53 protein-coding genes and 1 pseudogene (1 of these 54 running past the window's edge) are annotated in these 57,671 nt (G+C 47.1%); 23 read left to right on the top strand and 31 right to left on the bottom strand.

What is annotated here, in order from left to right:
* Together OXH00_09335 and OXH00_09330 are read left to right on the top strand one after the other, a co-directional pair.
* Window positions 1-108, top strand: the end of a protein-coding gene (locus tag OXH00_09335) for an ABC transporter ATP-binding protein (GenBank protein ID MCY3741208.1). The gene continues 567 nt to the left of window position 1, outside the view; 108 of the gene's 675 nt are visible here — the last part of the coding sequence; its start codon lies beyond the left edge, outside the window; it ends in the stop codon at window positions 106-108.
* Window positions 105-1,637, top strand: coding sequence for a hypothetical protein (locus OXH00_09330; protein ID MCY3741207.1), 1,533 nt, complete (start codon window positions 105-107; stop codon window positions 1,635-1,637). Before OXH00_09335 ends, OXH00_09330 begins: the two co-directional genes overlap by 4 nt.
* Before the next feature lie 26 nt (window positions 1,638-1,663).
* On the opposite strand, the gene OXH00_09325 is transcribed toward OXH00_09330, so the two are convergent.
* From OXH00_09325 to OXH00_09290, 8 genes are all read right to left on the bottom strand, one after another.
* Complete coding sequence (locus OXH00_09325) at window positions 1,664-3,025, bottom strand: redoxin domain-containing protein (GenBank protein MCY3741206.1); 1,362 nt, start codon at window positions 3,023-3,025, stop codon at window positions 1,664-1,666.
* A 101-nt stretch (window positions 3,026-3,126) separates the two neighbouring features.
* Window positions 3,127-3,438, bottom strand: a complete 312-nt coding sequence (locus tag OXH00_09320; protein MCY3741205.1) for a Rieske (2Fe-2S) protein — start codon at window positions 3,436-3,438, stop codon at window positions 3,127-3,129.
* A gap of 3 nt (window positions 3,439-3,441) precedes the next feature.
* On the bottom strand, window positions 3,442-5,169 hold the full coding sequence (locus OXH00_09315) for an ABC transporter permease subunit (GenBank protein ID MCY3741204.1): 1,728 nt from the start codon (window positions 5,167-5,169) through the stop codon (window positions 3,442-3,444).
* Window positions 5,156-6,043 (bottom strand): MoxR family ATPase, encoded by an 888-nt coding sequence (locus OXH00_09310; protein ID MCY3741203.1) that lies wholly within the window; start codon window positions 6,041-6,043, stop codon window positions 5,156-5,158. The genes OXH00_09315 and OXH00_09310 overlap by 14 nt, the downstream gene beginning before the upstream one ends.
* A gap of 65 nt (window positions 6,044-6,108) precedes the next feature.
* Entirely contained in the window at window positions 6,109-6,780 is a 672-nt protein-coding gene (locus OXH00_09305) for a Uma2 family endonuclease (GenBank protein ID MCY3741202.1), read from the bottom strand.
* A gap of 36 nt (window positions 6,781-6,816) precedes the next feature.
* The gene (locus OXH00_09300) at window positions 6,817-7,422 is read right to left on the bottom strand and encodes a nucleotidyltransferase family protein (protein ID MCY3741201.1); all 606 of its coding nucleotides are present in this window, start codon (window positions 7,420-7,422) and stop codon (window positions 6,817-6,819) included.
* Window positions 7,423-7,425: 3 nt separating this feature from the next.
* Window positions 7,426-8,394 (bottom strand): acylphosphatase, encoded by a 969-nt coding sequence (gene yccX, locus OXH00_09295; GenBank protein ID MCY3741200.1) that lies wholly within the window; start codon window positions 8,392-8,394, stop codon window positions 7,426-7,428.
* Between the two features lie 117 nt (window positions 8,395-8,511).
* A complete protein-coding gene (locus tag OXH00_09290; GenBank protein ID MCY3741199.1) occupies window positions 8,512-9,360 on the bottom strand; it encodes a DUF481 domain-containing protein in 849 nt (282 codons plus the stop codon).
* A gap of 28 nt (window positions 9,361-9,388) precedes the next feature.
* On the opposite strand from OXH00_09290, the gene OXH00_09285 reads away from it, so the two are divergent.
* The gene (locus tag OXH00_09285) at window positions 9,389-10,351 is read left to right on the top strand and encodes a nucleoside hydrolase (GenBank protein MCY3741198.1); all 963 of its coding nucleotides are present in this window, start codon (window positions 9,389-9,391) and stop codon (window positions 10,349-10,351) included.
* Here OXH00_09285 and OXH00_09280 read toward each other — a convergent pair.
* From OXH00_09280 to OXH00_09270, 3 genes are read right to left on the bottom strand one after another with little or no spacing between them, the layout of a single operon-like run.
* Entirely contained in the window at window positions 10,299-11,642 is a 1,344-nt protein-coding gene (locus OXH00_09280; GenBank protein MCY3741197.1) for a right-handed parallel beta-helix repeat-containing protein, read from the bottom strand. The two genes, OXH00_09285 and OXH00_09280, sit on opposite strands and share 53 nt — an antisense overlap.
* A gap of 9 nt (window positions 11,643-11,651) precedes the next feature.
* Window positions 11,652-12,173, bottom strand: a complete 522-nt coding sequence (locus tag OXH00_09275; protein MCY3741196.1) for a hypothetical protein — start codon at window positions 12,171-12,173, stop codon at window positions 11,652-11,654.
* Window positions 12,174-12,203: 30 nt separating this feature from the next.
* A complete protein-coding gene (locus OXH00_09270) occupies window positions 12,204-13,775 on the bottom strand; it encodes a carboxypeptidase M32 (protein MCY3741195.1) in 1,572 nt (523 codons plus the stop codon).
* A 455-nt stretch (window positions 13,776-14,230) separates the two neighbouring features.
* Here OXH00_09270 and OXH00_09265 point away from each other — a divergent pair, with 455 nt between their 5' ends.
* From OXH00_09265 to phoU, 9 genes are all read left to right on the top strand, one after another.
* The gene (locus OXH00_09265; GenBank protein MCY3741194.1) at window positions 14,231-15,148 is read left to right on the top strand and encodes a phosphate ABC transporter substrate-binding protein; all 918 of its coding nucleotides are present in this window, start codon (window positions 14,231-14,233) and stop codon (window positions 15,146-15,148) included.
* A gap of 5 nt (window positions 15,149-15,153) precedes the next feature.
* Window positions 15,154-16,059, top strand: a complete 906-nt coding sequence (gene pstC, locus OXH00_09260) for a phosphate ABC transporter permease subunit PstC (GenBank protein ID MCY3741193.1) — start codon at window positions 15,154-15,156, stop codon at window positions 16,057-16,059.
* A gap of 30 nt (window positions 16,060-16,089) precedes the next feature.
* Window positions 16,090-17,061 (top strand): phosphate ABC transporter permease PstA, encoded by a 972-nt coding sequence (gene pstA, locus OXH00_09255; protein MCY3741192.1) that lies wholly within the window; start codon window positions 16,090-16,092, stop codon window positions 17,059-17,061.
* 103 nt (window positions 17,062-17,164) lie between these two features.
* Window positions 17,165-17,902 (top strand): ion transporter, encoded by a 738-nt coding sequence (locus OXH00_09250; protein ID MCY3741191.1) that lies wholly within the window; start codon window positions 17,165-17,167, stop codon window positions 17,900-17,902.
* Window positions 17,903-17,917: 15 nt separating this feature from the next.
* The gene (locus OXH00_09245) at window positions 17,918-18,673 is read left to right on the top strand and encodes a phosphate ABC transporter ATP-binding protein (GenBank protein MCY3741190.1); all 756 of its coding nucleotides are present in this window, start codon (window positions 17,918-17,920) and stop codon (window positions 18,671-18,673) included.
* 146 nt (window positions 18,674-18,819) lie between these two features.
* Window positions 18,820-19,605, top strand: a complete 786-nt coding sequence (locus tag OXH00_09240; GenBank protein MCY3741189.1) for a phosphate ABC transporter ATP-binding protein — start codon at window positions 18,820-18,822, stop codon at window positions 19,603-19,605.
* Window positions 19,606-19,725: 120 nt separating this feature from the next.
* A complete protein-coding gene (locus tag OXH00_09235) occupies window positions 19,726-20,394 on the top strand; it encodes an ABC transporter permease subunit (protein MCY3741188.1) in 669 nt (222 codons plus the stop codon).
* A gap of 40 nt (window positions 20,395-20,434) precedes the next feature.
* Window positions 20,435-21,202 (top strand): phosphate ABC transporter ATP-binding protein, encoded by a 768-nt coding sequence (locus tag OXH00_09230; protein ID MCY3741187.1) that lies wholly within the window; start codon window positions 20,435-20,437, stop codon window positions 21,200-21,202.
* Between the two features lie 30 nt (window positions 21,203-21,232).
* Window positions 21,233-21,883, top strand: coding sequence for a phosphate signaling complex protein PhoU (phoU, locus tag OXH00_09225; GenBank protein MCY3741186.1), 651 nt, complete (start codon window positions 21,233-21,235; stop codon window positions 21,881-21,883).
* A 57-nt stretch (window positions 21,884-21,940) separates the two neighbouring features.
* Here the strand turns inward: phoU and OXH00_09220 are convergent, their stop codons facing one another.
* The 3 genes from OXH00_09220 to OXH00_09210 all read right to left on the bottom strand — a co-directional run bounded on the left by OXH00_09220 (window position 21,941) and on the right by OXH00_09210 (window position 26,440).
* Window positions 21,941-23,149 (bottom strand): mechanosensitive ion channel, encoded by a 1,209-nt coding sequence (locus OXH00_09220; protein ID MCY3741185.1) that lies wholly within the window; start codon window positions 23,147-23,149, stop codon window positions 21,941-21,943.
* 101 nt (window positions 23,150-23,250) lie between these two features.
* The gene (locus OXH00_09215) at window positions 23,251-25,551 is read right to left on the bottom strand and encodes an amino acid permease (GenBank protein MCY3741184.1); all 2,301 of its coding nucleotides are present in this window, start codon (window positions 25,549-25,551) and stop codon (window positions 23,251-23,253) included.
* A 136-nt stretch (window positions 25,552-25,687) separates the two neighbouring features.
* Complete coding sequence (locus tag OXH00_09210; GenBank protein MCY3741183.1) at window positions 25,688-26,440, bottom strand: hypothetical protein; 753 nt, start codon at window positions 26,438-26,440, stop codon at window positions 25,688-25,690.
* 346 nt (window positions 26,441-26,786) lie between these two features.
* Between OXH00_09210 and OXH00_09205 the strand changes: the two genes are divergently transcribed.
* The gene (locus tag OXH00_09205; protein ID MCY3741182.1) at window positions 26,787-27,974 is read left to right on the top strand and encodes a Gfo/Idh/MocA family oxidoreductase; all 1,188 of its coding nucleotides are present in this window, start codon (window positions 26,787-26,789) and stop codon (window positions 27,972-27,974) included.
* Complete coding sequence (locus OXH00_09200; GenBank protein ID MCY3741181.1) at window positions 27,975-29,285, top strand: MFS transporter; 1,311 nt, start codon at window positions 27,975-27,977, stop codon at window positions 29,283-29,285.
* Window positions 29,286-29,596: 311 nt separating this feature from the next.
* Here the strand turns inward: OXH00_09200 and OXH00_09195 are convergent, their stop codons facing one another.
* Window positions 29,597-30,187, bottom strand: a complete 591-nt coding sequence (locus OXH00_09195) for a UbiX family flavin prenyltransferase (GenBank protein ID MCY3741180.1) — start codon at window positions 30,185-30,187, stop codon at window positions 29,597-29,599.
* A gap of 480 nt (window positions 30,188-30,667) precedes the next feature.
* On the opposite strand from OXH00_09195, the gene OXH00_09190 reads away from it, so the two are divergent.
* The 3 genes from OXH00_09190 to OXH00_09180 all read left to right on the top strand — a co-directional run bounded on the left by OXH00_09190 (window position 30,668) and on the right by OXH00_09180 (window position 33,454).
* Window positions 30,668-31,711, top strand: a complete 1,044-nt coding sequence (locus tag OXH00_09190; protein MCY3741179.1) for an alanine racemase — start codon at window positions 30,668-30,670, stop codon at window positions 31,709-31,711.
* Between the two features lie 115 nt (window positions 31,712-31,826).
* Window positions 31,827-32,543, top strand: a complete 717-nt coding sequence (locus OXH00_09185) for a phytanoyl-CoA dioxygenase family protein (protein MCY3741178.1) — start codon at window positions 31,827-31,829, stop codon at window positions 32,541-32,543.
* 17 nt (window positions 32,544-32,560) lie between these two features.
* The gene (locus OXH00_09180; GenBank protein ID MCY3741177.1) at window positions 32,561-33,454 is read left to right on the top strand and encodes an amidohydrolase family protein; all 894 of its coding nucleotides are present in this window, start codon (window positions 32,561-32,563) and stop codon (window positions 33,452-33,454) included.
* A gap of 12 nt (window positions 33,455-33,466) precedes the next feature.
* Here the strand turns inward: OXH00_09180 and OXH00_09175 are convergent, their stop codons facing one another.
* From OXH00_09175 to ffh, 7 genes and pseudogenes are all read right to left on the bottom strand, one after another.
* Window positions 33,467-33,853 carry a YraN family protein gene (locus tag OXH00_09175; protein ID MCY3741176.1) on the bottom strand — a complete coding sequence of 129 codons (387 nt, stop codon included), beginning with the start codon at window positions 33,851-33,853 and terminating at the stop codon, window positions 33,467-33,469.
* Window positions 33,854-33,899: 46 nt separating this feature from the next.
* Window positions 33,900-34,526: a ribonuclease HII gene (locus OXH00_09170; GenBank protein ID MCY3741175.1), complete on the bottom strand. Its 627-nt coding sequence runs from the start codon at window positions 34,524-34,526 to the stop codon at window positions 33,900-33,902.
* On the bottom strand, window positions 34,504-34,848 hold the full coding sequence (gene rplS, locus OXH00_09165; protein MCY3741174.1) for a 50S ribosomal protein L19: 345 nt from the start codon (window positions 34,846-34,848) through the stop codon (window positions 34,504-34,506). The genes OXH00_09170 and rplS overlap by 23 nt, the downstream gene beginning before the upstream one ends.
* A 74-nt stretch (window positions 34,849-34,922) precedes the next feature.
* Entirely contained in the window at window positions 34,923-35,651 is a 729-nt protein-coding gene (gene trmD / locus OXH00_09160) for a tRNA (guanosine(37)-N1)-methyltransferase TrmD (GenBank protein ID MCY3741173.1), read from the bottom strand.
* A 153-nt stretch (window positions 35,652-35,804) separates the two neighbouring features.
* Window positions 35,805-36,056: a KH domain-containing protein gene (locus OXH00_09155; protein MCY3741172.1), complete on the bottom strand. Its 252-nt coding sequence runs from the start codon at window positions 36,054-36,056 to the stop codon at window positions 35,805-35,807.
* A 237-nt stretch (window positions 36,057-36,293) separates the two neighbouring features.
* Window positions 36,294-36,542, bottom strand: a pseudogene (rpsP, locus tag OXH00_09150) (30S ribosomal protein S16).
* Between the two features lie 71 nt (window positions 36,543-36,613).
* Window positions 36,614-38,029 carry a signal recognition particle protein gene (gene ffh / locus OXH00_09145; protein MCY3741171.1) on the bottom strand — a complete coding sequence of 472 codons (1,416 nt, stop codon included), beginning with the start codon at window positions 38,027-38,029 and terminating at the stop codon, window positions 36,614-36,616.
* A 424-nt stretch (window positions 38,030-38,453) separates the two neighbouring features.
* Here ffh and OXH00_09140 point away from each other — a divergent pair, with 424 nt between their 5' ends.
* The 3 genes from OXH00_09140 to OXH00_09130 all read left to right on the top strand — a co-directional run bounded on the left by OXH00_09140 (window position 38,454) and on the right by OXH00_09130 (window position 42,069).
* A complete protein-coding gene (locus OXH00_09140; protein ID MCY3741170.1) occupies window positions 38,454-39,542 on the top strand; it encodes a right-handed parallel beta-helix repeat-containing protein in 1,089 nt (362 codons plus the stop codon).
* 109 nt (window positions 39,543-39,651) lie between these two features.
* Window positions 39,652-40,575 (top strand): UbiA family prenyltransferase, encoded by a 924-nt coding sequence (locus OXH00_09135; protein ID MCY3741169.1) that lies wholly within the window; start codon window positions 39,652-39,654, stop codon window positions 40,573-40,575.
* 45 nt (window positions 40,576-40,620) lie between these two features.
* The gene (locus tag OXH00_09130; protein ID MCY3741168.1) at window positions 40,621-42,069 is read left to right on the top strand and encodes a sulfatase; all 1,449 of its coding nucleotides are present in this window, start codon (window positions 40,621-40,623) and stop codon (window positions 42,067-42,069) included.
* A 96-nt stretch (window positions 42,070-42,165) separates the two neighbouring features.
* Here the strand turns inward: OXH00_09130 and OXH00_09125 are convergent, their stop codons facing one another.
* The 5 genes from OXH00_09125 to OXH00_09105 all read right to left on the bottom strand — a co-directional run bounded on the left by OXH00_09125 (window position 42,166) and on the right by OXH00_09105 (window position 49,357).
* Window positions 42,166-43,338: an ABC transporter substrate-binding protein gene (locus OXH00_09125; GenBank protein MCY3741167.1), complete on the bottom strand. Its 1,173-nt coding sequence runs from the start codon at window positions 43,336-43,338 to the stop codon at window positions 42,166-42,168.
* A gap of 320 nt (window positions 43,339-43,658) precedes the next feature.
* Entirely contained in the window at window positions 43,659-44,948 is a 1,290-nt protein-coding gene (locus OXH00_09120) for a DegT/DnrJ/EryC1/StrS family aminotransferase (protein ID MCY3741166.1), read from the bottom strand.
* Between the two features lie 161 nt (window positions 44,949-45,109).
* On the bottom strand, window positions 45,110-46,588 hold the full coding sequence (gene gltX, locus OXH00_09115) for a glutamate--tRNA ligase (GenBank protein ID MCY3741165.1): 1,479 nt from the start codon (window positions 46,586-46,588) through the stop codon (window positions 45,110-45,112).
* Window positions 46,585-48,303 (bottom strand): glutamine--tRNA ligase/YqeY domain fusion protein, encoded by a 1,719-nt coding sequence (locus tag OXH00_09110; protein ID MCY3741164.1) that lies wholly within the window; start codon window positions 48,301-48,303, stop codon window positions 46,585-46,587. Before OXH00_09110 ends, gltX begins: the two co-directional genes overlap by 4 nt.
* A gap of 28 nt (window positions 48,304-48,331) precedes the next feature.
* Window positions 48,332-49,357: an RRXRR domain-containing protein gene (locus OXH00_09105; protein ID MCY3741163.1), complete on the bottom strand. Its 1,026-nt coding sequence runs from the start codon at window positions 49,355-49,357 to the stop codon at window positions 48,332-48,334.
* Between the two features lie 1,586 nt (window positions 49,358-50,943).
* Here OXH00_09105 and OXH00_09100 point away from each other — a divergent pair.
* Window positions 50,944-51,135: a hypothetical protein gene (locus OXH00_09100; GenBank protein ID MCY3741162.1), complete on the top strand. Its 192-nt coding sequence runs from the start codon at window positions 50,944-50,946 to the stop codon at window positions 51,133-51,135.
* Window positions 51,136-51,152: 17 nt separating this feature from the next.
* Here the strand turns inward: OXH00_09100 and OXH00_09095 are convergent, their stop codons facing one another.
* The 4 genes from OXH00_09095 to OXH00_09080 all read right to left on the bottom strand — a co-directional run bounded on the left by OXH00_09095 (window position 51,153) and on the right by OXH00_09080 (window position 55,356).
* On the bottom strand, window positions 51,153-52,379 hold the full coding sequence (locus OXH00_09095) for a YvcK family protein (GenBank protein MCY3741161.1): 1,227 nt from the start codon (window positions 52,377-52,379) through the stop codon (window positions 51,153-51,155).
* A gap of 109 nt (window positions 52,380-52,488) precedes the next feature.
* A complete protein-coding gene (glmM, locus tag OXH00_09090) occupies window positions 52,489-53,889 on the bottom strand; it encodes a phosphoglucosamine mutase (protein MCY3741160.1) in 1,401 nt (466 codons plus the stop codon).
* 19 nt (window positions 53,890-53,908) lie between these two features.
* Entirely contained in the window at window positions 53,909-54,688 is a 780-nt protein-coding gene (locus OXH00_09085; GenBank protein ID MCY3741159.1) for a hypothetical protein, read from the bottom strand.
* A 14-nt stretch (window positions 54,689-54,702) separates the two neighbouring features.
* On the bottom strand, window positions 54,703-55,356 hold the full coding sequence (locus OXH00_09080; protein ID MCY3741158.1) for a tetratricopeptide repeat protein: 654 nt from the start codon (window positions 55,354-55,356) through the stop codon (window positions 54,703-54,705).
* Window positions 55,357-55,562: 206 nt separating this feature from the next.
* On the opposite strand from OXH00_09080, the gene OXH00_09075 reads away from it, so the two are divergent.
* Together OXH00_09075 and OXH00_09070 are read left to right on the top strand one after the other, a co-directional pair.
* A complete protein-coding gene (locus OXH00_09075) occupies window positions 55,563-56,672 on the top strand; it encodes an alkaline phosphatase family protein (GenBank protein MCY3741157.1) in 1,110 nt (369 codons plus the stop codon).
* A 59-nt stretch (window positions 56,673-56,731) separates the two neighbouring features.
* Window positions 56,732-57,340: a DUF1080 domain-containing protein gene (locus OXH00_09070; protein ID MCY3741156.1), complete on the top strand. Its 609-nt coding sequence runs from the start codon at window positions 56,732-56,734 to the stop codon at window positions 57,338-57,340.
* The last annotated feature ends 331 nt before the right edge of the window (window positions 57,341-57,671 follow it).

Here is a 57,671-nt window from a genome sequence, read left to right as displayed (position 1 = left end):
CGCCGGGAATACCAAACTACTATCGCGATTGTGACACACCATGAAGGCTTAAAACAAAGTGCCGATCGCGTTATCCAGATGAAAGATGGAAGGATTGTTACTACATGAACAGAGATACGGTTCTTACACACTATAGAAAGGTAACCCTGGCTTCAACAATTGCCATATTATTTTTGCGCCTCACCCTACCAACGCCTACACCTGCCGAAGAAGATCCTGGCTTAACCGCGTTGCAACAACCCGACTTCCTGACAAGTGGGTTATACGGGGGCGGTCTGACCTTCATTGGGACAAGCCCGTATATTCAGTTTCAAGCACAACCGGATATTCCACTCGGAAAAATCAGTATCGGATTAGATTTAGTTGTACTCTATAACCCTTACGCAACAGACACCGGTACGCAATTCCTCGCCGAAGATGGTGAGTCATGGAATAGTCCAAGCACATGGTTAAGACTCATCCGGTACGTCAGTTACGCAGAACCTTACGACCCGTTTTACTTCCGTCTTGGGGAATTGGATTATCTAACAATTGGACACGGTTCGATTATGTCCGGTTATTCTAATTACGACCGGCGTGGATTACGCGTAAACCTCAGGAAATCCAATAACAGATACGGTGTTGAAACAATGGTGAATGATCTTGGGAATCCTTTAATCTTCGGGGGGCGATTGTTTTATCGACCATTTCTACGTTCAGAAAATAATAACGCTCTCACACAATTTGAAGATCAACCGGTTCCACGTTCAGAAAATAATAACTTTCTCACACGATTTGAACTCGGGGGTACCTATCTCACCGATATCGATCCAAATCCACAGGAGGTTGGAGAAGATCCGTTGATTGCCTTAGGCGTGGACGCAGGATTTCCGATTATTGAGAGAAGCACGTTTCGGTTTGATCTCTATAATGATTTTGCCGTGCTCAACACTTTATCCAAAGAACCGGAGGATATATCCGAAGAACCTGAAGAAGAACAGTTGGAAACTGAATCGACTGAGCAGGAACCCACAAGACGATTAGAAAGTGCCCCGATAGGTGGAGAAGCAGCCTCAGCAACAACAGAATTCACGTGGGGCAACGCCGTTGGTGTTGGATTTACTTTTACTAAAGCCATCTTCAAACTTGAGTACCGCGTCCTTAGCGAAGGATATATCCCTTCTGTCTTTGATTATACGTATGAGTCGGCAAAATCGCTGGCACCCGAGCCGGATATGCCCGATTTCTTGGATATCGAAACGAGCAATGAACAGAGACGCGGCTTCTTTTCACAATTCATCTGGAAGCCGGGGGAACACCTCCACTTCTTTGGAACATTTGAAGACTATAACAATAGCTCACCCAAATTTTATATGGTGGTGTCAGAATCGGGGTTAGTGCCGCGGCTTAGGATGCGGGCGCTCTATACAAAACGTGACATCGGTGAGGGAGATGAGACGAATTTCTTCGCAGATCTGTTTGATCTCAATGAAAAGTCGGCATTCCGTTTAGAGATTGGCTATGCAATTTATCCGCCGGTTGAAACCATTATTACCCGTGAGTACCGGTTCCGCCGTGTCGAAACAGCCGATGGAATCTCGCAGTTTGAACCGATTCATAAAACTTCATTCATGGTAGGCATCAGGACGGATTTTTAGTGTTATCTCTATCAAGGAGGTAGGCATCAATCCATCTCTCGTTCTATCTCCTCGGCAACAAATTTGTCAAGCATGATATCTCTTACATTAGCTGAAATAACTTTGCCTTCTCGATCAAGGAGAAACATTCTCGGAATACTACGGACACCATACTGTTGTGCCAAGGGACCCTCATACCGCTTGCCGTCAAAGATCTGTCGCCACGGCAACGGATTTTCCTCAATAAATTCGCGCAACACCGTCTCATCTACATCAAGACTTATCCCAATAATGTCAAAGTCTCTGTGATGATACTTCTCGTATACAGTTTCGAGTGTCGGTATCCTGTCGGTATACTGCGTTCTCCAGAAGTCAAGCAAAACAACTTTACCACGGTAGTTGGCGAGTGAAATAGGTTTTCCATCCAAATCAACAGCAGATGAGAAATCAGGCAAGACTTTATCCACCCATGCCAGTGTGGGATCAGCGTTCACCCGATACGCGTGTGCAAGTTCGGAGTTGCCTAACTTTTCGTGGATTTTAGCTAAACCGCTCCAAGCAGTTCGGTCATCCGGATTGTGCTTTAACCGATTTTTCAATACCAACTGTAACCTCTGAAAAACGGCTTGAACTTCTTCAGTATTCCCTAAGACCTCATGAATTTCAGCGAGCATCCGCGTGTTATTCCAATCGTCAGGTGTCAGTTTTAACTGTTCTTCAAAAACCTGTTGAATCTTGCCGAGCAGTGTAGTCCATCGTTCCCTTAGCGGGTGGTCATCTTCAAGCCGTTGATAAAAATCGTTAGGCCTTGATGTTACATATTCGTAATCATAACAGAAACGGTATACCCATTGTGACAAAGCAGGCTGCCCATTTTCCTGCACGTTCCGTTGGAAGCGAGATGTCACAATAGGTACTTGGGGTGCTTGATGCCGTTCAAAGAGTCTTTCGAGTGCGGTAACGGCTTCTTCGTGGAGATAATCAAAACCAGCCTTTTCAAAAGCCAGATAGCAGACTTCAACGTCGTTTGGCAGCAGCACTATTGCTTGCTCAACAACATCCCAGAAACCATCACGTGGTAGGTCCCACGGGCTTCCGGCGAGTACTATAGCCGCAAATTTTGCGGCGGCCCCATTGTCGGGGCTGCTTTCCAAGACCTTTTGGGCATGCTCATACAAATCCTCACGCAACGGCTCAGGAAAACTCGAGATGAACTCGTACCAAACAAAGTTGGGTGGGAGTGACGTTTTTCCATTAACAACGCCTGCATCAATTCTTGCCTTGAGATAGGCAGCCAACGCCGCCTGAAACTCGGGCACGCTCGCCCAGTAAGTTTGCAACTTGTCCCTGTCAGTGTGGTGCAGATCCGAGAACACATTCCAAACATCTTCGGTATTGTCTTTCACCATTTTATTCTCGGATTTTTGCGGTTCGCAAAACGATTTGTTCAAAAGAACCAGACAGAAGCAGAACACAATACCTAAAAGGATTATGTATACACAATTGGATTTCACTGCTTTACCTCAACTTTGATCTCCTCGTCCTCAACAATCAACGGATAAGTCCTGATGCGGAGACGTGGGTCAGTTTGGCATTCTCCAGTTTCTGTATTATAAGCGTAGCCGTGGACGGGGCACACAGCAATACCGTCCCGAATTCTACCTCTACCAAGTGAACCCATGGCGTGCGGACAGGTGTTGTCCACAGCACAGAATTTACCATTTTCATTGAAGATCGCAACTCGTCTTCCATTGACGGTAAAAGCCTTTCCGCGACCTTCTCGTATGGCTTTCGTTTTCGTGACTGTAGTGTAATCAGACATTTTTTACTCCTTGACGCTTCCTAAAGTAATCCCTTGTACAAATTCGCGCTGCATCGCTAAAAAGAGAATAACAATCGGCATCAGCGACAGCAGTGTGCCAGCCATCAGCATACCGTAATCTTGACGATAGATACCGACGAGATTTGCTAAACCGATGGGCAGTGTATATTTCGCTTCATCTCGCAAAATGATGAGAGGCCAGAGATAACCGTTCCATGAACCTAAAAACGAATAGATCGTTAGCGCGCCGAGTGCCGGTTTGATGATAGGCAGCACTATCCGATAGTAGATACCGAACTCCGAGCACCCATCAATACGCGCCGCATCAAGCAGCTCCGACGGAATCGTGACGATAAATTGACGCATCAAAAATACGCCGAACGCCCCAACTGAAAATGGGATGATAATCGCCTTATAACTATTCAGCCATCCGATGTCGTACATCAATCCAAACAGAGGCACAAGCAACACCTGAAAAGGCACCATCATGGAGGCGAGGAGAATCCCGAACAGGATTTTCTGACCGCGGAATTGATACTTCGCAAACGCATAACCGCCGAGGGAGCAGAAAAACAGCGTAAGAAGCGTTGACGCGGTGGCGATGAAAATACTGTTGATAAAGTAGCGGTTATATGGGACTGTCTTCCACAGATTCCGATAGTTTGAAGTTAACTTATCCCAGACGATTGACAGGTAAGACGGTTGATGAATTGTTAATTGGAGAGACAATTGCGGTTCTGTTCCTATCTCTACCGGAGGCTGGACTGCGTCATCCGTTTTCACTTGCTGCATCGTAATGTGCGATGATTCCAATTCACCAGGGATGCCGTGCAGTCGCCAGACCGCGTCTTTCCACAACGCACTCTCCAAAACGAAAGATCGTGTCGGTTGATATGTAATTCTATTGGTATTGTCCGTAGCCTCTCCAGATTGCAGAACAGACACGGTTAAGGAGAGTCGGTGGTACGAGGCATCTCCGCGGACAGGCAACGTGAGTCGCCGAATCCGCTCAATTGGGACAGGCGAAGGAACAGCAGCTGTTATATGAAGCGTGTCGCTGTCTTGAAAATTGTAGGATAGACTCGCAACAGTCTGCGTATCTTCGGAGGGACGCATGCGTGTACTCGTCTCTGATGCTGTTTCCCATTTCACGGTTTCAATTGACGTACGATTAAAGTCAATATCTTCTATCTGGAGTGTTCCAATTCCAACTTCACGGTACACAGACCCCCAGATCGTGTCAACGATTTCTGGAATAACTGCGTCCTGCACCGCAGTAGCGACGGATTCTGTTGTTTCATGCCATATCTCGTCTGGCAAAGTCGTGACCAACTGTTGCCATAAGCCTTCTATCATTTCCGTCTGTAATTGCTCGGATGGGACGTAATTGGAAAATTGTCTGTTTGCTGCGATGTGTGCTCGCGCCTTCGTCCAGATTGCTTGTGTAAGTTCAGGTTGTAGTTCATTCCATTTTGTTTTATCTACTGTTATCGGTTTCTCAATCTTTGGATATGCGTCTTCAATAATATAAGGCGATGATGCAACACGTGGGGGGAAGCTGGGAAACCACTGTATAGGAACGGCAAAAATCTCATTTGCAGTTTTAAAAGAGGAAGTCAACAACCATAGCAGAGGTATCATCGTGCAGAAAGCTGCAGCCACTAAAAGGAGGTAACCCGTCCCTCTAAAGATTTTTGTTTCAACACGTTGACCTTTCCTATGCTGGTTCATCTTGTAATCCTAATTCGGATAGTTCTACGGTGCGCGCCCGTTGGATATCATCCTGATATTTGAAAACACACCCAAGCGTCTCTGCAACGACATCCGCATCCAATTGCCCTTTGCCGAGTGCAATGAGTGCCAATGCCCAATCCAGTGTTTCAGCGACTCCCGGCTTTTTATAGTAATCTCCCTGCCGCCAGAGTTGCATGATCCGGCATAATTGTTGTGCGAGATGTTCATCAATCTGCGGCAGTTTCGTCTGAACAATCGCCAATTCCTTTTCAATGGTAGGGTAGTCAATCCACTGATAGAGACAACGCCGTTTGAGTGCTTCGTGAACCTCTCGTGTGCGGTTTGAGGTTAGCACGACGTATGGAATATGTTTCGCTTGGATTGTCCCGATTTCGGGAATGGTAATCTGGAAATCGGATAGGATTTCGAGCAGGAACGCCTCGAATTCGCTGTCGCTTCTGTCAACCTCGTCAATGAGCAAGACTGGCGGTACATCGCCATCGCTTTGGATCGCTTCAAGGAGGGGGCGTTTCAGCAGAAATGTCTCGCTAAAGAGATCGGTGCCGATATCTTCTTTCTCGCGACCGCGGGCTTCATCAATACGGAGTTGCAAAATTTGACGCGTGTAGTTCCATTCGTACAATGCGCTGTTTGCGTCTAACCCCTCATAACACTGCAATCGGATGAGTTTCGCACCTGTAGAATCCGCAAGTACTTTAGCGACTTCTGTTTTACCGACACCCGGTTCGCCTTCAAGAAAAATAGGTTTTTTCAGGTGATGTGCAAGATAGAGCGTTGTCGCTAAACCCTTATCTGCAATGTACGCGTGTTTCTCACAAGCGTTTTGAACGTTTTCGATGGATGTAAACATTGTGTAAAGTGTAATAGACTCCGTTTGATATTGACAAATTTTGGATGTATTATACCGAACTTACGTTATTCAAACAGTTGTGCCACGGGACAGGTAAACCCTGGTACGACATTCTCGCCCGTTAACGTGGCTTCGTGCGTAAGTATCTCAATGTCGCTTTCAGAACGATACACCGTCACCGTTTTAGCAACAGGATCAAGTACCCAGACGAGGCGGGTCCCCGCATCCAGATAGTCGAACACTTTTCGGACAATACGGTAGTGGACATCTGTCGGAGAGATCACTTCAATCGCCAGATCGGGCGGGATCGGGAACGTTTTATCTTCGTCAACATCCAGGCGGTCAGTTGAAACGAAAGCCACATCCGGTTTCATCATGCGTTCGCCAACCTGAAATATTGTTTCTGCTGTATACAATTCCCCCAGCCTATTTTCGTAGACATGTGAGGACAGATGCCATATGACCTTTGCGCTGATCTTACCGTGTCTTCTCGTTGCTGGTGACATCGGTATTAGTTCTCCTTTCGCGTATTCATAGCCTGGGACATCGTTCTCAAGAAATTCTTCCGCTGTCATCGTCGTGGGAATCGGTAGGTGCCTTTCTGGCGGTGACTTCAGGACTAATTTGCCATCAATGTATTCATAGCCTGGGACATCGTTCTCAAGAAATTCTTCCAATGTCGCGGTGGTAGGTATTGATTCGGGAATTTCTGGTGCGTCTTTGCGAGATTCTTTCATGTTTCTTTCTCCGTCGTGTGTTTACGTGGCAACCTTTCAATTTTCCTTCAGGGCACGCTCATAATCTTCGCGGTAATCAATATCCCGCAGCACGTTATCTGTATCTACGGTAACATAATGAATATCATCACCATACTTTTTAAAAAGCGTTCGCACACCGCCGCTTTCCGAAGTGAGTGCCAGAATATCGCGGGCATATTTCTGGTTAAAGATGACCGGATGACCACGCTTATAATTATAACTCGGTAAGGCGATTCCCTTCTCTGTTTGCCGATATGCATCAACAACTTGATCAATCAGGGCAGATGTGATAAAGGGTTGGTCTACGAGCATGAGCGCGAATGCATCGCTTGATTCAAGTGCCCGGACGCCTATTTGTGCAGAGGTTAACATACCCTCGCGATAATCAGGGTTAAAAACGGTATTGATCGGACGTGTCCCTAATTGTTCTTGAACCTCTGATGCGCGATGTCCCACGACAACGATCACTTCATCAAACTTGGCACCGAGCATATTGTCCACTACGGTTTCAACGATAGTGCTTTCCGCAAAAGGGAGCAGCTGCTTCGGTTCCCCCATCCGAGTGGAGAGTCCTGCTGCAAGGAGAATTCCAGATATGAACGGGAACGACGTACGCCTCATGGTTTAATACCGAATGCCGAAAGTCTTATATTCGCCTGTGAAGGGACGCTCGTCAACATGAAGCAAATCCACTCTCGCAAAGCGCGGTCCCTTCTTTAGCAAAGCGACTAACGCATCCAACTGCGACTTATTACCCTCTGCGATGACTTCAACCTGACCGTTGGGTAAATTCTTAGCATAGCCGTTGATACCGAGTTGCTTAGCATTCATCTGTGTGAAATTGCGGAATCCCACGCCTTGAACCTTCCCACTGATTAGCACAAACAGTTGCATTTTCCGGTTAACCTCAATTGTGAGTGTGACAGGTGTCCCAAGTTTTGGCAGCAAGGCATCGTTCTTTTTATAGATATTCTCCTCTTCCGATTCGAGAAGCGGATTTTGGAAGAGCGCGCTTGCATCAAACCGCTTTAAGGCGACAAGGTCATTACTCATAAATGCTTGCGGTATCATCGCATCCTCGTCATCACTATCCAAGTCTGCGACTACGCGCGAACCGGAATAGATCCAAGCGACCTGTTGCATCGGCTTTTCGGTTTTCACATTGAAAATTAAATCTTCGGCACGGACTTTCTTCGCTTTGTCACCGATCTTCCATTCAGCATAGATAAGAAACTCGGTCCCTTTTGCTGGTGTCGGTTCATCTTTTTCTTCATCATAGCCGGGAGGCGTACCTACCGCAACACCGAGTTTTTCGAGCGCATCGTAAATTTCTTTCGCTGTCGCATCAACGACAATAATGCTCTCATATTCCTTGCCGTTGCGTCCACAAACAAGGTATTCAACGGCTCCTTTCAAATGTGAATCGTATTCACCGAGGGCTTCAGAAATCTTACCCTTTAGAACGAGCTTTTTTTCTTCTTCCTTGACCTGAAGATGCCCATCTGCCCATGCAGTACTCAATAACGCGATAAGATATACGCCGATGTAGACGACTATTTTCACCTGCCAAGTGTAGGTTTTTACTTTGCTCATGAGATGACTCCTTTTTTAGCAGCTATCAGCTGCTGGCAAATTGTTGTGCCTGCTGCTGAGGCTTTATTCTCCAAAAACTGTTATAACTGACTGCCGACTGCTGATGGCTGATGGCTCTTAAAAAGTATACCGCAATCCGTTAAAAATTTCCACATCATGTTTACGAATACCGGTTGGTGGTTCATTATCGTATCGGAAATTTATCCAAAGCGGGAACGCTAATTTCGCTGTCAGGCGGAATGTTAGGCTTCCCTCAAAAAGAACGCGATAATCTCGGAAACGCCGCGTATGGACCTGGTAGTACCCCGTCGCGCTTGTTGTAATCCGTTCATCCAACTGTCCAGTCCAATTGATATAGTTGGTTGACCGAATAAGGTGGGTTGTAATTTCGCCAATATTTGTGTCATTGATGCGTTCGTGTTCCCACATCGCACCGATACCGAGATAGAGATTAAATTTGGGACTTAGTGGATGCAAGGCGAATCGAACGCCACCACCTGCTAAATTTCGATCACTTAATCGGATAGATTCGTTGAATTGTTTCTGAATAAAGGATTCAAAAAGGATGTGTTGCCTCAAGTTTCGGATAATACGCGCATGTGCCATGCCCTTATTGATGAAAAATGCCCTACCTTTTCTTCCCTGCTGGAGGCTCCCAAAAATAAAGCCGTGATACGTCTTTGACAGATAATCCGAACGAAATCGGGTGCGTGCAGTAAGTAGATCTGTATTGCCAGTACGATAAGTCAAATCCAAGTTGATACTGTTATACCAACCCGGATCCAATCGCATCTGTCGTATTGTTTCACCGGTGAAGATATTCACCTGTGCCGCGAGCGGGGCAGAAAAAATAGTGAGTAAAAGGAGACAAGTGCCGATGACCTGTTTATGTTTGCCCTGGCTTGGAAAATGGGTTGGACAAAATCGTTTTGTAGTGCTAAAATCGCTAAAGGAAATATGAAACACAAGAACCCATCCTATAGAAAGGCAGAAAATGCAACGAATCCTTATAGACACAGATCCGGGGGTAGATGACGCTTTTGCTATCTTTCTCGCGATGCACTCACCTGAATTACGCGTAGAGGCGATAACGACTGTCTGCGGGAATGTCCCTGTCGCGCAAGCGACAGAAAACCTACTCACAATTCTTGGCGTGCTTGACCTCGATGAGTTTCCCATTATTGCCCAAGGCGAGGCGGAACCGCTTGCCAAATCCCTCGTGACAGCAGCACACGTCCACGGTGAAGACGGCTTGGGCAATACCAACCAATTACGCAGTGCTAATGGCAGCCTGCTGTATCCTCCCGCCAACACTGAGGTTTCATCAATGGCAGGTGTTGATCTCATTCTTGAGATGGCAGCCCGCTATCCAGATGAACTGGTTATTGTGACGCTGGGTCCATTGACAAACATCGCAAAAGCAATCCGTAAAGATGCCGCCAAAATGCAACGACTTCAGAAGATTATTGTCATGGGTGGCGTGTTTGAAGCATACGGCAACGTCACATTAACGTCGGAATTCAACATCTTTGTTGATCCACATGCAGCCGATGAAGTTTTCCATTTCGGTGTGCCTGTCCATATCGCGCCACTTGACGCAACGCATCAAGTTATTTTGACAGGTGAACGGTTGCACGCCGAAGTCGATAAACGAGACAGTCCGATTTTGCGTTTCCTCAAGGATTCCACACACGCCTGTATGGAATTTTATCGTCAACACGTCGGATTTTGGGGCTTCCATATCCACGATGCGCTCCCAATTGGCATGCTCACACATCCAGACTACTTTGAGAGCGTTGATGCCTATGTACAGGTCGAAACCGCTGGCACTTTGACAAACGGCATGACAATTGCCGATCTACGACGAGAACGCCAACCTTCCAATCCGAACGCGCAAGTCTGTGTTAAGGTCGCTGCTGAAGCGTTTTTGGATACATTTTTTGGTCGGCTTCAGTGAAATGGGAGGGTCTCATATCGTCAATGGAAAATTTCGGAAACCTACAATCTGCGTCAAAGGTGTTGCCTTCAAAAATTGCGCCTCGATTTGTCTCACCGCGGACTAACACTGCCTTTCCATCCGTTTGAAAACAGTTGTTGTAAAAACGGATGTTACGAATCCCTTCGCTTATACAGTCAACCGCAGCGGGGTTACCATCAGCAGATTGTGTCGTGTAGATACTATTCGCATAAAACGCTGTGTCCGTGATGCCACCGTTCGCACCTGTAGACCAGAGGTGGATGCCGCCATAACGATTCCGTCTGCCGTCGTTCACACTTAGGTTATAGCGGAGGACGTTACCGTAAAACGGACGCGCACCCTCAAACTGTGCCAGTAGATACCCGGCACCATCGTTGTTGTGGGAATAGTTATACTGAACGACTGAATTCGTCACACCCCCATCGAGATCAAATCCCGCACCATCTTTACTGCTGCCCGTTCGGTTGTGATGAGATTCGTTGAATTGAATCACAACACGGTTGGCATCCCAAGCCCATATACCGACGGGACCACCGCCTTCGTAATCGTTTAAATTTCCGTTTTCGTAGGCGCGACAGTGCTCAATAATTGCGCCGTCCACTTGTGCGAGAATGATACCGCTTCCCGAATGGCTCCCCTTGCTCGGGATACCCGCATTCCTATAGGCACTACAGCTGCCGATATAAAAATCAGTGTGCGCGTAACCCTTTTGATCTGGATTCCAGGCACCGATGCAGCTAATACCCGCGTCGCCGTTGTCGTGGCTCGTGGTGTTTGTAATTTTGACATCACGGAACCCGCTCCAGCTCATATCGGTCGGTTGTGCGACAAGGCTAATCCCGGAATACTTAAAACCACTGACATCTACCCGATGTATCCGAATATCTTCAAGTTTCGTGCTTCCGGGTAGCGTATTGATGAACAGGATGCCAGAAGTAGTATTCTTCGATGCCCCAGTGCCGACAAAATTGAGATTGACGAGGTGCACACCGCCTCTGTTTTTCGCTATGAAACCGGCACCGAAGCCTGCGTCAATTGTCGCACTGCCCGACCCGTAAGAACCTATTGTCACGGCAGATGGTGTGTGCCTGCTATTTTGCCGAACACTCGTAAGATAGAGGGTCCCGACGAAAGTCTGGTCGGCTCGAAACCAAACTGAATCACCGGGTAACAACTGCGCACCGTTCACTCGGTCAATACTTCGCCACGGGCGTGTTTCGGATGAACCGGTGTTTGAATCGTCCCCGAGTAAACTGACATAATAATCCATTGGAACTGCTTAAAAGATATTCGCGCCGCCAAGTGGATGGTTCGGGATATAACGGAGTTCGCTATAAGGATCGCGCTGAAGCATCAGCGGGACTTCCAATTTGGGGAGTTTCATATCCGCCAATTTAACACGTTGATCGGGTGTAAGTCCTGCTGCAACCTCCTCAATGATCTCTTTAATTTCTTTGAGGTAGATGTCACGCTGCCTCAGAAATTTTCGTGCCTCCTCCCGAAATTCATATAGATCCCGCCGCGTCCGTGTGTCCGTGAATCTGTCTTCATATCGACCGTATTGTCGTTGTGTTATACCGGCACGAAACACCTGATAATCTGCTTCTAACTGTTTCTTCTCAAAATCGTAATCCTCGACAATATCACGGATAAGTTTCAGTTTCGGGTGGATTGTCTCCTGCTGTGCTGTTGTGAGTTGCAATGCAGCAGAACTTTTGGAAACATCAATCAGCTTCAGCCCTCCACATGCTTGCAGAAGACTACAGAGGAGTAAAATGAGGAGCAACCGTCCGTTTCCCATGATCAATTCTCCATTTAGAAAACAGTCTGTTTACGAAGCACTCCCGCCGGGCCACGTTTCCATCATCTCCACCCATTGCTCTGGACCACAATCGTCCAAATCGTATAACTCGCCATATTTTGAGCGCAGATACGCCATATAGGGTTTAATAGAAAGTGGACTTCCAGTTGCGCGTTCAACGATTTCTGGGGCGGTATACTTCGATCCATGTTGATAAAGATTCTTTTGCAACCAATTGTGCAGTGTACTAAACTTGCCTTGCCTCTTAATTTCAGTAGGAATTTCAGGATGCGCCTTGAAAGCAGACGCGTAAAATTGCGCGCCTAAGATGTTGCCGAGTGTATAGCCTTGAAATGAACCGCCAATCAATCCAAAATACCAGTGAACATCTTGTAAAACGCCGTCTTTGTCATCCGGTGGTACGATGCCGAAATCCGCTGCAAACCGTTCACGCCATACGTTCGGTAGATCACGAATCTCCAGATTCCCTTCCAGCATAGCCAACTCCAGATCGAAACGCAACATGACGTGCAGATTGTATGTTACCTCATCTGCGTTTGTACGGATGAGAGAGCGTTCCACCTTATTGATTGCACGGTTGAATGTATCCTTGGGCACAGAACCGAGCTGCTCAGGAAAGACGCTTTGGAGTTTCGGATAGTAGTGATACCAAAACCCTCGGCTGCGTCCGACTAAATTTTCCCAAAGCCGCGACTGACTTTCGTGGACCCCAGAGGAAGTTCCGCGAGCGAGGGGTGTCCCTTCATAATCCATACGGATACCTTGTTCATAAAGGGCGTGTCCGGTCTCGTGCAACGTGCTGAACAACGCATCACCGAGGAAATTCTCTTTCGTCCGGGTTGTAATCCTCACGTCGCCGAGTGAGAACTTCGTCATAAACGGGTGGTGTGTCTTATCCTGTCGTCCCCGATTCAGGTCGTAGCCGAACTGCTGAGCGATTTCCAAACCGAACGCGAGTTGTTGCTCTTCAGGAAAATGTTGGTGCAAACACGAATCGTCAGCAGCATCCTGTGATGTGATAGCGGAAACAATCGGCACAAGTTCTTGGCGCAATTCGGCAAAGACGCGACTCACATCCGCCGCTTTCATCCCGTAATCGCTTGACTCAATAAGTGGATCCGCGATGTGATCATAACCCGGGAAGAAGTTAGCAGCCTGCCTGCTATATTCCAATGTTTTTTCCAAATACGGTCGCACCCGCTCAAAGTCGTTTGCCGGGCGCGCCTCTGTCCATACTTGGTAAGATTCAGAAGTGTGATTCGCCACCTCCGCCGTGAATTCTGCCGGTATTTTAATAGCGCGTTCATACTTTCGTCGAGCGACACGGAGGAGACTTGCTGCGTCAGAGTCGTATGCGAGACTTTTTTCGTAAGGTTCAAGCGCGTCAAGCAATTTTCCGATAGCCGGATCTGTAAATTTCTCGTGCGCCAATCGTCCGAGGGTCGCAGTTTGGCGTGCCCGTGCGGTTGCACCACCGGCGGGCATATAGGTGGATTGATCCCAATAAAGGAGTCCGGCAGCGGACGATATATCATTCACCTCAAGGAGACGGTTTTTGAGTTCTTGAAACTTGGTTTCCACAATATGATTCCTCTTTTGTAACTTAGTGTTGACTGGCGTGGTAGGCTCGTATTTTATGTTGCCATTGAAAGAAGGATTAACAATTCGTGTTGTCGTTGCTGCATACGTGTATAGCGGTGGCTGTTACTTTCTAATTTACTACAATCTGGCTTAAAAATCAAACCAATTTTGGAACTGTGCTAATACTGTTTCTAATATATTATACCATTTCTGAAAGTAAATATCGCATGTGTAACTTTTCTGAAAGGGTCCCGGTGGCACAAACTCTCACTGTGAGGCAAGTTTATGCCACATGCACATTGAAAGGTATTCGACTATAAATGGTATTATACAAAAAGATACTCTTAGCACGACACTCGCTTGATAACAAATTACAAAAATTCCGAATTTTGTCTTATTTTCGTAACAATTAGGTGTTATAATTTACAACAGAATCCAGTAGGAAAGGCAGATTGATGCAAAAAGAGGGTCGGGTAAGTTACACGCTTATATGTATTTTGGGGATTTTAGCATGTGGTTTTGCTATCAGTGGATGTTCTCCTAATGGCGGAAGCACTGTGAGTAAAGACGCAACGCAAGACACCATCAAGAACAAAGGCTCAGATACGATGGTGAACTTGGCACAAGCGTGGGCAGAGATATACACGGGTATCACCAGGACAGCGTCAGTGGAGGTGTCAGGTGGTGGCTCTGGTACAGGTGTTGCCGCGCTTATTAATGGCACCGTAGATATTGCAAACTGCAGTCGTCAAATCAAACCCAAAGAGTTAGAACAAGCGACGCAAAATACCAGTAAAGTGCCACAAGAATTTATTGTCGGATACGATGCGCTCGCGGTCTATGTCCACCACGATACGCCTCTTGATAAAATTACGATTCCCCAACTCGCGGAAATATATGGTGAAGATGGTAAAATAACCCAATGGAGCGACCTCGGCATTACACATGAAAATTGTCCGAGCGACAAAATTATTCGTATTAGTCGGCAATCTAATTCTGGTACCTACTTCTATTTTCGGGAAGCATTGCTCGGAAAGACCCGTGATTTTGAACTCGGCTCTTTGGATTTACACGGTTCTAAAGACGTGGTAGAAGTCATTGGGCGAACGCCTTGTGCTATCGGCTATAGTGGTATGGGATACGCAACTTCACATGTAAAAATGTTAGAAATTGCAACGACACCCGGCGGACGCTACTACGCGCCAAATCTTGAGAATGTCCTCGCCAAAACCTACCCCATCGCGCGTCCACTATATATGTATTCCCTCGGTGAACCCACGGGTGAGGTAAAGAAATATCTTGATTGGATTTTGTCAGCGGAAGGTCAAAAAATCGTGGAAAAACTCGGCTTTGTCCCGTTAACGAGCAACTGAAAAATATGAATATCCTGCGAAAAAAAAGCACAGCAAATTTGCCGTTTTCCGAAACCGTAATAGAACTATTCATCCGCTTATGTGGGATTAGTTCTATTATTTTTGTCTTTGGTATATTCTTCTTCGTGTTTCGAGAGGGCGCAGGTTTTCTTTTTGATGGATTAAACTTAGGACAATTCCTGACAAGCCCTGAATGGTACCCGACCTCGCTGAGTAACAAGAGGTATGGCACCCTCGCCTTGATTTTGGGGACGTTCAGTGTAACCGCTTTAGCGATGTGTATTGCTGTGCCTTTTGGACTCGGCGCAGCGATCTTTGTGTCGGAGTTCTGCAGCCCAAAACTAAGAGAGGCCTTTAAGGTTATCATCGAATTGCTCGCCGCGATCCCTTCTGTTGTATGGGGATTTATCGGATTGACGCTGATGAATCAGTTAATTATCACTGTGTTCAAAGCCCCGATCGGCTTAACGATGTTGAACGGCAGTATCATGTTGGCGTTGATGAGTGTTCCTATCATCGTTTCTATAGCAGAAGATGCACTCAAGGCTGTCCCCGACTCCTATCGTGAAGCGGCAGAAGCACTCGGAGCAACTCGATGGCAAGTGGTCTACCGCGTACTACTACCCGCAGCAAAGAATGGGTTATTGGCAGCCGTGCTGCTCGGTGCTGCTCGCTCTATCGGTGAAACCATGGCAGTTCTCATGGCGACAGGACACTCCGTTAACATTCCATCTGGACCCCTCTCATGGATTCGTACACTCACAGCAACAATCGCCGCGGAACTTGGCGAAGTCGCAAGAGGCGACGAACATTATCAGGTCCTTTTCATCATCGGCATTCTGCTCTTTACCATCACGTTTGTAGTGAACCTCATCGCTGATTTAGTCATCAAAGGTATCCGCCAAGAGTAATACTATTATTTTAGCCAGCAATTTTTGGGCATGGCTCGCACGCCAAAACTCGCTGTTATAAAGCCTCAAGGATCATACGGAAATATGAACACCGATATGCAGGTATCGCCAGAAACAATGTTCACAGAAACAGAAATTGGCAGACAAAAACGACGGATAGAAAACGTAATGCGGATTTTCTTCCTCGTGATGACGAGTCTGATGATTATTCCGCTGCTTCTCATTGTGGGTTATCTCCTCTACAAGGCACTCCCTGTACTTTCGCTTGAATTCCTTTTTGCGAATCCGAAGGATAACATGCGTGCAGGCGGGATCTGGGCACCTTTTCTTGGCACAATTTACTTGGTCGTCGTCTCTCTATTGGTATCCGCCCCCATTGGTGTGTTCGCGGCGGTCTATCTCAACGAGTATGCCCGTGAGAGTTGGTTTACGCGTATCACGAACTTGGCTGTCGTCAACCTTGCCGGTGTGCCGAGCATCGTCCATGCCTTGTTCGGTGTCGGGGCATTTGTGCTCTTTGCGGGGTTGGGTGAATCGATCTTAGCAGCGTCGCTCACATTGGCAATTATGACGCTCCCTGTTATCATTGCGAGTACCACGGAGGCTTTAAAAGCCGTGCCGATGTCGTTCCGGGAAGCGTGTTGGAACCTCGGGGCGACGCGATGGCAAACCATCCGTCGTATTGTCATTCCAAACTCAATCAGTGGTATTTTGACAGGTGTGATTCTGCAGGTGTCGCGCGCAGCAGGTGAAACAGCCCCAATTATGTTTACCGGGGCTGTCTTTTATAAAGCTATTGCCGAAGGAAACCTTTTCGCCTATAATATAACAGAACAGTGTATGGCACTATCACTCCATCTCTTCACGATTTCAACACAGGTTCCTGATGTTACGGAAGGCATCCCTTATGGAACTGCGGTGGTACTTGTCAGTAGTGTGTTACTCATCAACGCCGCAGCGATTGTGCTAAGGATTTATCTCCGAACTCGGAAGAAGTGGTAGGTACGAAGGTCTATGATCACAACTCCCTATAATAGAGTTGGACTTGCCTACCGCTAAGGGTAAGGCGGTTCACTGATTACGACGCTTATAGGAAGGAAGGTTCATGGAGAAAAAAGAAAGATTACGAACAATTGTTGAAGGAAGTGTATTTACCGGAATCATCCAATTCCTGATTCTCGCTTCTGCTGTTGTCTTTGTGATTGAATCCGATAGGCAGCAATTGGAGGTGGATCCTTATGCAACCCATTTTATTGTTTTAGACGTGGTTTTTCTGGTACTGTTTTCGATAGAATATGCCCTGCGCGTCTATATTGAACGAAAAAAACGGGATTTCGTTTTTAGTTTCTATGGTCTAATTGACCTGGTCGCCATTTTACCATCTCTGTTCCTCGTGCCGGGGTTTCGCGTATTACGGATACTTCGGTTCTTGCGAATTTTCAGAATATTTAAGGCGACGCGGTTTATTTTAGCCGTAGATCGGCTCGGAGCGGCACTACGTGAAATTCAACAGGAGCTTTTAGCACTGGTAATCTTATCGTTGATGTTTGTATACCTCGCTGCATGCGGCATCCACTACTTTGAAAGAGAGGTGCAACCTGAAAAATTCGGCTCCATCCTTGATTCAATGTGGTGGTCTGTCGTGACATTAACCACAATTGGTTATGGAGATGTCTATCCGACAACCTCTGGTGGGAGGATTTTCACCGCTCTCGTTGCGCTTGTCGGGGTAGGCTTAATAGCAATTCCGTCTGGCTTGTTGGCTTCGGCATTAACAGAAGCGCGAGTGGAACGCGAAAAATCAGAAGAGCGTGAGGTAGAAAATGAAGAACGGGAAGATTAGGCAAACGAGGAGAACGTGGAAAATAAAATAGAGATTTCCGACCTACAGGTGCATTATGGAGACAAGCCTGCGCTGAACGGAATTTCCTTTGATGTTCGTCCAAATGAGATTCTCGGTATCATTGGTCCGGCGCAGTCCGGTAAAACGACGCTCCTAAAAGTCATCAACAGAACCTTGGAATTCACACCGGAGGCGACGGTGCAAGGTTCTGTGAAATTGGATGGCGTGGATATCGATACAATTGGCGACGTGTATGAATTGCGCCGACGCATCGGTATGGTCCTGCCTTTGCCAGTTGGTTTACCGCTCTCAATATACGATAACGTCGCTTTCGCGCCGCGGACAGCAGGGCTTCGCACGAAATCTGAATTGGATGAAATCGTTGAACGCTGTCTACAGCAAGCAGCACTCTGGGACGAAGTGAAAGACCGTTTGGATACGCTCGGCACCAAATTGTCAGGTGGACAACAACAACGACTGACAATCGCTCGTGCACTTTCACATCAACCAGAAATTCTGTGCCTCGACGAATTTTCTATCGCTATTGATCCTGTCACAACGATGCGTATTGAAGAAGTACTCAAGACTTTACAGACAGAAATGACAATTTTGCTCGTTACGAATTTGGTGCAACAGGCAAAACGGTTAGCGAACCGCACCGCCTTTTTTCTTAACGGTGATCTTATTGAGATTGACACAACAGATGTAATCTTTTCCGATAATCCGACAAATCAAGCGACTTATGACTACGTCAATGGCACCTTTGGATAAATCATTTAGAAAATCCGGCAGGCACGCTGCGAAGAAATACTTTGACGGCTACAGTAGATTTTACGATTAACGAGACACCATAACTTCATCAAAGGGCGTCTCCTAATAAATGTTTACTTATTTTTAGATTTCACTATAATAGCAATATGGATTCGCAAACTACGCCCATAAATCATAGCATTGAAACCGAAAATCTCAGTCTTTGGTATGGTGATTTTCAGGCACTCATTGATGTCAACGTGAAAATACCAGACGGGCAGATAACGTCCCTTATCGGACCTTCTGGATGTGGAAAAACAACGCTATTGCGCTGTTTTAATCGCGTCAATGAACGTTACGGGAACGTTACCACACAAGGAAAGATTGAGGTCCTCGGGAAAAACATCTATGATCCAGATGTCTCTCTACCTGAACTCAGAAAAGCGGTTGGTATGGTATTCCAAAGACCAAACCCATTGCCGATCTCGGTTTATGAGAATGTTTTGTTCGGGTTACGTATCCACTCCCCGATGCGTAGCATCACGCGGACAGAATCAGAGGAGATTGTAGAAGAAGCACTCACCTCCGTTTTTCTTTGGGAGGATCTAAAAGACAAATTAAAGACACGGGCGACATCGCTCCAGTTGGAACAGCAACAAAAACTCTGTATTGCACGCCTATTGCCACTTAAACCCAAAATTATTCTGATGGATGAACCCTGCTCCGCATTGGACGCAAAGGGCACACGGGCGGTTGAAGAATTGATGGAAATCCTCGCGGGGACATATACATTTCTAATTGTGACGCATAACATGGCACAGGCTCGGCGCGTCAGTAAAGAATGTATTTTTATGTTCCTCGGTGAACTTATTGAGCACAGAGAGACGCAAGCACTGTTTGAAGACCCAGTACACGAAAAAACCGCCGATTATGTACAGATGCGGTACGGTTAAGAAAAATCCATAAACCGTCTGAGTGCAGGTATTACGCGCGCTGCAGTCTCAGCAAAATTACGGAATATTGTTCACCTTGTTAGATTAGCGGAATGAATCTTTACGAGAAGCTTTCACACTATGAATGCCATGTCTATTCTGCTTAACGATCTCTATATTCTTCTTTCAGTTAGCCTTTTGGCAGTTTTATTTGGGATGGTATGCGCATTCTACTTAGAAGAGTGGCTCCCAAAAACCAATTGGATTCGGCGTTCGGTTGAAAGTTTAGTCACTATTTTGACTGGTATTCCTTCGCTTTTATACGGAATCCTGGCAATCGGTTTTTTCTTTGCTTACGCTGGTGCTCTCAAAGCGACCGGGATTTTCCCGTTACCTCAGAACGCTGAGGCAATACCTGTTCAGCGCGGTACCACACTCTTTTACACTGGATCGTTAACCTTTATATTTATGGTAATGCCGGTGACAATTAAAACAACACAAAGTGCGCTCCGCTCGGTCGTACCGCCTATCCGTGAAGCGGCTTACGCACTTGGAGCGAGTCAGTGGCAAGTCCTAACAAGACAAGTTGTACCGCTCGCCTTCACCCAAATACTCGCTGGTGGCTGCCGAGCCATGTCGCGCGCCTTTGCTACCGCAGCGTTGTTGGTTGGTATCTACACATGGCATTACACAACTGAACTCGGAGAAGTGTCCAGTAGGTTTATGTTATTTTTAAGTATAACACTGTTCTTGAGTATTTTCTCCAGCACCCTTGAAATGTACAATCCCTACTCAGTGCAACATAGTTAACTACGGAGGCGCGAATTCCTAATCCGCTCGCGATACCAAGATGCTGAGTGAAAAAGAGCAATCTATTTTGAGTATCCGTAATCTAAATATCTGGTACGGCGACAAGCAGATTCTGAGTACGCTCTCTTTTGATGTCCAGCAGAAACAGGTAACTGCGTTTATTGGCCCTGCGAACTGTGGTAAAAGCACGCTTATCCGATGTCTCAATCGATTAAATGACTTTACGCCGAATTTCAGGTCCTCTGGCGAGATATTTTTTAAAGGCAATCTCTTGGACGCTTCAACAGATACCACCGCACTTCGGAAACAGATCGGAATGGTATTTCGAAAACCGACACTGTTCCAGTGTTCTATTTATGAAAATGTAGCCTATGGTGCTCGGATTTCGGGCGTAAACCAGTCAGAACACCTTGATACCATTGTTGAGGAAAATCTACGAAAAACAGGGCTTTGGGGGGAAGTTGAAGACAACTTGAATGAAACGCCAGAACACCTCTCTACGGGACAACAGCAACTTCTCTGTATTTCACGTGCCTTGGCGGTTGCTCCCGAAGTTTTGATATTTGATGAACCGTGTGGAGAACTGGATCCCATAGAAACCGTCAAAATTGAAACACTCGTGCGCGACCTTACAAACGAATGCACGCTTATCTTTGCCACGAACAAAAGAAGACAAGCCGCCCGTGTCTCTGACGTTGCTGGGTTTCTCTACGGGGGTGAGTTAATCGAATTCGGACCAACGGAGAAAATTTTCACAAATCCGCAGGATAACAGAACTGAACAGTATGTAACAGGCAGACTCGGGTAACCGAAACTTCAATTCGTCTCGGAAGAAGATATGTTACAAGCAGAAATCAGAACCCTTCAGCACAAACTCTTGGAAATGGCAGGACTTGCCGAACAGATGTTACGGCAAGCGATTGAATCTGTATTAACGCGAGATGAGGCGTTAGCCCGGATCGTTGTCGCAACGGATGATACGATCGACCAGTTTGAAAACGAAATCGAATCGTCGTGCATCCAACTCATCGCACTCCACCAACCCGTAGCCTCGGAACTTCGCTTTCTGATGATGGTGATGAAAATCAGCCACAATATTGAAAGGCTTGCCGATAAAAGCGTTGCTATTGCCAAACGGAGCATCGAGCTCTTAGAATACCCGCCTGTCAAACCGTTCATTGATCTACCTTACGTTGCACAAGTCATTCAGACGATGGTGAAGGATGTAATGGACGCGTTTGTTAATCGGAACGCTGACCTTGCCTTAGAGATTCGAGAACGTGATGGTGAGGTTGATGAAATCTATGAAAGGATGCTCCACGAACTTCTCACTATTTTAAGTGAGCACCCGAAACTCATCGAACCGGGTATTAGTCTTTTACTCCTCTTCCGGCATTTAGAGCGCGTTGGGGACCTCGCCGCAAATATCAGTGAAGAGGTCTATTACCTCGTCAAAGGCGATGTCATCCGACATTCCGATCCGCGCTAAGCGTTGATATATCTAACATCAACGACCCGCACACTAATCCCCAATCCAGATGTTGTGTTATGAGTCGCTTTCCTTCGGGTAAAAATGGACATCCCGTTGTGGGAAAGCGATTTTAATGTTGTATTCTTTAAATTTTTCCCAGATCGTAAAATGGAGATCACTGGCGACATCAAAACGCTGAAAGGAATCAGGAATCCAGGCGAGCAATTCAAAATCCAAAGAGGACTCACCGAAACTAACAAAACGTACGAACGGCGGCGTGACATTTTCCAGAATGGGATCCGGCTCTTTAATCACCTCTGAATGCTCATGTGCTGCTTCAATAAGTGACGTTTTTACCAATTCTACGTCTGAATCGTATGATACTCCGACCGAAACACGCAGGCGGAATAGGTTATTATCGTGTGTGAGGTTATGAACGGCTTCGCTAACCAATTGCGAGTTCGGAACAATCAATTCCTTTTCATCAAGCGAAACGATAACCGTTGAACGGAGATTGATGCTACTGACTCTGCCAAATATGTTAGCATCCATGATCTCCACCAAATCCCCGATTTTAATAGGACGCTCAAATATTAGAATAAACCCTGAAATCAGGTTTGAAGCGATATTTTGTAAACCGAAACCGATGCCGATACTTAACCCACCGAAAATTATCGCTAAACTTGTGAAACTGACACCGACAGCACTGAGACCAATAAGTACTCCGATAATAAGAAAAGTAAAGTGAATAAAGCGGAGTAAAATAAATTGGGTATGTCTTGCAATTTGAAGAGCTTGTAGGACTTGCCGTCGCAACATCCATTGCACATACTTAGACAGGATAAACGCCCCGAAGACAATCACGAATGCCAAGAAAAGTCTTTTCAAGGTTAAGGGGTTTTCATCATTAACGGCAATGGACGATTTCTCTTCACCCGTCTCGGTTTCGACGGATTTTTGCGGCGGTTGAAACAGTTTTGTGATTGGGTAATTAAAAATTTTGCCGAGAAATCCGGTGTTTATGTCTGCAATCCTAAACGCCAAGCCAATCCCAACAATCATAACGATAAGAAATAACAGTGCCAGCAATCGGTTTGCAAGATTTGGCGGTAGTCGGAGCCGATTGAAAAGGCGGCGGAACCATCGGTGCAAATATCCTGCGCCTATTAATATGGCTATCAAAATTAGGATAAACGCAACGATTTGCTGGACTGTTATCTCTTCGCCTAAAATGGTTAGAGAATTTTTAAGGAAATTCGTAATCTGTTCAAGTGATTGATCCATGTTATACGATCTAACTCATTGTGAAGCGTTAGCGAAAAATGTTGGCATCTTTGTATAACCCTTTTGGGTTATCTGTTTAGCAAAACTGGTATGTAAACTCGCTAATCAATCGAGATCTGCTCAATTGAATGGACAAACAAAACATCATTCGCGCCTTTGTAAGATCGCAATGTTTGTGCCAAGTTCTCGGAAACGAGATTTTCAGCCGTTACACCCACTATAGTCAAGTCAGCCTGTTCGGAGCGGTGTGAGACTTCTTCCTCTAAAGCCTCCTTGCTGTCGTATGACACAGAAGTGACGTTTTGCATTGAGATCGGGAGTCTACCTTCCTGCATTAGGGTCGAAAGTTTATTTGCCTCGCGTTCCGCGTCCCTTGAATCGGAGCAGACGAAGAGCCGGATTTCGGCACGTTTCCAATCTGGGTGCCCGACAATTATATACGCCAGCAAAAGCATCATCGGCGCATTCGTCAAGCTGTCCTCAGTTACCCAAATATGGATAGAAGATTTGTAGCCGAAACGGTATCCTGTTGACCGTAGGATTAGGACGTTGAAGAGTGAATTCGCAGCGAGTTGAGACCCTTGCACCACCTCGTCAATCTCGTCAGAATTCTCTCGGTCAAACTCAAGCAAAATACAGTTATTCGGCAAGCCAGAAATGCCGGGCATCTGCAGTATTTGTGCCAGCGCGAGTTGGAATGTCGGGGAAATTAGGGAATCAACAAAAACACCTGCTCTACTGACCTCAGTCCGTTTAATTAATCCATCAACTTTGAGACGTGCTTGGATTTCACCAGAAAACGAGTAGTCGCCGTGAAAGAGTCGGATAAAATGACCGAACCCGTGTCTATGGCAGATCCAGCGAAGGAGATCGAAATGCCCGAGCCGCCGTTCCCCAAACCGAGTCACTGCGACAATAGAAGGGCGCCAGCCGCCTTCAGATGAGATGACCCGGCTTTTTTGCAAGGTCGTCTGTAGCCACCGAGTTAACTGAAACATCGCGCCTTGGAAGATGGCTGCTAAGTCGCGTTGCCCACGGTGACCGCGTCGGAGACCGAGATAGACTATCGCCATAAGCATAATTGATATGAACGCGTATAGCGCGCTTATCTGGATCATCAACACACCACACATCACTGTCCCTACAACCGACACGTACCAGCGAGAATGGAATGTGGGGCGGTAGGACGGGTTGCTTGCAAAATGTTCTAAGAACGAGACCGCACAGAGTGCGCCATAAGTTACCATGAAGAACATTGTCAAAATCTGTGCGATAAAGTCCAACTCACCGATGGCTACAAACACGATCGCTATTATACCGGACACACATGTGGCGTATATCGGCTCTTGTGTTTCTCCCCTGCCTTTTCCCATAAGAAGGTTCAGCTTAGGGATAGGTAGGACATTGTCACGCCCAAGCATCTGCAGCGTTCTCGGTGCCACCATGATTGAACCGAGCGCGGAGGACAAGGCGGCTGCGCCTAAACCGATATAGATTGCGGGGCCCCATAGCGCAATCTTTGACATGATGAACTGGTCCTCGGCAAGTGCTTCGGGGGAGGCACTCTGGGCAAGTTTGATAGCGACAATCACATATACAGCCATGCCAGCGAGTGTCGCACTGATTGTACCAAGCGGTATGCTCCGCCGCGGGTTCTGCAAGTCTCCCGATAGCCCCAACCCCGCGATCATGCCCGTGAAAGCGGGAAAGCAGATTGCGAAAACCGTGCCGAAACTGGCTGGGTTCTGAATGGTTGCTGTGAGATTAATCCCTATAGTTCGAACTTCTTCTTCTTGTTGTCCTTCCGCTAACAGGAACGGGGTATCGCCCAACAGGAACGCGGCAATTGATGTAACGAGAAGTATGCATACCGCCCATAAAACTCGGACACCTACACCCGCTCCTTTCGTCAACATGAGTATAATCATCAGGACAGTACAAGGAAGGCTTATTACACGCAGGTCAAGCTGCCACTCATACATGGTCGCAAGGAATTCATAAACAGGTTTAAAGGCTTCCGCGAACGCGACGATATAAAAAGCAACTGAGATTGCTTGGGAAATATACAGGGCAACGCCGATCGTGCCTCCGATACTTTCACCGAAGGAACGGCTGACAATGTAATACGCACCGCCACCCGCTACACGACGGTTCGTCGCAATTTCGGATACCGCTAAGACTGTCGGAATCGTCACTAAATGTCCAAGCATGATCACCATTAGGCTGCCCCAGAGTCCAACGTTGGCGACAGCGTAACCGAACCGCAAGAAAAGAATCGCTCCGAGGATAGTACTAATCGAGGCAAGGAACACAGGGGCAGTCCCGAAGCCATGCCCTTGTTGGGGAGGTGAGGTATTGATACCGCGTTCAGATCCGGTTTGTTGTCCAGGGTTTGAAGACATCGCCAGTTTTCCTTTCATTTAGTAAAATTAGCACAGATAGCTACACAAGGGCACTGACACCTTAAAAGCGGATGATATGTGTTATGAGATGACTTGCCATGCTGGTTATCACGCATCAAAGGACACACTTATGCAGCTACAATGTAAATCGCAATATAGATAAATACTTGTAATGCCAATTTTCCGTTAGTGGTTCACTATTATAATTCACGGACCCACTTAAACGCAAGCCTAACTGAGTGGAGAGGCTAAACGTGATAGCGGGTTCTGCTGAAAACTGAAAGTTTTTAAAGCCAATTTGTGGCGTGAATTTTAACACTGTATTAAGTTTCCGCCACCCTATAGACGAAAATGCCAACCATCGAAAAGTCGTCGGATCAAACTTCCTGAGAACAAGATCTGTATGCGGTTGAATATTCTCAAGAAAGCAACCGATACCACCTGATACACGGAGTGTGTCTTTCTCATAAATCGCTGGACGGATATAACTACCAATCTGCGATGTAAGCGCACTCCCTTTGGTAATGTCACGCTCTAAATCTGTGAATGCCTCAATGCCGAATGTACCTATACGAAAACCGCCTTGGGCATGCGCTTTGACGATTTCAGATAGTACTGTCCCTTCACCAGAAGCGCGCGAACTAAAAATACCCGCCCAACCATTAATTTGCCGAAGGGGGATGACAGCAGTTAGGCTGAGCGTCTGTGAGGCAGCGTCGCCGTTCACACCGATGTCTACTGTTTTTACATCGCGCGGTAAATCTGCAAATTGGCAATACGCAGACATTGTCCCCAAAATTGAGAAGAGCATTGTAATTGAAAACACTCCCAACTTTTTGATTGATATATTCACGGCATGCAGGACCAGCGCTGCCGCTGGTTTATCCATCTGTTTCTTCATGTAGCACAAAAATTTACGGTGAACAAAGATTTATTCGGTATATGGAATTTTCAACGCAACACCACCCAATAAGTTATGTTGATATAATGATCTAAGAAACGAAATAATCCAAATAAAGCAACGGGTATATATTATACGGCAAAAGTCATCTTGTCAAGTTAAATCAAAGATGCTGCAATATGCTTGCTAACCGTTAGCAGCGCATAGGAAATCAAAGAAATCTTTTCTGTTAGCGGACAACTGAGTTCGTAAAAACATGCCTTAATTTGCGAAAAAAACGCATCTGTGGTATTGTAACACATCAGATTGACACTCTCACCAAAAAGGGGAAATCATGGCGGTTCAGATTGCAATTATCGGATGCGGTGGGATGGCAAATGGTCATCTCAACGCCTATCTTACAATACATCAAACAGAGCCAGGGAAAGTCGAACTCGTCGCGATGTGCGATGAAGTCAAAGATCGGGCGGATCAATTCGCCGAGCGCGTCAAAGCGGTAACGGGTAAAAAACCAGCTGTCTTTGATGATACCGATACGATGCTCGCAACTGTGGATTTGGACGGCGCAGACATCTGCACTTCGCATGCACACCATCACATCAATGCGATAAAATGCCTCAACAACGGGGTCAACGTCATGGTAGAAAAACCGATGGGCGTTACCGTCAAAGCGACCCATGCGATTATTAACGCCGCAAAAGCCAATAACAAAATTGCTGCAACCGCTGAGAATATTCGCCGGATGCCGAGTCGCCGTACAGCGGAATGGTTGATGAACGAAAAACAGATGCTCGGTGATTTATGGACGTTTTCCGCTCAGCACGCCAGTTATCGGGCACCAAATCCGGAAAGCGATTGGCACTGGCGACTTGACCTGACGCTCGGTGGCGGTGGTATGGTCATGGACTCCGGGGCACACTATTGTGATACGCTGCGCTACCTCTTCGGTGATCCGAGTACTGTGTATGCGCGTGTTTGTCAGTTCGAGGACTTGCGAGTTACCAAGGCTGGCGAAATCGTTAAGAACGAACAAGAGGACACATGGGTAGCGACCATCAACTTCAAAAGCGGGGTCATCGGACTTTGGACGTGTACATGGGCAGCCATTGGACACAACTTCAATCACGTCGTCTACTATGGGAGTGAAGGGTGTTTGCTCGACGATGGAGACATCTTCCACGGTCCATTTGATGGTGCGGAAGTCGTACTCAAGGATGGGACCCGCCATAGTATGGAGAGCCTTATCGCTGATTACATGGCAAGCCTATCAGATGAAGAAAAATCGAGGCTTTTCCCGCACAATTTCACCGATGGCGTAGTACTGGAATGCTACGATTTCGCAGATGCAATCGCGAACAAGCGTCCACCCGAACTTGATGCCGAAGTCGGACTCCGCGCAAAATCGATCTGCGAAGCAATTTACGAATCCAACGCATGTGGTCAAGCAGTGGACTATGAGGCGGTAGTAGCAGGAGATATTGAAGTTTACCAGAAACCGATCAATGAGCGGTGGGGTCTGTAATTGTCTAAACAGGAACGTACCCCAATAAAGTCTGCGATAGATCGACAGCGAGAGACGGATGCGTCGAGCAGTTACCCACAAAAACCGATCGGCTATATTGAACTAATGCGGCAGAATCCTAATTTCCGTTGGCTCTGGGGTGGACAGGTTGTCAGCCTACTTGGGGATTGGTTCAACCTCATCGCCTCTGCAATATTGATTGCTGAGTTGACTGGGTCAGGTCTCGCGTTAGGCGTTCTGTTTACAATTAGGATGTTGGCACCATTTGTCATTTCTCCACTCGCGGGGATATGTGCCGACCGCTACAACCGGAAGCATCTGTTAATCATCACTGATCTCGTACGTGCTGTCGTTGTTCTCGGTTTTCTTTTCGTACGAGACGCAAGCGATATCTGGTTGCTTTATGCCCTCACGGTCCTTCTGTTTGGCGTAAGCGGTTTCTTCAGTCCCGCACGGAGCGCAATCCTACCAGACATCACCTCCCCACAGGAACTCGGTACTGCCAATACGCTCGGTGCTGCGACCTGGTCGGTCATGCTGGCAGTCGGTGCTGCCATCGGTGGCTTAACAACAGGGCTTTTTGGGAGCCAGACAGCCTTCGTTATTGATGGTTTCACCTTTGCTATTTCAGCAGGACTCTTGCTGAAGATTAGGCTACCCAGGTCATCCTCCGAAACGGCAGCAACTCCCGGACGTGCGAAGGTAACGGCGTTGCGCTATATGTTTCAGCACCCTGATATTCTTTTTATAGCGATGCATAAGGCGGCGATATCCCTTCTAATGTCTACTGGCGTTCAGGTCATACTGGTTGAAATCGCCAAAAATTATTTCGTTATCGGGGTTGGCGGCGCGCTCAGTTTAGGGATGATGTACTGTATGAACGGCATCGGCAGTGGGGTTGGGCCGATTCTCGCTCGGCGTTGGACCGGAGACCGAGACAAACCGCTCAGGATGAGTATTAGTTTCGGTTATGTGATTGCGGCGATCGGAATCGCTATCATCGCGCCCCTTCTTGATTTCGGGACTGTGCTTTTCGGTGGGTTCGTCAGGAGCATCGGAGGTGGCATCGCATGGGTGTTTTCAACGCAATTGCTGCTCCAACGTGCTCCAAACGAGATTCGAGGACGCATCTTCGGTGCTGAGTTTGCCTTTTTTACACTCATGGGTGGAGCCAGTTCACTGATCATTGGTGCGTTGTTAGATCGGTTTCAAGTAGAGGCTATCTTACGGGGAATGGCAGTACTAAACCTTATTCCAGCATTGCTGTGGTGGTTGTGGCAGAGACATCACAGCCGAGTAGCGGAAAAATAGATGCTTACATCTATAGGACTTACGCAATTTTGATTTTAGCAGCCCGTGTTAAGTGGAGTGCTTGGAAAAAACGCAGATGTTCTCTTGGCACAGGAGACCAACGGTTTCCTATGCTACAAAAGAGCAGCATGCGTAAGTCCTAATCTAAAAAGCAACAGTATTGTTGCATGGGTGTCTCATCAGCAAGTGGTATCTCCATGGAAAGAAAATTACTAAGAAAACCAAGCCTGCAACAACGGCGCAGGCGACTCTTGAGACAGACACATCAAGGTTCTAATCTACGTTATTCGTCCGCAAGGTAAGTTAAAAAACTATTCTTTCCAGCGCTGAATCAGTTTTGTATCTATCCCAAACTGATCAAGGATTTTGGTCACAACAAAGTTGAGCAGATCATCCACATCTTTTGGAAAGTGGTAAAATCCCGGCATCGCAGGTAACACACAGACACCTATACGTGATAACTTGAGCATATTTTCTAAATGAATTGAACTTAACGGGGTCTCGCGCGGTACAAGTACAAGTTTACGTCGCTCCTTGATACACACATCCGCCGCGCGTTGGATAAGGTTACGTGAGATACCTCCGGCAATAGAAGCGATACTTCCCATACTACACGGCACGACAATCATTCCCTCAGTCCGAAAAGAGCCACTGGCAATCGGTGCCGCGATGTCCGATTCATGATGGTAGATAACCCGCGGTGAAGAAACGCCAATAAGCGATTCCAATTCAAAGTTATCGAGGTCTATTTCGATCTGAAGTTCTTCCGATAAAGCCCGTGCCCCGGATGCGGAAATCGTCAGATGTATCTCTATATCCTCATGTTGTGTGAGAACCTCAAGCAGGCGGACTCCATAGATGCCTGCACTCGCGCCTGTTATTCCTACAATTAATCGTTTCAATTTTTAGATGCTCCTCAGAAAAAATTATGCCTATACCTCAAATTGTGTCGCGCCCGTACAGTGTAATTATAACAATTTCAGGGGAAATATCAAGGGTAAACCGCTGTGGTGCAAGGTCATTCAATTTTAAGAAATTATTGGATTGGACGTTTTTTTTTTAGAATTCGCTGCGACAGGCTGCGACAGGCTGCGAATTTTTCTGGGATTTTTTAAAAAACATAACATATATGAAGTATTAACACCTGCGAAAAGGACAACACCAAAAACGGACAATTGAATGTCCAGCCGTTGTGGCACGAGCGACTTGACAGAAAAGTGCACAATGGGTATATTATAGTAAAATCGGAAAATGTGTTTACACTTCGCATCTTCGTAGGGCTGGGTAACCCAGCCCCTACGAGTTACCGTGTGTGCAAATAATTATGGGATTTACTATAAACGCAGAAGTTTATCTGATGTAGTACCATCACGAGGGACCTAATGAACATCACCGAATTGGATACACCAACACTTGTCGCAGATCTGGATGTGCTTGAACGGAACATAGACGGAATGGCACAGCACTGTCAACAACTCGGTATTCCACTGCGCGTCCATACGAAGACACATAAGGTACCAGAAATCGCTAAACTGCAAATCGCTGCGGGTTCACAAGGTATCACCTGTCAGAAGTTAGGCGAAGCAGAGGTGATGGTGGATGCGGACGTTGACAACATCCTTATCCCATATAACATCGTCGGGAAACCGAAACTGGAACGGTTGACGGCACTCGTTCAACGCGCCCGAATTATCGTCGCACTCGATTCAGAAGAGACCGCAACCGGTATCTCTCGACAAGCAATTGCTGACGGCTGTGTTGTGCCTGTTATCGTGGAACTTGATACCGGAAGTGGACGTTGTGGTGTGCAATCACCCCAAGCAGCACAACGTCTCGCGCAACAGGTTATGAAAATGCAAGGCATTGATTTTCAAGGTATCATGACGTATCCGAGCAACGCGCGAGCGAAACCGTTTATAGAAGAGACGCTTGACTTGCTCTCAAACGACGGGATTCCGGTGAACATTATCAGTGGCGGTGGTACAGGTTCGGAAGCGGCATCAAAAGAGATCGGTTGTACGGAAACCCGTAGCGGTTCTTATGTCTACGAAGGTATGACCCGCATCGGGAGTTCGGAGATGCTAACGCCCGAAAGGTGTGTGTTGCGTGTTATCACAACCGTTGTCAGCACGCCAACACCTGAGCGGATTATTATTGATGGTGGGATGAAGACTTTCGCCAGTTACCCACCAACGCCTTATGGACATATCATTGAGCATCCTGACGCGAAGATTTATGGCATGTCGGTCGAACACGGGCATGTCAATGTTAGTGAATGTTCACACCGATTTAAGGTAGGAGAGCAGCTCTCGGTTATCCCGCTACATCAAGGGATGACGAGTAACCTCCACGATGAGCTGGTAGGTATACGCGGCGATAAAGTAGAGGCAATATGGCAAATCACAGGTAGAGGCAAAGTATTTTAATTTAGCGCAAGGCGTGTAAAAATAGTTTTTTATTTAATAACGGTTTTCTCTTAAGCACCGCAGGCTTCCGTTGTCGCCTGCTCACATCACCCAAACACATCAAGAGGGGGAAATCATGATTCTACCGACACCCGAACAAAAAGCACAATGGGAAGAAGAAGGGTATCTCGTTTTTGAAAACGCAATTCAAGGGGAGGATCTTAAGCGTCTCCAAACCGCTTTCGACTATTGGGCAGACGCATGCAAAGCGGAATGGCTGGATAGAGTCGAAGCGGGGGAAGCCGTCGCAACCTTTTATGACATCCCAAACCCGCTTGAGAAGGATCCGGTTTTCATTGATATTATTGACTATCCAAGCTATTACGGCGCGTTGATGGCGTTCACAGATCACGATCTAATCCTATTAGGACCGCAGGTTCGGACTGTGGCACCGTGGCCCGTGAGTTATACAGGTTGGCACCCCGATGTAGGTCATAGCAATCCACTCCATATCAAGGTGCAAATCTACGTCAACGATGTCGAGCCAGGAAGTGGGGAATTCGGCTTCGTGCCAGGCAGTCATAAACCAGCTGCCGGTCCCTACACGCGTCCGATGCGGCAAGAGAGTATGACCGGACACAAAACCTTCCCTGGTAAAGCCGGGACTGCGATTATGTTCAATTCGTGTGGATGGCACGTTTCGATGGACAATCATTCTGATACACCGCGTAAGTCGATTATCCTGATTTACGAGAAGCGAACCCCCGGACGCATTGGACCAAAACAGTATGCATCCATCTCAGACTACTGTCAGACGTCTGAACGTCGTAAATTATTTAGCTTGGACGGTTAATCAAAGGACGGTATCCTATGCCACGAATTGACGCGCATCTGCACGTATTCACGAAAGCCTCCTCCGAGTTTCCGAGGGAGACATCAGACGTTTGGCCCGCGGAACGGGAAGAACCTGTCGAAAAACTCTTAGACGAGATGGAAAAACATCAGATTGATCAGGCGGTCCTTGTCCAGATGGCTGGTGCGAGTATAGCAAACCATCGTTATCTGCTGCAATGCCTCAAAGACTACCCAAACCGGTTTCTGGGCATCGGACTGATTCCTGAGGGACATCCGAACCCTGCCGAACACATGGCGCAATTGACAGATGACACTGGAATTATTGGGTTCCGGCTCTCAACATTCGGTGGACCACGTGATATTTTCGCGAAAATGGATGTCCGCGAGTTTGAGACATATCCGATTTGGAAATATGCTGCTGAACGGGACTCTGTTCTATGGCTTTATCCGAACGCCATCAACGCGCATCTCCTACCATACCTGATACAAGCATTCCCACAGGTTCGTGTTGTGCTAAATCATCTCGCCGTGTGCCCAGGAAAAGGCAAATTCAGTTGGGACGAATTCGGGAGACCTCAGATACAGGTGACAGGTTACAACCTCACTATGCACACTACTTATCGACTGGCGCGCTTTGAAAATGTGAATGTGCATCTCTCTGGTCAGTATGCTTTTAGCAGGGAAGAATTTCCTTATAAAGATTTGGCAGGATGGCACAGCGGACTTCTGAGCGGCTTTGGTGCGAAACGATTGATGTGGGCAACCGATTTTCCATGGATATTGGAAGAACCGGGTTATGGTAAATTGACTACGGTTATAGCGGAATTATTACCAAATCTATCTGAAGCAGAACTCGCAGACATTATGGGAGGGAATGCGAAACGGATTTTAAGGTTCCCCGACCTATAAAGCGGAGGCAGTTCAGAATCTGCTTTTGGTTTGGAATTCAAATGCGCTCTCAATCTGTTCAAGTTTTAACAATTCGAGCTGCGGTGACAAATGAATCGCTATAACATCAAAACGGCACGGAGCATCAAAGCGGTTTTTGGCTTGCAGATATGCCAAAGCCACTTTGGAAATCTGTCGCTGTTTCTGGATAGTTACAGCCGCTTGCGGTAGTCCGAATTTGAGACTGCGCCGCGTCTTAACTTCCACAAAAACGATAAAATCACCATCTTGTGCGATCAGATCAATCTCACCGCGGACGGCTCGGTAATTCCGTTCAAGAATTTCATAGCCGCGCGCTTTGAGGTGCGCAACCGCTAACGATTCACCTGTTTTTGCGATGTCCAAGCGTGAACGATTCATCCGTGTGCTTCCTTTGAATATCGTGTGTGTTCAAGCACGCACCTTTTTAAGCATCTGGCAGTAGTTTGAAGGTGTGCCGATGAATGTCCGAGGCACCAAACTGAGCAATCGCTTGGCGATGCTGTGATGTGGGGTAGCCTTTGTGTTGGGAGAATCCATAGTCGGGGTAGGTGCTATCCAACGCGATCATGCGTCTATCGCGGGTCGTTTTGGCGATAATAGAGGCAGCCGCGATAGAATAACTTCGGCTATCGCCTTTCTTAATGGCTTCGCCTTGGATATCTATTGCAGGAAAATTTATACCGTCAATGAGGAGATAATCAGGTTGGGGGGTGAGTTTTTCTATCGCTTGCCGCATCGCCAATAGAGTTGCTTCAAGAACGTTCACACTGTCAACAACGCGATTGTCCACGGAGCCGATCCCGACAGACACGGCAACCCTGTAAATTTCATCATGCAAACGGTCGCGTTGCTTCGGTGTTAACTGCTTTGAATCGTTCAAACCCTCGATACCACAATTGATGGGTAGAATGACAGCAGCAGCAATGACGGGACCAGCCAACGCGCCTCGACCCGCCTCGTCAATGCCCGCAATCTGTTTATAACCGCTTCGTTGGCAAGCACGTTCAAAAACGTCCATCTGTATCAGATTAGTCTCTACGTTCTTTGACACGTGCGGATCTGCCAGTACGATCGCGTAAGTAATACAACTTCGCTCGCCGAACTGCGCCGTATCGAACCACCTGAATGCTCTCAATATTCGGAGAATGAAGTGGGAAAGTTCTTTCACTCCCGGCACCGAATGCGACGCGCCGGACGGTAAAGGTTTCCTTGAGTCCACCATGTGCGCGGCGAATAACGGTGCCTTCGTACGCTTGGATGCGTTCCTTTTGCCCTTCACGGATACGTGTATTCACCTTAACAACATCCCCGGGACCAAATTGAGGGATGTCGCTCTTCATGTATTGATTCTCAAAAGATTCTATCAAGTTCATCTTTATTTCTCCTTTCGCTAACATATAAAATTGATATTATGATTCCGTATAAACTCAAAAACGTATGCTTTGGTTTACTCCGCTAACCCCGCCGCTTTAAGAATTGCGATATCTTCCTCGCTGAGTTCCAGTTTCTGGAGTAAATCTGGACGGTATTTCGCTGTGCGTTTAAGTGCCTCTGCATACCGCCACTTTTCAATATTCTCATGATGTCCACTCAAGAGCACCTCGGGGATACCCATGCCAGCAAACTCTGCAGGACGTGTGTAGTGCGGATGGTCAAGCAATTCCTGACTGAATGAATCAACGTGTGCAGACTCGTAATCCCCAAGTGCACCCGGAAGTACACGACCAATAGCATCAATCAAGACAAGGGCTGCAATTTCACCGCCGCTCAAGACATAATCACCGATGGAAATTTCAGTCGTTACCAATCGGTCACGCACCCGCTCGTCAACCCCTTTGTAACGCCCGCATAACAGAATAAGATGCCTTTCCAAAGAAATCGATTCCGCGACCGCTTGTGTTAAAGGTGTACCTTGAGGGGTCAGATAGATAAGATGTGCTGTTTCTTCTGAGTTCAACGCTGCAACCGCCGCGAAAATGGGTTCGGGTTTAAGAATCATCCCCGCGCCACCGCCATAAGGGTAGTCATCAACCGACTTATGTTTATCAGTTGCCCAATCGCGAAGGTTATGAAGATTAACGGTGAGTTTATCCGCCTCCTGAACACGTTTAAGTATTCCAGTCTCTAACGCCGGTGCGATTATCTCCGGGAATAGGGCGAGGACATCAATTTTCATTTTTATTCGCTTTCGGCTTTCGGCTATCAGCCATTAGTTAAAGACGGATATGATAGTTCTGGGGAAACACCCAAGCAGAGACACGTCTTTTCTGACTGCTGATTGCTGAAAGGAAAACCTGAAAGATTTCCGTCCTGACTGCTATTCTTCGATTTACACATCCGGACTCGGTTCATCAATCAGTTCAAGAATCACCTTTTTATTCGCTCGCAATCCGGCGGTATAGAGGACACTTCTAATCGCTTTCAGTGTTCGTCCGTATCTACCGATGATTTTCCCCAAATCTTCTTCTGTGACAGTCAGTTCAATAATAACCACTGTTTCGCCAGTTACTTCACGAACCACCACCGCGTCAGGGTAATCAACGAGAGCTTTTACGATGTATTCAATCAAATCTTTGAACATAGTTCACTTTCGGATTTCGGTAGATACGTCCACCGCCTATATTTTCGGAACTTGTGTAGGGGCTGGGTAACCCAGCCCCTACTCTTCCTCAGTGGATGCGTCGGATGTTTCTTCAGTAAGCAGAGTTCCTGTTTCAGATTCTGTTTCTTGTGCTTCGGTAGGTTCGGTGTCATCTGTCTCTACGACTTGTTCGGCGATTTCAGTTTCCGGCATCGGTTTCCCCAATTTTTCGTATTCAAATTTCATCAAAATTCCGCTTTTGGAGAGTAAACGCTTTGCCGTATCCGAGGGCTGCGCGCCCCGCCTCAACCATTTCAAGGCTTTCTCTTCATCAATGACGACATCTGCCGGATCCGTTAACGGATTGTAATGACCGAGACGTTCTAAAAACACGCCATCTCTTTGAGCACGTGCATCAGCCGCGACAAGTCGATAAAAAGGACGTTTCTTTCTACCGTGCCGTTGTAATCTAATTCTAACTGCCAAAAAATACCTCCTAATGGTATCTGTGCCGCTCTTTTTTATCCACAGGCGACCTAATTCAGGTGCACCTATCGCTATCTGCGGCGTTTTCGCTTCCGGGGTTTTCTTGCTGCCTTCCGCTTCGGACGCGGAAGCGCGCCTATCTTCTGCCCCATCTTCTTGTTTAAAGCCCCCCCCATTTGTGGCATTGCCATCGCCGCTTGCTGATTTAACATACGATTCATCATTTGGAGTTGTGAAACCAGCATGTTTATCTGATTTACGGTCGTGCCGCTACCTTCGGAAATACGGAGCTTCCGACTTCTGTCTAACAGTCGGGGGTTTTTGCGTTCTTCAAGCGTCATTGATTGAATGATCGCTTTTGCTGTTTGCAAATGGCTTTCATCTGGTGTAAGGTTTTTGACGGGCAACTGGTTCTTAAAGGGCATCAGATCCATCAACTGATCCAAAGGTCCCATATTTTTCAGCTGCTCAAGTTGTGTGAGAAAATCATCAAAATCGAGGCCTTTGTTTTCTACGAGTTTACGTTCAAGTTCCTTCGCCTGATCTTCGGTGAATACTTCCTCTGCCTTTTCAAGCAGGGTTTGGAAATCACCTTGTCCGAGGATACGGGAAGACATCCGTTCTGGATGAAATTCTTCTAAGGACGCTGCCTCAATCTTTTCACCGACACCGATGAATTTAATCGGCTTCTCTGTGATGTGCCGAATCGAAAGTGCAGCACCACCGCGAGCGTCACCATCCATTTTCGTCAGAATAACGCCGTCAATGTCTAAGTCATTGTTGAAGTTCTCTGCTACATTTACGGCATCTTGTCCGGTCATCGCGTCAGCGATGAGCAAAATTTCAGAAGGGTTGACTTGTTCTTTAATCTGCCGAAGTTCGCCCATTAATTCATCATCGACATGCAAACGTCCCGCGGTGTCAATAATAACGCAGTTATGTCCGTGTGCTAAAGCTTCCTTGACAGATGCCGCCGCGATCTCGACTGGAGAAACCTCTGTTCCCATCGAAAATACGGGCGTTTCCGTCTGTTCACCGAGAACTTGCAGCTGCTTAATCGCAGCCGGTCGATATACATCAGCGGCAACGAGGAGCGGTTTTCGTCCCTCTTTGCGGAATCTAAGGGCTAATTTCGCTGCCACGGTCGTTTTACCCGCGCCTTGCAAGCCAACAAGCATCACCACTGTTGGACCGTTTGAAGCGATCTGAATCTTTTCCGCCTCATTGCCCATCAATTGGGTCAGTTCTTCGCCGATAATTCGGGCAATCTGCAGCTCAGGTGTAAGGCTACCTAAGACCTCTTGACCGAGGGCACGCCCCTTAATTCGCTCTATAAATTCACGTGTTACTTTATAGTTAACATCCGCCTCCAGAAAAGCACGCCGCACCTCACGCAAGGTCTCAGAGATGTTGTTCTCTGTGAGTTTCCCTTGCCCTTTGAGTTTTTTGAAAGTGCTTTGCAACCTATCATTTAAACTCTCAAACATTGTTTCTGCGTCCTTTTTCTGTCGGTGTGAGTTATGTTCATAATTTCCGATTAGCGTCTAAAATGTGCGATTGCCGATGTATCATCTGCGACGTTATCTAAATGCGAAGCAGCGCGTAAAGACACACTAATCCCTAATTATACAATTATAGCAAATTTTACCGCCGATGTCAAACTTTTTTTCCAGATGTAGTCAGCAGTTAGTAAACATAGCGACCAAGAATTCGTTCATATAAGAAACATCTGATGATCGGAAAATCGAAATTACAGGAGAATTCAACGACGCTGTCTTCGGAGCCATTCAATCGTCCGATAATTTAGATTTTTCGCGTAAAGCTCTTCCTTGTAGAAGTGCTCTCCGAATCGCGACTTCTTTGGCTTTTTTCACGCTTGACAGGAATCCTCATCTATGGTAAAAATATAATATGAAAACAACAACGATCAAACAACAACACCAGAAATCCGTTCCTTATACTGCTCTAATTTTCTTGATCTGTGCCCTATCGGGGTTATACGGATGCCAAGGCGAAATGTTCAATTTCGATATAGAGGGTGCGAGTTTAGAAATCATAGAAAAATCCGGTGAACTGACTGAGAATGAGGTCTGGGACGGGCGAATCTATATCACCGGTACAGTCGTTGTGCCGGAAGGTATAACGTTGACGATCCGTTCAGGAGCCATTATCGGTTTTGAACCGACGGATACACCGAGTGAACTCATTGTGCATGGTGAACTCTATGCCGAAGGATCACCAGACCGTATGATCGTCTTCGGATCCTTAGGCAAGCAGCGAAAAATCGAACAAACACCAATAGAGGACCCCCACACTTCCACATTGGCAACAGATCCTTTTTCGACACAGGAGCAACGGAATCCGAGCACTGAAATACAAAAAACCACAACCTCAGATCCGCCCAGAGCCGGAGATTGGGCAGGAATTCGGATTGAAGCCACAAGTCCGAATAGCCGCCTAACGTACTGCCGTATCCAACACGCGACTGTCGGTATCAGCACCAGAACGGATGCCGTCCAAATCGAAAGCTGCCTTTTGAGCGAGAATAATACAGGTGTCCTTTGTGAAAACACCAATCCGACGATTACCCGCAACGAATTTAACAGAAATGGCATAGGTTCAAAACTTCAAGGCAGCGCATCACCAGAAGTCGAATACAATGAATTCACAGCCAACGAATACGGAATTTCATGTGAGGATGACTCCCGGCCACGTATTCAGTATAATGTCCTGCGTGCTAATTACCAGAACGCGATTACCTGTTATTCTACCGCTTCCCCAGAGATAGTTTCCAATAACATCACTATGAACATCGGTTGGGCGGTTTATGATGGCGGTAGACTCCGGGATAATTTCATTCAAGGGAATAAACAGGTTGGACCTAACATAACGGAACTTGCAGTCGGGATACAGGGCGATCAGTATTACGGCGTAGAGGAAGTGTTTGAACCGAGAAATTCTCCGGTGGCAGAGGCTGGTGTGCCGCGAGAAAATTTCTAAGCCTGTTTGCAAGTCCCCCTGATAAGCGGGATTTAGGGGGTTTCTTCCTATTTGCAAGTCCCTGATAAGGGGATTTAGGGGGTTTCTTCCGATTCTATAGGAAAGTGATATGAACCGCCTCAAAGCCTATCTTGAACTTATCCGCTATCCACTCTTTGCGATTCCGATTGTCGCGACGCTTCCGGGCGCGCTTATCGCAAGTCAGGGAAAGTTCACAGGGCGTGTTGCGGTAGCATTGGTGATTGCGCTTTTCGGCTACTTCGCTGGAATGATAAAAAATGACTATTTCCACCACGAAACGGACAAGCAGACCAACCCAGAACGTCCGCTGCCTTCACAACGACTGACACCACGACAAGCGATCGTACCCGCGAGTGTTATCTATGGATTATGTGTTATTGGGGGATTCCTGCTCAACCCTGCGACCGGTTTTCTGGTGATGGGGTTGGTCGCGATTTCGCATCTCTACAACGCTATTTTCAAAGCGAAAGGCATCTTAGGGAGTCTCACCCTGCCTTTGGGTATTGGGCTACTGAGTATCTTCGGGGCTTTGGTTGTTAGTGGGACTGTGCCACGTTTGGTGTGGTATGTCTTTGCTGCTACGACACTTTACGATTTAGGAACACATATCACTACGACTTTCAAAGACCTTGCCCGCGACGAACAGCTCGGAATCCTGACGACACCGCTTCAGATTGGTATCCGTCCGGCACTCTTTGTCTCTGCAGTTGCGACGATCCTCGCTTTCGCTATCGCACTTTTGCCATATTGGTTGGAGCCGGACATTCAGAAGTCTTATATTGTTTGGGTGATCTTAGGCATTATTGCGACTGTCGGCACCCGTATCTCACTCTACCTGCAACCGAATGAGGAAAATGGTTATTTCGCGCTGAAGGGTTCAATGGTGGGGTCTATTCTCTTTTTTCCGTGCCTTATCGGCGCGCAGCTATCTATTGCTATTTCCGCAGCGGTCATTCTGCCGTTGCTATTGATTACACTGTTTCTTTTAAGAACGACGCGCCAAGAGGTTTAAGGTGCGATTTTACGTAAGACAGATTAAGGAGACGAATTATCAAATATGAAAAACATTGTTTTGCTTATTACGGATACCTTTCGGTATGACAACTTAGGTGAACGGGCGAAACGACCCATTCGCACGCCGATGCTTGATAAATTTGAGGCGGAGCGCGCAACGGCTATTGACAAATTCTATATGAGCAGCTTCCCGACCGTCCCACATCGCACAGATATTATGACGGCAACAGTCGGCTGGCCACACTACCCGTGGCAGCCAATTGATCAGAGTGGACGGACGGTCATCGCGAGACTTCTGAGTCAGCAGGGATACGCAACACAGCTGATATGTGATACGCCACACCTATTCAATGTCCGTTTCCAGCACTGTTTTGATGCCGCTTTCCAGCACCGCGGACAGGAAGGAGACAAGCCGCTTCTCCATCTCAATGACGAAATAAAAGTCGTTATGCCGAATGAGAAGACGCGACCGCATCCAGCCTTCCGTGGGCACACACTGCCGAATACACACCGTTGGACGAACCGGTACTACCAGTATGAGTCGGAGACGTTCTCCGGTAGGACCTCCGAGACCACAATCCGATGGTTGGAAGAGAATCACAACTCGGGTCCCTTTTTCCTCTGGGTAGATTTCTTTGATCCGCACGAACCGTGGGATCCCCCCGAATACCTCGTCAAACGCTACGATCCGGATTACACCGGTCCGCCGATGCTACATCCGAACTACGGTCTATCGTCCCTCTTTACGGATGCCGAGCTGCACAACCTATGGGCACACTATGCTGGTGAATCTGAACTCGTTGACCGACATATTGGACGGATTCTGCAGAAGGTGGAAGACTTGGAGTTATGGGACGACACGCTTGTTGTTGTGCTATCTGACCACGGAATGTCTATCGGTGAACACAGTCGGACAGGCAAATCCAACATTGATCCAAAGGATGAACGCTACTGGCCCACGTACCCGGAAATTAACCATGAGATGTTCTTGGTTGCTGGTGGTGATGTCCCACAAGGACAACGTTTGGATCTCATCGCGCAGCCGATGGATATTATGCCGACGCTCTGTGAATTGGCTGGTGTTACTTTGGATCCGCCAAAACCGTTTGAGGGACGTTCCTTCGCAAATGCGCTCCTTAATGGCGATGCACAGCACAGGGAATATGCCGTAACGGGTTGCCATATCGGTGCCCGAGATAGCCGTATGCCTCGCCGGGCGACAACACCATTCCTCGTCACAGAACGCTGGGGATACGCCCCTGTCGGCGAATACGGTAGACCGGAACTCTTTGATTTACATGCAGATCCGATAGCCGAGAACAACATCGCTGGAGATAACATGGAACTCGTCAAGGAGTTGCATGAACTGTTTATGTCGCATCTCACGGAGCATAATGCACCTGAGAATTTCCTTGATCTCTGGAAAGAAGAACCGTCTGGCGACGGCACTGGCAAATGGTCTATTGACTATCCAGAAGAATCAGATGAATAAGAAAATCGAAGGTTAAAATGAAAAGAGAGGCTTTAGGTGAAAGCAACCTAAAGCCTCTCTTTATATAATTAAAATTGGTTTAACTGAGACGTGCCCCTACTCGAAAACCTCAAATTCGCCATCTTTGACAATCAAGACAATCGGATCGTAGACTGCGTCCCCAACAGCGTTAAAAGAGAACGGACCGAGGATCGTATCAAAATCTCGAATCTCCGCGAGCGCAGCAGCAATCGCCTCTGGATCGGTTGATTGGGCATCGGCTATTCCTTTGGCGAGGATATGAACAGCGGCGTAAAATTGCGCTGCCCAAATATTGGGTTCCATTCCGTACTTGGTGCTGTAATTCTGAACAAAGGCTTGGTTGCCCGGCGTGTCTGCTGTGCTATGCCAACTCGTAAAAGTGATCGCCCCCTCGGCAGCATCTCCTGCAGCTGCTACTAAATCTCTGGACAACGTGAGATTCACAATAAACGGAATATCGGAAGGAACACCGAGTGCCCGTCCTTGAATCAGAATATTGGAAATGTCCCCGACTGTAGCCGAGATAAAGATGGCATCAGGATTCAATGCTTTGATACGAGTGAACTGGTCGGAAAAGCCAGTCGCCTCAGTTTGGAAACTCTCCGCTGTGAGGATCTCAACACCGTTATCCGTCAGTGCTTTCCTCAATTCCGCATCGCTGGTCTGGGAAAAGAGATCAATCTCGTCGAATAGCGTAGCCACTTTTTGGTACCCGAGTTTCTCCTGTGTCACCCTGACTCCGTTCGGAATAAGCACGTCTGTGGTGAGATTCGTGCGGAAAACAAAATCGCTAATTGCGCTCAAGCCGGAGGCAGCTGAGGAAGGACTGATCGCCACGACCTGATTCTGGTGCGCGATCGGAAAAGCCTCTTGTGCCTGACTTGAGGATCCCGGACCGAGAATAACAGAAACTTTATCTTGATGAATCAGTTTGTTGAAGGCTTCAACCGCGCCCTCTACGGTACTCTGACCGTCCTCCGTGATGAGTTTGATCTTCACGTGGCTGTGTTGTGAGTTGTTAATTTCTGAAACAGCGAGTTCAATACCGTATTCTACCGGAGGACCTGCCAAACTGGAGGGCCCTGTGATAGGGTAGACAGCACCGACTAAAATTTCTTCGTCAATCCCTTCCATCTGCGGCACGGTAGGTTGGACAACCTGCTGAACCCGTTCACAGCCGATAAAACTCGCAATTGGGACAATAATAGCCAATACAAACGCTAAGGTTATGATTTTTCTGATGTTCATATTGAGTCTCCTATTTTTTTTAACTTGGATTTTGGGAAAGTTTCGCTCGGATTGCAGTAAAATTAGTTCCTCTGGGCATGATAAATAGCCCTACAGATTTCCTGTTCCACTCAACGCAATTTTGCATAGCACAAATACGAAAATTTCATAGTACTATGAAAAAGTATGCAGCGTAAATTTCACCTAAACCCAGTGGTGGTATGGATTTACACCTATACTTCAAAATTCACTATTTTTTTGATTTACTATGAAAACTATGAAATTATTTCCTCAGAGTGTATCATGAAATGTTGTCGGTTTCAAGAAATCGTTGATACAATTTAAGTAGTCTCTGGTGCGTCAAGCACGGCATCCAGTTGATCCATCACTTTGTGGAACGCTTCAACGTACAGCCACATTAACTCGAAATCGTTGGGCGGGTTGATATCAAAGACGTAGCAGTGAGAGTCAATGAATTCAACGGCTTTCGGATAATCCTCTGTTTTGTATTCGACTGTTGAACCGTTGCATCGCCACGGGCAGCCTGTACCGTAACCGATTCGGTTCTGGAAAATTTCCTGCGATGGCACGGGTAACCGTTGCCACTGTCCTGTCGGTACACCTTCAGCGCGGAGTGCTTCCTGCACCTTCTCACGTAAAGTGCGTGCTGGAATGTCTAACCCCAACGCTTCTGGATTAAAACCGACAACATAGTTATAATATACCGGTTCACATCCGTCTGGCGTAAAAGGTGTCTCGATGCCGTCAAGTTCGCTGAGATGCAGCGTGAGATAGTTGCAATTTTCGATGCGCAGTGCGTTGTTCGCATCAAGCCGTTTCAGCTGACTCCGAATGAACGCCTGACTGAACATATCACCGCGATACATCCATCCGAGTCCATACGCGTTATACGCCTGCTCCTCACGTTCTCTGCCCGGTACGACGATTTCCCCGAAATACTGCAACAACGCCGCGCGCTTATAAATTTCCTCGTCGTCTGTTGTGAACAGACCGCCTTGACAACCGCTGCTGAGCGTTTTTGATGCCTGCGTGCTGTATCCCGCCGCGTCGCCAAATGAACCACAAAGTTTACCTTTATAACGCGCCCCGTGTGCTTGCGCGACATCTTCAATGACTTTTAAGTTGTGTTTCTTGGCAATGGCGAGGATAGGATCCATATCGGCAGGTATGCCGTGAATATGCACCGGCAGAATCGCACGTGTTCGCTCGGTAATCTTTGCTTCAATCTCGTTCGGATCAATACAATAGGTCACCGGATCAATATCAACAAAAACGGGGATAGCGTTGTGATGGAGCACTGCTGCCGCAGTTGCCCAGAAAGTGAAGGCGGGGATGATAACCTCGTCACCCGGTTCGATACCTGCCCCGGCGACGCAGAGATGTAGCGCAGCGGTGCCGCTATTGACAGGAATACAATACTGAACCCCCATGTATTCCGCCCATTCCTGCGCAAGACCTTCGGATTGGATTCGCTGCTGTTCGGTAATTCTTTCAGAAGCGATGACCTCGGCAATCGCGTCTCTGTCAGATTTGGTAACCTGTGGCCACGGTTGAATCAATCCATCGGGGATCGTCCGTTTGCCACCGTGTATTGCGAGTTTCCCTGCCATGAGTGTGCTCCTTAACGCCTCGAAAAACATGAAGCGTTTGCTTACGCCGCAGTGGAGAATAGCAGTCAGCAACAGGGGGTTCGCTACGTTCACTTTCAGGTGTCAGTTCAAGAGGTTTTTGATTCGTACCGATGACTGAAAGTGTAACGAGCAGCAGTGCTTTATAGATGTGCTATTGCCTTTGGGATCCGTTTTAAAACCTCGTCTCTGCCGAGCAGTGCAACAATATCAAAGAGACTCGGTCCGAACGATGTCCCCGTCAGTGCGATTCGCAATGCCTGCATCGCTGCGACGCGTTTGATATCGTTCTCATCCGTGTATTTCCAAATTGCCGTTTCAACTGTTTCTACGTCAAACGAAGGTGTTTCTTCCAAAATCTGTAAGAGGTTCGTCAGAATCTCACGCGTTTTCTCTTTCTTCTCCTCTGAACCGCCCCACCATTTCTTGACCGCTTTCGGTTCATATTCAAATTCATCGGTAAAAAAATAACGGGTCTGTGGGATGATGTCCTGCAGTGTTGTGAGGCGTTCACCGACGGCCTCTACAATATTTTCCAGCCAGTCGCGCTGTCCAGTCGAATTGATTAAACCTTCTGCCTGCCAGAAGGGGATCACTGCGTCTGTCCGTGCCGAAATATCGAGTTGATTGATGTAATGGGAGTTGAGCCATTCAAGTTTCTTAATATCGAAAACGCTACCGCTTTTGCCGACGCGTTCGAGGTCGAATTTCTCTATAAGCTCATCTACAGAAAAGATCTCTTGTTTATCGTCATAGGACCAACCGAGTCTCGCGACAAAGTTCAGCATCGCTTCGCGGAGATACCCCTGCTCACGGTAACGGTTAACAGCAACGAGGTCGCCGTGATGACGTTTGCTCATCTTCCTGCCACTACTATCGAGCACGAGTGGAATATGCGCAAACTGCGGGACCTCTAAACCGAGCGCATTCGCAATCGCAATCTGTTTTGGCGTGTTATTGAGATGTTCTGTCCCTCGAATCACGTGCGTTATCTGCATCTCCGCATCGTCGATAATTGAGGTGAGATTGTAGTTCGGCATCCCGTTTGAGCGGACAATCACTTCGTCCTCTAAGGTATCGGGATCGATACTGCGTGAACCGAGCACGATGTCCTCAACAAGGATCGGTGTGTCTGGCATCTTTATGCGCACGACCGGCTTTCTGCCCTCGGCGACAAAGCGTTCTACGTCTTCCGATGTCAGGTGTCGGTGCCTTCCATCGTAGGAACGGGTCAGCTTATCGGCACGCGCCTGTGCGCGGATTTCTTCAAGTTCTTCAGGTGTGCAATAGCAGCGGTATGCATTGCCACTTTCAAGCAATTGCTTGACGTACCCCTCATAGATATTTCTCCGTTCCGATTGGACATATTGCTCGTCCCAATTAATGCCCAACCACTTCAACGCATCGTAAATCTCGTGCATGGATTCATCAGTCGAACGTGCCGTATCTGTGTCATCGATTCGGAGGATAAATGTGCCGTTGTGGTGTTTAGCGAATAGCCAATTGAACAGAGCCGTGCGTGCGCCGCCGATATGTAAGTAGCCGGTGGGGGACGGTGCCATCCGCACCCGAACCTGATCTTTCATAGCGGAAACCGATGTTCCGCTGAGTGTGTTGCTCATTTCTTCTGTCCTCTTTGAATCTTCGCCCAGCTATCCCTCAACGGCACTGTGCGATTGAATACCAACTTCTCTGATGTTGTATCTGGATCTACACAAAAATATCCCATCCGAAGGAATTGATACCGGCTTTCAGGTGGCGTGTCAGCGAGACTCGGTTCAACTTTGCAATTGTTTAAAATCTCCAAGGAGTTCGGATTCAGAAACTGTATCCAATCTTCGCCTTCTGCAGCACTTTCGGGTTCACGTTCTGTAAAAAGCGAATCGTAGAGGCGCACGTCAGCATCAACAGCGTGTTCAGCAGACACCCAGTGCAATGTCCCTCTAACTCTGCGTCCGTCTTCCGACCAACCGCCACGCGTTTCTGGATCATAGGTGCAGTGAATCTCAACAATTTCACCAGTATTTTCATCTTTAACAACGCGTTCGCACTGGATATAATAGGCGTGCTTCAGCCGGACTTCTCGTCCGGGTGCTAATCTGAAGAATTTTCGGGGTGGGTCTTCCATAAAATCTTCACGTTCAATGTAGATTTCCCGCGAAAACGGGATTTGCCGTGTGCCTGCGTTCTCATCTTCCGGATTATTTTCTGCATCGAGCATCTCAACCTGTCCTTCTGGGTAGTTGTCAATAATCACCTTAACCGGATCGAGAACTGCCATAACACGTGGTGCCCGACGATTCAGGTCATCACGAATAGAATACTCAAGTTGCCCCATTTCAATGAGGTTATCAGCCTTTGAAACACCGATGCGGTTGCAAAAATCTCGGATAGATTCAGGTGTATACCCACGGCGGCGCATCCCTGCGAGTGTCGGCATCCTTGGATCGTCCCAACCGCTGACGTGTCCACCCTGTACCAGTACCCGAAGTTTCCGTTTACCCAAAACAGTATAGGTGAGATTCAGCCGTGCGAATTCAATCTGGCGGGGTTGATAGATTTCCAACGCTTCTAAAAACCAGTCGTAGAGCGGACGGTGATCCTGAAAATGAACATCGCATAACGAGTGTGTTATCCCCTCAATTGAATCAGATTGCCCGTGTGTGAAATCATAGGTCGGATAGATACACCATTTGTTGCCGTGGCGATGGTGGTCTGCGCGTAAGATGCGATACATCACAGGATCCCGCATATTCAGATTCGGGCTGCTCATATCAATTTTTGCGCGGAGCGTGCGGGAACCGTCTGGGAAGTCGCCGTTACGCATTCCTTGGAACAACGCTAAGTTTTCCGCAACGGACCGATCTCGGTAAGGACTATTTGTCCCTGGCGCGACTAAGGTGCCACGATAACTACGCATTTCGTCTGGGGTCAGATCACAGACGTACGCCTTCCCTTTCTCTATAAGTTTAACTGCGTACCCATAAAGCACCTCAAAATAGTCGGAAGCGTGGTATTCTCGATCTTTCCAATCGAATCCAAGCCAATGGACATCTCGCTTAATCGCTTCTACGTATTCACTCTCTTCTGTAATCGGGTTGCTATCGTCAAATCTTAGATTGTAAAGTCCACCATAATCTTCGGCGATCCCGAAACTAATACAGATAGCTTTAGCGTGCCCGATATGGAGGTAGCCACTCGGTTCTGGAGGGAATCGGGTATGCACCCGACTCTCATATCTGTTTGTCTTGAGGTCCTTTTCAATCTCTTGACGGATAAAGTTTGTGTCGGAGGTGTTGTTGATGTCTTCTTTTAAATGCGGATCTGAATGCTTCATCTAATCTTAGGGTTGGAAACCCAAGTCTTCAGACTTGGGCGGAAAACCCGCTCCTATAAGTAAAGTTCAAGCGTCTTAGCACTTTGAAATCAGATGTTTTAGCGTTTTGGCAAAGACGGGTGCCCCTTAAATCGTAGAGAGAAATACCGCGTTTGCCAAAACCACTGATACGCGTCAAGCCATATTTGATATGTTTGACGAGCGTGTTTTTTACCAAACCATTCTGAGTGGTTCCACCATAACGTGGACGTTTACCCCCTTTTTCAGGGTTCTGCCTGTGAAGTTCGCGTCTGGCAATTGGGATCGGTGAAACACACATCAAGTCTGTATTATCAGGGGCAGAAACACCGCCAATCGTATGATAGGCTAAACACCAACTATCTACACAATGTGCCTCAAATGTTTCTGAAAGTTTCTTAGCGGATTTCTTGAGTCCCAATCTATCACGGATCTCTTTCGTCTCCCACCCTTGAAGGGTGAACAACTTCCAACGCTTCACTATTTCAGCATAGAACCATTGTTTACCGACTTCAAGTGGAGAAAAAGAGGTATTCCATTTCTTTTCATACGGTTTGGTTCTTGCCTTAATATCTTCTACACAGACATGCGTCAGAGGATAGAGTTTTGACAACCAGTCTAAGATCCGCAGTTTCCAATCCCATCTCGCACGTGTCCCCGCAGGGATACGTTCCTTGTTCGCCATACGGTTGGTTCTGTGCTTTCGGTTCGGACATTTCCGAGAACGTCTGCCTCTGCGAAGTCTTCTGCGTTTCTCGACTTTCTTACCAACACCATTGTGAGCGTCTGCTTGCATATTCAAGTAAGTATGTGCTTCAGACTTCACTGTAAATCCTTCTTTCTTACTACCGGGGTCTACACCGACAACAATCTCTTGTTTGAATCGTTTCGATGGTTCTCTGTTAAGTCGGATACAGAACACCGCATGATCCCAATACGGTGTAGCGTCTCCACATTTGATCATCATGCCTGCCCGCGTCGGTGTTGTCGGCATGAGTCTTTCGCCATCTTTACTTTTGACAGGAACGAAGTGCATCGTAAGTTCCCTTTCGGGTTATGTGTTGCCCCTTCGAGATCACGTATCAGAGCGGGTATAGACTTGGGGAGCATCTATACCGTCTGTGCGTGTGCCACCACGAGACACGCGATATTTTACTCTAGAAAACCGTTTACCTTGTGGGTCCCCGTGTGGCTACGGATATTCACAAGTTTCCCAAGTCTTCAGACTTGGGTAGTTGACATCTTATACCGTACCAATCATATATGTCCTGTTTTGGGCGTGTTACAGAGACTTCCGCTCTTCAAAGCGGTATGTCTATAGGGGTTGGAACATCCGATTAATATATTATACCGTCAAAATACCGTAAAGTCAAGGTTAGGGTACGCTTTCAAATCGTATTTACCGAGTTCACGAAGTATTGCGCGAAAATTCGCCTTGATCGCGTAAAAAATAGGCAGATATGTACCCTAACGTGAGTTTGATAAATATTTAGGACAGACACATTTCGTCTTAAAGTCCCCCTGATAAGGGGGATTTAGGGGGTTAAATTAAACCAAGTTGCTACTAACAGATTTTCGGCGTTTCAACAACACTTTTCAAGTATTTTCTTCACCCCGTATGAAGATTAAGAATTTAATCGGGTAATTTTTCCCGATGCCCGGTGCGGTTAGGAAACCGCACCATAGGTGTCAATTTAGTGATTTTTCGTTCGATTCTCGTCTTATTAATTCTGAACTGTGATTTATTTGATTTATTTGATTTTTGTGATAAGATTGAAATCTCATTTGAAAATAAAAGTTGAAGTGCCGGTCGTCCCGTAGGTTGGGTTGAACGGAACTCAGCAGGCAGATGTGTTTTCCAAAAACCTCTTAAATCCAGCGAGGTGTCGTCCGTAATCAAGAACGTAGTGAAACCCAACTTCATACCGTCAGGAGTCCGTAAACCGCTAATGCGTTGGGTTTCTCTCGGTTTTCTGTTTGGCGTGCCATCTATGGTGCAGTCCGAGTGTTGTGTTCCTTTTCAGGGTTTTGGGAATATCCGTTCAACCTAACGGAAATCCGCAGAAACACCCTATCAAAGACCCCAAGCAAAAACACCTACGGGACTTGCGACCTGCATTCCAACCCTACCGGCCTGGGGGTAGCGACGGTTATTATTTCTAAAATTGACACCTATGGTGCGGTTAGGAAACCGCACCTACCGGGCCTGGGAAAACGCAGAATTACCCAAATATTTTATTAAACTTCATTAGGAGTGCTATATTTATCAATAGGTGGCAACTTGCGTTATAGTAAAAAAAGTGAAGGCGGATCCCCTTAAAGATAACTAAGTGTATAACTGTATTTTAGGCATCCTTGGCAGAATTTCTGATACAAATGCTGTGTCTTCTTAGGATATTGGCACGAAACTTGCTACGACTTCAATTGAAGATAAAATAATTAATTCGGCAATTTTTGGCGAAGCCCGGTTCGGTTAGGAAACCGAACCTACCGGTCCTGCGGAAAATATAGAATTGAATTTTAGCATTTTCGATTTTTTTGAAAAAAGTGTAACTATTTCGCCAGTGCATCCGTTTAAAACGTTGTATTGATTAATATACTAATTCAGAAAGGGGTAAAATTATGAAATCCACCGATGTACGCAAGAATCGTCTATCCTTATACGAAACGGCTTTATGCCTCGCTATGGCGAAAGCGCGTCAAGATGAATTGCACTGGGAACGTTTTATTGATAATTTATCCCAGATTTGTGATACGTTTGCCTCCGAGATCGCTTCTGAAGACGCTGCCCCTTCTAAGGAGCAGGGTTCCTAACGCGAGTCAGAAGTATTTTAGACTGACTCTTGGAGTTTGGGATGGTTTTTAAAGATTTTAACGAGAGAGCGGACTAACTTTTCGGGGTCGTGGCGGATTACGTTCATTTCGACGCCACCTTCAGTTACCACCATACCGCAAATGAGGTCCGCTTCAACCACACGAATGCCTTCCTCTTCAAGTGATTCCCCCTCACGGTTATAGGAAACCTGGACCTTTGCTGCATCCGCAACCTGCATTGTTTCCGCTGACAGCAAGGAAATATGTTTCGCCAAGTTGAGCACATCCATCGGATGCGCGGTATTCCCATAGAGCATTGACAACCCTTCTTCCGACAGCGAACGGATTCGCGTCAATTGTGCGACCAATTCTTGGCGCACATACTCTTGAATGATCTCCGTCGGGGCAGGTTGGTTGTTGACGAGAACGTAGTCAAGCGCAATCTTCGCATGGTCAAGGACAGCGTTCACATGGTCGGTCACGGCATACCCATCGGTTTCCCCGGGTTGTGTCATTACGTTACAGATGTAGATTTTCATTGCGGGGGACTGTTGTATCGCTTCTACAATCCCTTTGATAACGAGATTCGGCATAATGCTGGTGTATAGGCTTCCGGGACCGATAAGGATAACATCTGCATTAAGAAGGGCATCTGTTGCGCCTTTATGCGCTTGACATTCATAAGAGCCGTCAGTTGGGTGATGCGTTTTTCCATTTTCGCGGGGTTCAAAGAAGACGCGCCTGATAGGTTCGCGATTCTCTCGCATAGGAATCGTTGATTCACCATGAACGATTTCGCCATCGGCGAGTTCCGCACAGAGTATGGTGTAATCCAAAGTAACAGGGATGATTCTACCTCGGACAGCGAGGAGGCGGGAGGCGGCTTGAATTGCCTTCGGGAAGTTGCCCTTCAGTTCTGTCAACGCGGTTAAGAGGATATTTCCGACGGTATGTCCGCCGAGTTCACCGTTGCTTGAGAACCGGTATTCAAAAAGCCCCGCGAGTTCATCGGCATCGGACAAGGTAAATAGAAGCCTTCGGATGTCACCAGGCGGTAGCATATCAAATTCTTCAACGAGCCGTCCTGAACTTCCACCATCATCTGAAACGGTGACGATCGCTGCCAAACTATCTAAATCAATAATGTTGTCTTTACCTATCTCTAAATCAGCATACCGCTTGATGCCGCTGAGAAGAGCAGATAAACCACTTCCGCCTCCGATGCAGGCAAGTTTCAAAGTCATAATCTCTCCAAGCTGAATCGCGGTTTTTTTACTTAGTGGTCGGAACTTTAGGTTTTCCGCGAATTATATTACATTGCACCTTTATAGGGCAGCGTAACAGATAACGCAATTAATACGACATCTGTTTCATTAAGGTCGTCAAAGTTTCAAGTGTTTCATCACACAATCGCTCTGCCGCTTCGGAAGTCGGGGCTTCACTAAAAACTCGGATTACGGGTTCTGTACCCGATTTGCGAATGTTTACCCACCGATCGCTCCAGACACGTTTAACACCATCCGTTAGTTCAAGGGATAGTTCCGTTCCAGTGTCACATTCTTCTTTATACACCTTTAAAACCGTATCAACAAGGTGCGTCGCAACTTCTTGCGACGGGATCTCCAATTTTTTCTGGCACATCTGATATTGCGGCATGTTCTCCACGAGCTGCGTTACAGTACCACCAGATTCAGCGAGGTGTTGAACAATCGCTGCAATAGAGGTGATTCCGTCCGTTGTGTAGTGCACATTAGGGTAAATGACACCACCAGTGCCTTCCCCGCCAATGACTGCCCCAACTTCTTGCATCTTCTCAACCACCCAACCTACACCCACTTTCGTACGATGCAGTGTTACCCCGTGATTCGCCGCAATATCGTCTAACATTCTGCTTGTTGATACCGTCGCGACGAGGTCACCTTTCGTTTTGCTGAGGATAAAATCGACGACGAAGGCGAGCGTCCATTCACCGCTGAGCGGCACACCGCGTTCTGTGACAACAACAAGTCGATCGGCATCACCATCGTGTGCCAAGCCAATATCTGCCCCGGACGCTGAGACAATTTCACAGAGTTCATCTAACGCATCAGGTGTAGGTTCAGCAGGGCGGCGGAAATTTCCGTCCGCGACACAATTTAGTGCAACAACCCGACAGCCGAGTTTCCTCAAGAGCGATGGACTGATAACGCTGCCAGCACCGTTCCCGCAATCAATTACGACCTTCAATCCAGTCTTTTGAATTAATTTCGGTCTAAGCCAAGAGGAACATAGCACCTGTTCTAAGTGATACGCCGTTGCATCTTCGTAAGTTTCAAGTGTCCCTTGTTCATTCCAAGGCGCGAGCGCGAAATCCTCTGCTTCGTAGATGCGTAGCAATTCATCGCGTTCTGCTTGTGTCAGGAGGTTACCTGAGGCAGATGCCAATTCGATGCCGTTCCAAGCGACTGGGTTATGACTTGCTGTAATGGTTATACTTCCCTGCGCGTGCAGTGCCTTCGCCATCAAGAGGACAGTCGGTGTCGGACAAAGCCCCACATCAATGACGTGACATCCGGTCGCAAAAAGCCCGGCGAGGACTGCATGTCTAAGCGTCGGACTTGAGGTGCGGGAATCCCTACCGATGACGACTGTTCTACCACCGACAAAAGTGCCAAATGCCATTGCGAATTGCGTAATGACTCGGACATCAAGCGAGATGCCAACCTCTCCACGAACGCCTGAAACACTAATAATCGGTTTTCCTACTTTTCCCATGTAACCCTCTCTGTGGTGTTTATGCGATGGCTCCGCGATGTTTGCACATCCGCCACGCGCCTAAAAAACTGAACCCACCGATCACCAGATGCCATACGCCTATAAGATACCACGGGTTTGGATACCTATAATCGTACGAAGTGACCGGTGTAAGTTCGTAAAGCACAGGTTTTCTGAAGATGTCCATCCCTTCAAAGATACCACACACCGCAATAAGCGGGTTTAGATGCAAGACTGGTGATATAAAGGGCTGAAGGTTGTTCACATAACGTTCTAAGGGATTGAGTAAAAATGCACCACCTATCAAAACACACCATAAAAGCGTAGCGAATTCTGCACCGAAAAGTGCGTCTCTGAAAATATGTGCGCCCCACATTCCGACTGCCGCCGCCGACAAACTATAGATTCCCAATATCAACACCATCTGTAACGCCTTCGTCAATGGGAGATTCGTGGCGAACAAAGCGACAAAAGTCGATAAAAATACCCAGCCTAACACCAGTACCTGACTCATCACAAGCTGCTGCAACAACCACTGCCCAGAAAAGATAGGGCTAAGTGTGAGTAGCCGCGCAGTCTGCGCGTTAAAACGGGTTCCAGAAAAGCTTGTATGAACAGCATAAGCGGCGAAATAGGGGGCTATCAAAAGCACAACACATACCTGTGCCATAAAAAAACATTCTATCGGTAAACCGAGTTTAATGTGCATCAATAGTTGATAGATAATCCACAACAAGGCACTCGCGATGCTGCACACCGAAAGGGATTTTATGAGGTAGCTGCGATTGTTAATAGTCATACGAAGAGACGACTTTATTGGGCTTGTGTTCGGCTGCGGAGCCGCAAAATTGCCTCGGCAATGGAGATAAGATTCGGGTTAATAATCAACGCCTGCTTATAGGCATCAATGGCTTCGGTGATTTTACCGAGTCTAACATAAACGTGTCCCATCCCTGCGAACGCCCCGAAATGATTCGGATTCAGCGAGATAGTCCGTTTGCAATCACGAATCGCTTTGCTCCATTCCTCAAGCATAAAGTATGCAATAGCGCGTTGGTTATAACCCTCAGCGAAATTTGGGTTTGTCTCGATTACCGTGGTGAACCGGTCAACTGCATCCTGATATGCCTTGTTCTTGAGCAAATTTTTCCCATCTTCAAGCATGGCGTCAACGGTATCATCACCGGAATGCGACCAGATTGCCCAGAGCGCGTATTCAGCATTGTAGCGGGTCCCACGATCATCGTTTTTAAGTGCTTCTACCAATGCCGGAACTACTTCTGATGTGCCAATTAAGCGGAGCGCAAATCCCGCGGCGCGACTTATCAACGGGTCTTCGCTATGAAGATAGACAATCAGATCGGCTTCTGAATAGTTAGCATTCAGCACTTGTTTGAGTTTCTCACCATCTCCTGAATTCTTGAACATCAGTTTCGCCAGTTCGGAAAATCCGTTGTTCCCATACATGGTTAAACCTCGCTATCTTACTGTTTCACTGCTATCTTGCTGTTCCACTTAGGGATAATTATAACAGATTTCTGCCGGAATAACAATCTTAAATGCCAGTGCCATCAAAAAGTTTGCAATTTAGATGGATAGCTGCTACAATTCCCTTGGTAGGCAGATAAAGTTAGCTGCCAAAACATTAGAGAGAGTGGAGTTACACACAAAACGTGAAAAGACGAAAAATTCTTATCCTCTGCATCGACGCGGGGAGTCATGACTATCTCGCGGCGAGCGACCTTCCAAACCTTCAAAGATTGGCAAAAACCGGATTTTATCGGCATGCCAATGCCGTTATTCCGTCTGTTACGAATGTCAACAATGTGAGCATCGCAACTGGCACCTTTCCTGAGACACATGGCATCACGACGAATTACCATGTAGACAGAATGACTGGCAAAGGCGAATTTATTGAGGATAACCGTTTCCTTCTCGCACCGACACTCTTTGAAATCGCAAAAGCGTCTAAATTTGCAGACAAAACCGCACTGTTTGTAACAAAGAAAAAGTTGTTACGAATGTTAGAAGCCGGTACCGACATCGCTGTTGCCGCTGAAGCACCACCGCCTGAATATATCCAGATGGCTGGACAGGTTGAGCCGATTTATTCAATTGAAATCAACTGGTGGCTCCTACGTGCTGTGCGCGAGACTGTGCGTAGAGACGATCCAGAACTTGTCTACTGCTCAACAACGGATTGGGTCCAACACAAATACGCGCCCGATGCCGAACCGTCGCAACGCCATCTCGTAGTACTCGACCAAATCATCGGTGACATTGTAGATGATGATCCAGAACGTGAAATCTATATTACGGCGGATCATGGGATGTTGGAGAAGACCACCGCACTTGACCCGGGCCGCTTGCTAACGGAGCAAGGTATCCCCGCGAGTGCCATCCCGATTATTAAGGATCGATACGTTGCACATCACGGCAATTTAGGTGGCGCGGCATACGTATTTCTAAAAAGCCATGCGGATACACCAGAAGCGATTCAGAAACTGCTGCGTACGCCCGGTATTGAAGAAGTGTACGCTGCAGAAGATGCCGCAGGCAGGTTTCGGCTCCATCGCGAACGGATCGGCGACATCTTTGTGTTAGCAGATGAAACGACTGTCTTCGGTGAATTGGAAACCGCAGTTGAACCAACCGCTGTGCGGTCACACGGTTCGCGACACGAAAGTTATGTGCCGATTATTGGGTATAATAGCCCTTGGTCAGCAATAGATTTTGAATATAATCTTGATATCGGAAGACTATTTTTAGAAAGCCTGCGTTAATCAATAGTGCGTTACGGGCTTGAAACTGCGCGTACGCACCTACATGTATAGGAGACACTATGTTAACAGACAAAGAAAAAACTGAAGGCTGGATATCCCTATTTGATGGTGAAACGCTCAACGGTTGGGGTGCCACCGGAAAAGATGAGGGATGGGTTATTGATGATGGTAGTATTCTCTGCACCGTTCAGGGTGGAAAATATCTCTATACCGAACAGCACTACGATAACTTCGTCCTGGCACTCGATTACAAAACCGAGCCGAAAGTCAATAGCGGAATTTTCATCCGATGGGCAGACCTTGATGATGCCGTTCAGAGCGGACTTGAAATCCAGATTTTAGACACACACGGCAAAGAACCGACGACGAATCACGACTGCGGCGCGCTGTATGATGCGCTCGGACCGACCCGAAATACGTGTAAACCCGCCGGTGAGTGGAATCAGATGACCATCACATGTGATGGTAGCATTGTTGCTGTAGCACTTAATGATGAAGAAATTGTCCGTGCTGATCTGGATGAGTGGGACACGCCACACAAAAACCCGGATGGCAGCCGGAATAAGTTCGGCATCGCGCTCAAGGATTTCCCACGCGGCGGTCACATTGGTATCCAGGACCACGGTGGGAAGATCTGGTGCCGAAACATTAAGGTCAAGCCGCTATAGGGATGTCCGTAACTATTGCGTCCATGCGTGGTTCTCAGACTCCTCAATTGGACGCAATAAATAGTTTAGGAAAATTATCACCGAGAAGAATTTGATCGGGTTCATAGTGCTATATTAACATGAGGGTGTTTTATAAATAATAGTTGTCAAAAGTCAGGATACTGGGTATCCTTTCATTTTATACCACATAAATTGAAGGAGACACCCATGCAATATCCTGACATCAGAGAGTATATCACATTTCTGTTTTCAATGTTAGATGAGTTCTCACTACTCCAGAGCCATTCAGTTTTCGTTATTAGAAATTTTCTATGATCTTTAGAGCATGTGC

Source organism: Candidatus Poribacteria bacterium (genome assembly GCA_026706025.1).
Classification (GTDB): domain Bacteria; phylum Poribacteria; class WGA-4E; order WGA-4E; family WGA-3G; genus WGA-3G.
This window is presented reverse-complemented; position numbering and strand designations above follow the sequence as displayed.

Coding starts and splice junctions, on each gene's coding strand:
- OXH00_09330 (MCY3741207.1), top strand. CDS start 105: ATGAACAGAGATACGGTTCTTACACACTATAGAAAGGTAACCCTGGCT.
- OXH00_09325 (MCY3741206.1), bottom strand. CDS start 3,025: ATGGTGAAAGACAATACCGAAGATGTTTGGAATGTGTTCTCGGATCTG.
- OXH00_09320 (MCY3741205.1), bottom strand. CDS start 3,438: ATGTCTGATTACACTACAGTCACGAAAACGAAAGCCATACGAGAAGGT.
- OXH00_09315 (MCY3741204.1), bottom strand. CDS start 5,169: ATGAACCAGCATAGGAAAGGTCAACGTGTTGAAACAAAAATCTTTAGA.
- OXH00_09310 (MCY3741203.1), bottom strand. CDS start 6,043: ATGTTTACATCCATCGAAAACGTTCAAAACGCTTGTGAGAAACACGCG.
- OXH00_09305 (MCY3741202.1), bottom strand. CDS start 6,780: ATGAAAGAATCTCGCAAAGACGCACCAGAAATTCCCGAATCAATACCT.
- OXH00_09300 (MCY3741201.1), bottom strand. CDS start 7,422: ATGAGGCGTACGTCGTTCCCGTTCATATCTGGAATTCTCCTTGCAGCA.
- yccX (MCY3741200.1), bottom strand. CDS start 8,394: ATGAGCAAAGTAAAAACCTACACTTGGCAGGTGAAAATAGTCGTCTAC.
- OXH00_09285 (MCY3741198.1), top strand. CDS start 9,389: ATGCAACGAATCCTTATAGACACAGATCCGGGGGTAGATGACGCTTTT.
- OXH00_09280 (MCY3741197.1), bottom strand. CDS start 11,642: ATGGATTATTATGTCAGTTTACTCGGGGACGATTCAAACACCGGTTCA.
- OXH00_09275 (MCY3741196.1), bottom strand. CDS start 12,173: ATGGGAAACGGACGGTTGCTCCTCATTTTACTCCTCTGTAGTCTTCTG.
- OXH00_09265 (MCY3741194.1), top strand. CDS start 14,231: ATGCAAAAAGAGGGTCGGGTAAGTTACACGCTTATATGTATTTTGGGG.
- pstC (MCY3741193.1), top strand. CDS start 15,154: ATGAATATCCTGCGAAAAAAAAGCACAGCAAATTTGCCGTTTTCCGAA.
- pstA (MCY3741192.1), top strand. CDS start 16,090: ATGGCTCGCACGCCAAAACTCGCTGTTATAAAGCCTCAAGGATCATAC.
- OXH00_09250 (MCY3741191.1), top strand. CDS start 17,165: ATGGAGAAAAAAGAAAGATTACGAACAATTGTTGAAGGAAGTGTATTT.
- OXH00_09240 (MCY3741189.1), top strand. CDS start 18,820: ATGGATTCGCAAACTACGCCCATAAATCATAGCATTGAAACCGAAAAT.
- OXH00_09235 (MCY3741188.1), top strand. CDS start 19,726: ATGAATGCCATGTCTATTCTGCTTAACGATCTCTATATTCTTCTTTCA.
- OXH00_09230 (MCY3741187.1), top strand. CDS start 20,435: ATGCTGAGTGAAAAAGAGCAATCTATTTTGAGTATCCGTAATCTAAAT.
- phoU (MCY3741186.1), top strand. CDS start 21,233: ATGTTACAAGCAGAAATCAGAACCCTTCAGCACAAACTCTTGGAAATG.
- OXH00_09220 (MCY3741185.1), bottom strand. CDS start 23,149: ATGGATCAATCACTTGAACAGATTACGAATTTCCTTAAAAATTCTCTA.
- OXH00_09215 (MCY3741184.1), bottom strand. CDS start 25,551: ATGTCTTCAAACCCTGGACAACAAACCGGATCTGAACGCGGTATCAAT.
- OXH00_09210 (MCY3741183.1), bottom strand. CDS start 26,440: ATGGATAAACCAGCGGCAGCGCTGGTCCTGCATGCCGTGAATATATCA.
- OXH00_09205 (MCY3741182.1), top strand. CDS start 26,787: ATGGCGGTTCAGATTGCAATTATCGGATGCGGTGGGATGGCAAATGGT.
- OXH00_09190 (MCY3741179.1), top strand. CDS start 30,668: ATGAACATCACCGAATTGGATACACCAACACTTGTCGCAGATCTGGAT.
- OXH00_09185 (MCY3741178.1), top strand. CDS start 31,827: ATGATTCTACCGACACCCGAACAAAAAGCACAATGGGAAGAAGAAGGG.
- OXH00_09180 (MCY3741177.1), top strand. CDS start 32,561: ATGCCACGAATTGACGCGCATCTGCACGTATTCACGAAAGCCTCCTCC.
- OXH00_09175 (MCY3741176.1), bottom strand. CDS start 33,853: ATGAATCGTTCACGCTTGGACATCGCAAAAACAGGTGAATCGTTAGCG.
- rplS (MCY3741174.1), bottom strand. CDS start 34,848: ATGAACTTGATAGAATCTTTTGAGAATCAATACATGAAGAGCGACATC.
- trmD (MCY3741173.1), bottom strand. CDS start 35,651: ATGAAAATTGATGTCCTCGCCCTATTCCCGGAGATAATCGCACCGGCG.
- OXH00_09155 (MCY3741172.1), bottom strand. CDS start 36,056: ATGTTCAAAGATTTGATTGAATACATCGTAAAAGCTCTCGTTGATTAC.
- ffh (MCY3741171.1), bottom strand. CDS start 38,029: ATGTTTGAGAGTTTAAATGATAGGTTGCAAAGCACTTTCAAAAAACTC.
- OXH00_09140 (MCY3741170.1), top strand. CDS start 38,454: ATGAAAACAACAACGATCAAACAACAACACCAGAAATCCGTTCCTTAT.
- OXH00_09135 (MCY3741169.1), top strand. CDS start 39,652: ATGAACCGCCTCAAAGCCTATCTTGAACTTATCCGCTATCCACTCTTT.
- OXH00_09130 (MCY3741168.1), top strand. CDS start 40,621: ATGAAAAACATTGTTTTGCTTATTACGGATACCTTTCGGTATGACAAC.
- OXH00_09125 (MCY3741167.1), bottom strand. CDS start 43,338: ATGAACATCAGAAAAATCATAACCTTAGCGTTTGTATTGGCTATTATT.
- OXH00_09120 (MCY3741166.1), bottom strand. CDS start 44,948: ATGGCAGGGAAACTCGCAATACACGGTGGCAAACGGACGATCCCCGAT.
- gltX (MCY3741165.1), bottom strand. CDS start 46,588: ATGAGCAACACACTCAGCGGAACATCGGTTTCCGCTATGAAAGATCAG.
- OXH00_09110 (MCY3741164.1), bottom strand. CDS start 48,303: ATGAAGCATTCAGATCCGCATTTAAAAGAAGACATCAACAACACCTCC.
- OXH00_09105 (MCY3741163.1), bottom strand. CDS start 49,357: ATGCACTTCGTTCCTGTCAAAAGTAAAGATGGCGAAAGACTCATGCCG.
- OXH00_09100 (MCY3741162.1), top strand. CDS start 50,944: ATGAAATCCACCGATGTACGCAAGAATCGTCTATCCTTATACGAAACG.
- OXH00_09095 (MCY3741161.1), bottom strand. CDS start 52,379: ATGACTTTGAAACTTGCCTGCATCGGAGGCGGAAGTGGTTTATCTGCT.
- glmM (MCY3741160.1), bottom strand. CDS start 53,889: ATGGGAAAAGTAGGAAAACCGATTATTAGTGTTTCAGGCGTTCGTGGA.
- OXH00_09085 (MCY3741159.1), bottom strand. CDS start 54,688: ATGACTATTAACAATCGCAGCTACCTCATAAAATCCCTTTCGGTGTGC.
- OXH00_09080 (MCY3741158.1), bottom strand. CDS start 55,356: ATGTATGGGAACAACGGATTTTCCGAACTGGCGAAACTGATGTTCAAG.
- OXH00_09070 (MCY3741156.1), top strand. CDS start 56,732: ATGTTAACAGACAAAGAAAAAACTGAAGGCTGGATATCCCTATTTGAT.